Genomic DNA, 54439 nt, shown 5'->3' on the forward strand with positions numbered 1-54439 from the left:
CCGCCCCCCGCCCGGCCCACTCCCCCCCACCCCCCCTGGGCCCGTCGAAATTCGCGCGAAATTCGACAAGCGGACCCGCCCACCCTCGATGGCCCGCACAAACACACCCGACCGCAGGGGAACATTCCAATTTCGCGCGAAATTCGACTCCAAAGTTCTGGGCTCGAATTTCGCGCGAAATTGGAATCCTGTCCCCCGGTCGGGGTTCAGAAGAGGCGGTACATCACGTGGAGGCCGACGTGGCCCCGCGTCGGGTGGTGGAAGGCCTCGGGCAGCGTCGCGACGATCTCCATGCCGAGGGACTTCCAGAGCTCGACGGCTCGGGTGTTGGTCTGGACGACGGCGTTGAACTGCATCGCCCGGAAGCCGTCGGCCTCGGCGCGGTCGAGCACGTGCCGTCCCAGCGCACGGCCGACTCCGCGCCCACCGGCGTCCGGGTCGACCATGAAGCTCGCGGTCGCCACGTGCGCCCCCGGGCCCTCCCTGTTCGGTGCGGAGATCGCGGTGCCGAGCACCCGATCACCCTCCACGGCCACCACGGTCCGCCCCGGTGGCGCCGGGAACCACCTCTCCCTGGCGCGCTGCTCGTCGAGGTCCCGCTCCCACGAGAAGGTTTCGCCCGCCGCCACGATCCGTCGCATGAACGGCCAGATCCCGGCCCAGTCGGCCGCCTCGGCCTCCCTGATCTCCATGCCCCCAGCCTCGACGATCGGCCGTACCGGTGCCAGCGTTTTCCCGGGGTGCCGTTTCGTCCGTTTCGGGTAGCTTCCCGGTATGCCGTTGGTGGTGGAATTCGCCGCGCAGGAACCGGAGCGCCTGGCGACGTGGTGGGCGGGGGTGCTCGGCTGGACCGTCGTGGCCGGAACCGAGGTGCGACCCGACGGCCCTGGGGTCCCGCTGCGGTTCGTGGCCGCGACCAGCCGCAAGAGCGGCCAGAACGACGTGCACCTGGACCTGCGCAGCGAGTCGCACGGGGATCAGAACCACATCGTGGAACGCCTGTTCAACCACGGCGCCCGGTTCGCCGACATCGGCCAGAGCACCGAGGTGCCGTGGGTGGTCATGAGCGACATCGAGGACAACGAGCTGTGCGTCCTCGAACCCCGCAAGGCCTACGCCTACACCGGCCCGCTCGCCGCGGTCGTCGTCGACAGCACCGATCCCCGCGAGCAGGCGCGAGCCTGGGCCGAGGAACTCGACTACGACATCGTCGCCGAACAAGCCGAGTTCGCCTCCCTCCGCCCGCTCTCGGGCGAAGGCCCTCACCTGGAGTTCCTGCACAACGACGACCCCAAGCCGGGGATGCTGCGCCCGTTGCCCGCGTGACGCGACGCCGAACACCGGGCCGCCAGGAGAAACTCGTCGAGGTCATGCCGCCGATCGAAGACGGAGCGATGATGTCGCAGGGAAGTGATCAGCCGGTGATGTCGCTGGCCGAGGTCGAGGAGGCGGCCAGGCAGGCGCACGCGGCGCAGGCGGACAAGGCCGGGCGCCCGTACGCCGAGCACCTCGCCGCGGTGGCCGACGGGGTTCGAGCACGAGGTGGTTCGGACGAGCAGGTGGCAGCGGCGTGGCTGCACGATTCCGTCGAGGACGACGCGCTGTCCGAGCAGTGGCTCCGCCGAGCCGCCCTGTCGCAGCGCACGAAGGACATCGTCCTCGCGCTGACCAAGCGGCCGGGGGAATCAGCCGCGGACTACGCCGAGCGGATCCTGGCGACGCCGGGTGCTCGGTTGGTCAAGGAATCCGACCTCGCGCACAACGCCGATCCAGGGCGCCTGTCGGTGCTCGACGAGGCGACGCGGGAGCGCTTGACCCGGAAGTACGCGCAGATGCGCTCGCTGTTGGGGCTCTGACGAACGTCGTCGCCCTGCGGGCTCAGGCCGGTTCGATGATCTTGACCCCGTGCAGGCGGCGGATGAAGTCGGGGCCGAAGGCCGTGGACGGCGTGTGGGCGCCCGGTTCCGGGGTCTCGGCTGCGAGGGCGTTGACCGCGCGCAGCACCGAGTCGGCGGTCATGTCGTAGGTGTCCGGGCCGATCAGGGCCGCCGAGACCGAGCGGCCGCCGTCGTCGGTGGCCTCGGCGTAGACCTCGACCCAGCTGTGCTGGCGGGTCGCGCGTCCCGGCCCCTTGACGAAGGCGCCGATCGCGGCCTTGCCCGCGCGCTGGACCGGGGCGGATCCCAGCACCTTCTGGCCCAGCTTCGAGAGCCCGTCGCCGACCTCCGGCAGCGGCAGGCGGGTGAAGGTCGTGATGGTCCCGATGCCGGTGCTGCGGTAGGCCGTGGCCACATCGCCCCAGGGCAGCGAGGTCACCTGGCGCGGTCCGGACGGGAAGGCCACCTCGCGGCGCCGCCACGCCAGCGGAACGGTGCGCAGCTCTCCGCCGACGCGGGCGCGCCCGCCGAGCGCGGCGCCCTCCAGCGCGCTCTTGAGCGTGCCTGGACTGATCTGCCCGCCCGCCTGGAAGGCCAGGTCGAGGCTGGTCGCGCCGGGCAGTTCGGCGGCGACCAGGGCGGCGAGGCAGTCGGTGGGGACCACGTCGAAGCCGGAACCGGGCAGCAGCACCACTCCCGCGTCACGGGCCTCCTGGTGCCGGGCGAAGATCGATTCGAAGACGTCGATCTCACCGGTGATGTCCAGGTAGTGGGTCCCCGACCGCAGGCAGGCCTCCACCATCGGCGCCGACGTCGCCGAGAACGGTCCGGCGCAGTGCGCGACCACGTCGACGTCGTGCAGCATCTCGGCGACCCGGGCGGGCTCGGACAGGTCGAAGATCCGCGACTCCAGCCCGCGCGGGGCGGCGAACGCGGCCACCTTGCCCGGGTCGCGACCGGCGACCACCGGGCGTTCGCCGCGCTCCACCGCCAGATCGGCCACCAGCCGACCGGTGAAACCGTTCGCGCCGTAGATCATCCAGGTCATCGCGTTCCCTCCGCCGTGCTCACCCCCGCTAACGAACACCGCGCAGCGCGGTCACGGGTTGCCCGGCGCGTCGGTGATCACCCGTTCAGCGCGATCACCGAGTCGATGATCAGCCAGCCGCCGAAGACGACGAACAGCGCGGTGGCGCCGTAGCGGATGACCTTCTCCGGCAAGTGCCGCCCGAGCAGCATCCCGGCGCCGATGGCCAGCGCGTCGGCCAGCACCATGCCGACCGTCGAGCCGATCCAGGTGCCCAGCCAGTCGTGGTGGGTGGCGAGGGTGACGGTGGCGAGCATCGTCTTGTCGCCGAGCTCGGCGAGGAAGAACGCCAGCGTCACCACGAGCACGGCCGACCCGTAGGTGCGGTTGGCCTTCTGCCGCTCCTCCTCGGTGAGGTGGTCGCCGCGCAGCGTCCAGGCCGCGAAGAACAGGAACGCGATGCCGGCGATCAGCGCGAGCCACTCGGTCGGCAGCAGCTCGCCGAGCCCGAATCCCAGCGCCACCGAAATCGCGTGCACGGCAGTGGTGGCGACGGTGATGCCGAGCAGCACCTGCCACCACCGGTATCGAGTGGCGAACGTCATCGCCATCAATTGCGACTTGTCCCCGAGTTCGGCGACGAAAATTGCTGCGGAACTCAGCGCAATGCTGCCCAGCACGATGTGAACCCACCTTCCAAGAATCCCGAAGGTCTCGCCCACCTCGAACGCAAGGCTCGCGACCGGGTGCGAGAACGGCGCAACCAGCATGTCGATCGCGAATTCGCGGACTACTCCCCTTCAACTGCGGAGGACATTACCGGGAAGATCGGGATGAAAAAAGCTCGGGGCGCGGAGGAATTCGCATTTCCATTTCACCAAAGGCGCTTTTCGCCGCCCCGCAAAATCGAATGCGCCGCCGCGATGAGAGCGGGCTCACCCCTCCGGTCGGAACAACGGGAGGTCGGGCCCCGTTGAACGGGGCGGTCGATGCGCACCGTGTCCCCGGGCCTCACCTATTGCCTTCGCGGAACACCGTCCGGCTGGAGCCGCGTCGCGCCACTCGCCGAGAGGCGACCGGCGCATCGACCCCTGCCAAGCACGCGGGCCATCGCTCCTTCTCCTCGGAGCGACGGCCCGCGTCTGGTTCCTCAGAACGGTTGCTGGTCCGGTTGGCAGACCTCGCCGGGCTGCGGGACGCGCAGGTTGATCAGGTAGTCGGCGGCCCGGGTGTCGGCGCAGGAGCTGTCGCCGAGGATGCAGTGCCCGAACGAGTCGACGCTGACCAGCCGCGCGTTGCCCAGTTCCTTCTCCATCCGCTGGGAGAACTCGTACTGGGTCGCCGGGTCGTAAAAGTTGCCGAACAGCAGCACCGGGTTGGCCGCCTGGTGCGCCCACGGTCCGCGGTGCACGTCAGGGCTGGTCGGCGGCCACTCCGAGCACCCCGCGACGTCGCTGAACGCCTGGGTGCGCCCGAAGGTCGGCGACTCGGCCTCCCACTGAGCCGCGACCGCCGGCACCAGGCCGGGCTTCTTCGGGATCGGCTTGTCGGTGCAGTTCACCGCGAAGTACGAGTCGTCGACGTAGGCCTCCTCGGCCTCACCGACGCCGTCGAAGCGGTGCTTGCCGGACGGCAGCCGCAGCACGCGCAGCAGGTCCGGGACCAGCCCGGCCTTCGGGTGCAGCTGCAGGTGCAGCGCCTGCAGGTCGCTGGCCAGCTGACGGAACTGCTCCGGGTCGTACAGCGCGCTGCTCACGCCGTCGGTGACCTGGTCCAGGGTGATCTTCGAACCGTCCGGCATCGTGATCGGGGCCTGTCGCAGCGCGGTGCGGATCTCGTCGAACTTCGCCCGCGGGTCGCCCTCGCCGAAGGAGCACTTGCTCGCCTCGGCCGCGCAGCGCTGGAGGAATCCGTCCAGCGCGAGCTCGAAACCGCCCGCCCGCTCCCGGTCGTACTGCACGCCGTCGGCGGTGCGCAGCGCCGGGTCGACGTTGCCGTCCAGCACGATCGCGCGGCTGCGCTCCGGGAACATGTTGACGTAGGTAGCCCCCAGCAGCGTCCCGTAGGAGAACCCGACGAAGTTGAGCTGCTCGTCGCCGACCCCGGCGCGCAGCAGGTCCAGGTCGCGGGCCACGTCGGCAGTGCTCATGTGCCGCTGCAGCTCGCCGGCGTTCTTCGCGCAGGCGTCGCCGTAGTCGGCGTAGGCCCCCATCGTGGTACTGATCTGCTCGTCGGTGACCGGCACCGACGACATCCTGCCCAGCACCTTCTCGGCCTGCTCGGCGTTGGCGAAGCACCGCATCCGGGTGCTGCGGTCGATGCCGCGCGGGTCGAACCCGACGATGTCGAAGCGCTCCAGCACGGCCGGGCCGAAGCGCTCCACGGCGCCGACCGGCATGTCGAACCCGGCACCACCGGGACCGCCGGGGTTGAGGAACAGCGAGCCGATCCGCTCGGCCGGTTCGGTCGCGGCCCGCCGCATCATCGCGACGTCGACGGTCCCCTTGGCGGGGTCGGCGTGGTCGACCGGCACCGGGTACCGGGCGCAGCTGAACAAGTACCGCTCGATCACGGGAACTTCCTGCAGCGCGGCCTCGTCGCAAGCCCCCCAGACCACCGGCGATGCCTGCGCCACCGACGTTCCAGCGACCACCGCACTACCGGTGACCAGCACACTTGCCGCGATGGCAAGCGTTCTCCGTAATCGCACGCGTCGCTTCGCCACGCGCACCCTCCTCTTCTCGATCGATTGATCTTTCGCCGATCGAACAATCGGAAGAGGATCTTCAACACCGCAGAACGCACGAATCCTGTTTCGCGACAACACGGTTTGATAACCGTCCCGGTAGCCTCTTTCGGGTACCGATCGGGCCGGGGTGGTTTCAAACCGGTGATCCACCCCTAGGATCACGCCGCGTGATGCCTCCGTTGAAAGCTGTTGCAGAGGGCCACCGGCGGCTGCTCGGCCTCACCGCCACGCTCACCGATGAGCAGGTGGCCGCCCCCTCACTCCTGCCCGGCTGGTCCCGCGGGCACGTGCTGGCACATCTGACCGACAACGCCCGGGCGTTCGCGCGAGTCTGCTCGCTCGCGCTGAACGGCGAGCTCGTCGACGCCTACGAGGGCGGGCAGGCCGAGCGCGACGCCATCATCGAGGGCCTGTCGGGCGGGAACGCCTTCTCCCACCACGACGGCCTGAACCGCCACATCGGCGTGCTGGAAGCCGTGTGGTCGCACGCCTCCCCCGCCGACTGGGAACGCCCGGTGCGCTTCCGCAACGGCGACCTGGCCGGGATCGTGCTCATGCGCTGGCGCGAGGTGTGGATCCACCTGGTGGACCTGGATCTGGGCGTCGGGCCGCAGGAGTGGACCGAGAACTTCTGCCACCACACCATCGAATTCCTGCTGCCCCGCCTGCCCGCGGGGGTCGCCCTGCGGCAGACCGACGGTCCCCGCCGCTGGTCCGCCGACGGCGAGATCAGCCCGGTGGCCGACGTCGAGATCACCGGCCGCGCGCAGGATCTGGCGGCGTGGCTGGCCGGGCGCCCTCCCCAGCGCCTGCCCTCCGGCGACCTCCCCGAGCTCGGTCCGTGGCCCCCGCACCCGGCCCCGGCCGACCGCTCCCACCTCGCAGCCGGCTAGTCCAGTCCCGCGAAGAGGTCGGTTTCCCAGTCGAACGGGCCCTCGCCCGGGCCCTTCTTGCCGCGGACGAGCAGGTAGTGCTCGCGGCCGAACTCGGGGCTGTTGACCATCTTGGCGAAGAAACCGTCGTCGTCGACGTTGACCTGGCTGCGGTAGGTGCGCAGGGCCGCGAGCTTGTGGGCGTGGAACTCGCGGCCGTCGATCTGGGTGGTCAGCTCCTCGTCGGGAACGGTGCTCGGTTCGAAGGCGGCGACGGCGTCCTCGGGCAGGAAGCCCTCCTCCACGGCGCGCTTGAGCAGCGAGCGCGGCATCGCCGTCCAGTACACCTTGGGCACGTCCCACGCCTGGCCGAGGTCCGGCTCGTAGGACGGGTCGGCGGCGGGTTCGAGCGCGCCCATCAGCGCCTTGTGGGCGGCGATGTGGTCGGGGTGGCCGTAGCCGCCGTTCTCGTCGTAGGTGACGGCCACGTGCGGGCGCTCGGCGCGCAGCACGGCGACGATCGCGCGGGTCACCTCGGCCGGGTCGGCGGTGGCGAAGGCGCCCTCGGCGTTGTTGGAGTCCTCACCGGCCATGCCGCTGTCGTGGAAGCGGCCGGGCCCGCCGAGCCAGTGCTGGCGGATGTCGCCGAGTTCGACCAGCGCGCGCTCGATCTCGCCGCGCCGGTACTCCCCGAGCTCCTGCGGCTTGCCGCGCAGGTGCGCGAGGTCGTCGGCGATGACCTCGCCGAGCTCTCCGCTGGTGCAGGTCACGAGGCTGACGGTGGCGCCTTCGGCGCTGTAGCGGGCCATGGTCGCGCCGGTCCCGGTGGCCTCGTCATCGGGGTGGGCGTGAACCAGCAGCAGACGGCGTTCGCTCATGTGTTCCGAGAGTAGCGACTGGGACCGACGGAGGCCGGGGATGTGGTGCTTCTCGCCGTCTCAGGGTGCCTTCGGCACGAGCACCACCCACACCTGCCCGGGGGCGAACGTCATCGGCTCGCCCGCCTCGGTGGTGTAGGTCGTGCCCGCCTCGGGCGCGGGACGGTTCCAGGAGGCGTTGAACTTCAGCCCGTCGCGCAGCACCACGGCCCGCCCGCCGCCCACGGTCTCGGCGAACGGCGAGACGTTGCCGGAGACGTCCTGGAACGGCGAGCTGAACACCGGAACCTCTTGCAGCACAACGGTGCTCGCAGCCCCGCGACCGCTGTCGGTGGTCACGTAGGGCCTGCCGTCCATCGACACCAGCCAGCGCCCGCCGTCCCAGTCGAACCCGACGCGCGCGAAGCGGTAGGCGATCTCCTCGTGCCCGGTGGGGACGCCGCCCGCCGCCGGGGCGGGCCCGAACACCAGCGGGGCGGCCGGCGACCAGCCCGCGCCGGGCGGCAACCGGTCGGTGCGGGCGAACAGGTTGTGCGGTGCCACTCCCGGTCCCCGGTAGAACGCGCCGGGCAGCGTCTGCTGCGAGGCGTTGTTGACCGAGGAGCGCCCGATCTCGGGCAGGAGTTCCGGCGCGGCTCCGGAGAAGGCGAGCGTGGGCCTGCCGAACTGGGGCAGCAACCGCAGGTCGGTCTGCCGCGCGCTGCGCACCGGGCCGACCACTGGTGGGGTGCGCGAGGCGAAAACACCGATCAGTCGGCTGATCCCGGCTTCGACGGGTTCCACGTAGATCATGTCGGCGGCACCGGTGCCGGTGTGCGGGCGCGCCTTCGGAGCGTTGTCGACCTTGACCGCGAGCACCGGTGGTCCGGGCGGTGGTGGCGGTGGAGGGGACGGTTCAGGTGCGGGCTGCGGCACCGGATCGACGATCGGCAACGACACGGTCGCGGTCGGCTGCACCGCCAGTCCTGCGACCACCAGCAGACCGGTCGACACCAGGGTGCCGAGCACGCGCAAAACCCACATCGCCCCTCCACCGCGTAGCCTCACCCGGCCGGCGGACGAGGACAAGCGGCCGAACGGCCCAGCTTCAGGGTTGCCGACGCACGATTTCCTCGATGGTGGCGGTGATCTGGGATTCGCTCGTCCGCTTGTCGACGCCGAGGCCGGACAGGACGCCGTCACCGTCCTCGTGCTCGAGCAGGGCGAGCAGGATGTGCTCGGTGCCGACGTAGTTGTGGCCGAGCCGCAGGGCTTCCCGGAAGGTGAGCTCCAGGGTCTTCTTGGATTCGGTGTCGAAGGGCACCAGCGCGGGCAGGTCTTCGGCGGCGTCGGGCAGCACCGCGGTGGCGGCCTCGCGAACCGCGTCGAGGGTGATGCCCTGCGCCTGGATCACCTTGGCGGCCACGGCTTCCGGTTCGCCGAGCAGGCCGAGCACGAGGTGCTCCACCCGGATCTCGTCGTTGCGGGCCTCGTGGGCGGCGTTCTGCGCGGCCACGACGACGTTGCGCGCACGCGGGGTGAACCTGCTGAACCCGGTGCCGGAATCGAGTCCGGCGTCATCGGGAGCCTTGGGCACGAACCGCTTCTGCGCGGCCTGCTTCGACACTCCCATGCTGCGGCCGATCTCGGTCCAGGACGCGCCCGCCCGGCGGGCCTGGTCGACGAAGTGACCGATGAGGTGGTCGGCGATCTCGCCGAGGTGGTCGGCGACGATCACGGCCCCTTCCAGCTGGGACAGCGCGTCGTCGTTGGCCTTCTTGATGCCCTCGATGAGGTCGTCGAGGCGGATGGTCGCGGGGATCTGCTTCTTGTCGGTCATACGTCAACCATAGGTTGACGCCCATGCAGCGTCAACCAAGAGTTGACGATGTCGACCCGTCGGCCCGCCGGCGGTAGCGTCGGAGCGACTGCGGAGGTGCGGCATGGCGGAGGAAGAGCACTCGGAGTGCCGAGGGTGCAGCGGCACCGGCAACATCAAGGTGGCCCGCCGGTTCATGGCGCTCGACACCGGCGAGGTGTCCACGGTGATGGCCCTGGCGCGCTGCCCGTACTGCCGGGAAACGCCGGGCCGACAGCGAGGCGGCGGGCCTCCCGTGTGAGGATCAACCCATGTCGGACGAGGGTGGCGAGAACACCGGTATCGAGGCCAACGGCCCCAACGCCCTGTGCTTCACCTGCGGCGGTCTCAAGAAGATCAGCGAGCCGCGCCTCTACATGATCCAGGCCACCGAGGAGATGCAGACCGGCATGACGATGGCCGAATGGCGGACGTGCCCCCAGTGCACCGGCAAGGGCTACCTGCGGGGCATCAACCCCCCGGCGTGACGGCCGAGGTCAGGTGAACGGGCCGGAGCGGAGGTGGGGGGATCGCTCCGTCCGGCCCGCTCAATCCCCATCCGGGGATTCACGAGTCGGGACCCCGGGGGAACAGGGTCCCGGCTCGCTCCCTCGCTGACCGGGGGTCCGACTGGGGGTTCGGCCCGCGCCCGGTCAGGGCGAGCCGCATCGCGCGGCCCGCACCCCTCTCCCCGCGCGCAGCACGCGCCGGGGACAGGAGATCTCGGAAGAGCAGGGGTGGTGCACGGTTCGCCGCTATCGGGGCGCGGCGAACCGCGGTCGGCAGTTCGCGGTGATGGCGGGGGCGGCGTTGCGCACCTGTCCGGGTGGCCGACTCCCCGCGGAACGCTTCCGACGACGACGTGGAAGCTTCAACCATTATGTAGAACTCGCCGCGCGGTTGTTAGTGATGACTACGGATAGTCACGTCACACGTCATGCCCGCCACACCTGGATAACACCTGCCGCACAGCGCGCGAACACCTGTCGTTCACCTGCCGATGCAGCGCGGGCACCCGGCTGAACCGAGTGCCCGCAGCGTGAAAACGCCTGTCAGATCCCGCAGTCCGGCGCGGACCAGGTGTCGGCGCCACCGGCGAGGTGGACGTGGTCGTCGTGCCCGGGGTAGCCCGGCCCGAGGATTTCGCCGAAGCCGTGGTCGCGCGCCTGCTGCGCCAGAGCGCAGAAGCCCTGCGACCCCGCGCCGAGGTCGGCGGCGTCGCCGTAGAGGTGGCGGCTGTTGGGGGCGCCACCGACGGAGTCGTTGCACGAGACGCTGCGGAACCCGCCGTTGACCTGGATCGGCGCGTCGCCCATCGCGTGCCGCATGGCCTGCAGCTTCCACATGGTCACCAGCGCGTTGGACTTGGCCTCCTCGGCAGAGACCTTGCCGCCGGACCAGTCGGAGTTGCAGGTGTTGAGCTCGGAGTAGTCGAAGTTGGCCGGCGAGCAGTCGTCGTCCTGCAGCTCGTAGATCTTGGCGAAGGTCGACTCACCGGCGACGCCGTCGGCCGGGAGGCCGTAGGCCTGCTGGAACCGGACGACCGCGTCCTTGGTGCCGGGGCCGAAAACGCCGTCGATGGCGAGCTTTCCGCCGTTGCCGGGGTAACCGGACACCCGGATCTGCAGGTTGCGCACGTCGTCACCGGAAGCGCCCTCGCTGAGCGGCTTGCTCCAGCTGTAGCAGCCGTCGGCGGTCGGCGCGGGCGCGGCGGGGGCCGAGGACGCCGCGGGCGCGACGAAGGATGCGACGGCGCCGGCCACGAGGGCGGCGGTGACACCGGCTAATCGGGTCTTCATGCGGGACACCTCTCGCTGCGGGGGATGATCTGCAGCTGCGGATGTTCCCGGAAGAAACCCGCGGACTCGCCGCGTTGTCAGGAATTCACCAAAAAAGCCACACCCCGGTCGAATTCCGCCGCCCGGACGGCCGATCCGCCGTGGCACCGGCGGCCCACACCGCACCCCGCAGCAACCCCTAGCGCGGAAGCGCGAACCCCGCGCGACGTCGCGGTTCTCAGCCCAGCGGGCGGACGGTCAGGATCTGCTCCGCGCGTCCCACCGGACCCCGCCGGTCGTGCAGGTGGGTGCTGGTCAGGCCCTGCCCGTTGGCGCCGAAGGTGACCTCGGTGTCCAGCCCGGTCCACTCGCCTTCGGGCTGCCGGTGGAGGTGGATCGTGAGGTCGACGTTGGGGAACATCCACTTGGTGGGCTCCTGGCGCACGGCGATGCCGTTGGCGGTGTCGATCAGCGCGACGAACGAAGCCAGCGGGCTGACCTCCTCGCCCCCGACGAGGTCGTACCCGGTGGACATCCACGCGGTGGTCCGCCCCGGCCGCGGTTCGCCGACGACGCGCGTCCGCAGCGATTCGATGAAGCCACCAGACCACACCGAGTCCATCGACCACGGCTCCAGCTGCTCCGGCGGGGGCAACGCGTCGACCTCGCCACCTGCGACGGCCCCGGTGTCCACCTCGGCCAGCAGCCACGCGCGAGCCCGCACGACGGCCCGGCCGCCGATGACCACGGTCGCCTCGGTCAGCTCGATGGTCCGCCCGGGCCGAAGGGTCTCGACGTGGATGTCGAACTCCTCCAGCCCGATCTGCCCGAGGATGTCGAAGCTGATCCGGCTCATCACCAAGCCGGGGCGGCCTTCGGCGGCCCGGGCCCGCTCGATCGCGTGCACGATCAGCCCGCCGAGCGTGCTGAAGTGCTGCTCATCAGCACGCCAAGCGCCACCGACGTGCTCGGTCGGCTTGTACCGGCCCTCGCCCATGCGCTCGAAGTACGCGACCCCAACCGACTCGACCAACGAACTGCGCTCCCCGTTCAGCGGAATGTGCCGCACCAGAATAGGAACCACCCGCACCCGAGACCCCCGAACAGGACCGGAATCACGCCCGCCAGCCGGATGCGGCCACCGGCTTCCCACGCACGGGCTCGGGCAGTTCTGATGGACCATCGCACCCTCGTGAATACCTGCGCTCGGACGCACTACCAGCAACGTGTCATCGCTCGATGACATCGGAGTGATGTCATCGAGCGATGACAATCGAGCGATGTCCGCGTACGATGACATTCGTGGCTGAGGGTTATGAGGTGACCAACGCTCGACGTCTCGGAGCCGTCGTGCGCGAACTGCGCAAGGAACGCGGCTGGACGCAAGCGAAGCTCTCCGCTGAAGCCCACGTGTCCCGTGGCTATCTGGTCAAGCTGGAACAAGGTCACCCGACCGCCGAGCTGAGGACCGTGATGCGCGTCCTGGAAGCCCTCGACGCCGGGCTGAAGGTGACCGAGATCGTCGAGTCGCCGACCGACCGCCTGCTGCGCGAAGAGTTCGACCGGATCGTCGATGGCTGACCGACTCCACGTCTACCTGTCCGGCGAACCGATCGGCATCGTCGAGCGTCTGGCCGGTGGGCGTTACCAGTTCACGTACAGCGACGACTACCGCAAGAGCGGCGGCGTGTCGCTCAGCCCGACATTGCCCGTCGGAGTCGGACCTTTCCGCTCGGGGCACATCGAGGCCTATCTCGAAGGGCTACTACCCGAAAAACCAGAAGTTCGCCGAGGCTGGGCCGCCACGCTCGGAACCGGCAACGACGCTTTCGACCTGCTCGGAAGCATGGGTCTGGACTGCGTGGGCGCGGTGCAGTTCGTCAAGCCGGGCGACGAGAAGCAGATCTCCGAACGAAGCTCGGAGTACCGCCCCTGGACGGATCGAATGATCGCCGAGCGCCTGAACGAGCTGCGTGATGAGGGAGCGTCGTGGACGCTGCCCGGTGAGCACTGGAGCCTTCCGGGAGCACAGGACAAATTCACGCTGACGCTGCGCAACGACAAATGGCACGAGCCCCGAGGTTCCGGGGCGTCAACGCACATCGTCAAGCCAGGAATTCGGCGACTGCACCATCAGGCCGTTCTCGAGCACGCCACGATGCGCGTCGCTCATCGGCTGGGTTTGCGGGTCGCCAGCACAGAGCTTCACGACTTCAACGGCGAGCCCGCCATCGTCATCACACGATTCGACCGGGTCAGCGCAGCCGAGTCCGTACTTCGACTGCATCAGGTCGATTTCTGCCAGGCGATGGGCCGCCTTCCCGAGAACAAGTACGAGGAGCAGAACGGCCCCCGAACGCAGGCACTCGCTCAGATGCTGCGGAGCCATTCGTCCGCACCGCACCAGGACGTCACTCGATTCTCGGATGCCGTGATGTTCAACTACATCGTGGGGGCGCCTGACGGGCACTCGAAGAACTTCGCACTGCTCTACCAACCGAACGGAAACGCGAGACTCGCGCCGCTGTACGACCTGGCAACCGGGTTCGCGTATCAGCCGCGCGGGGGCGGATACGACTTGACCGGAACGGCCTTGTCGATCGGTGGCCGGCGAAAGTTCGGGCAGGTGTTGGAGAAGAACTGGATCCGCCACGCCCTCGAGCTGGGTCTGGACGCCGACGAGCGACTCCACCGCGCGACGGAGATGGCCACTTCCGTCACCGATGCGTTCCGCGACGAGCTGGCCTCACTCGGTGCCCCGGGGCGAGAACTGTCAGCACGGCTCTTGCCAAGGCTCTCGAAACATGCCGACGGGATCGTTCGACGTACCGGCCGAAACTCACCTGCGGTCACCGGTTCTCCCCGAGACGACTCGGACTGATCCCGCCCCGATGTGACTGCCGGCTGCGTCGACCGACAACTCACGATCACGCCCGCCAGCCGGATGCGGCCACCGACCCCCACGCGCTCACGCGGGGCAGTTCCGGTCACATCCGCCCACCGGCGACGACCGTTGACTCACCCCTCCCCGACCAGCGCGCGGATCGCCTCCCGGGCTTCGTCGAAGGCCTCGGCCATGCCCCCGACCGTGAGGTTGACCATCGCCCCTTCGTAGACCATGTGCACTCGGGCGCCGAGGGTTTCGGCGTCGGGGACACCGGCTTCGGCGAGCAGGGCGACGAACTTCCCGCGGGACCGGCGCTTGCCCTCGCGCAGCACAGCGCGGCCCGGGTGGTCGCCCTCGCTGAGTTCGGCGTGGGCGTTGACGAACGCGCACCCGCGCCTGCTGCCCGCCCACCAGGCCTCCTCGGCGTCGAGCACGGCCAACACGCGGTCGAGCCCGGACTTCGGCCCGCGGGCGCGCATCCACTCCTCGAGGAATTCCTCCCAACGCTCCTCACGACGCTCGAGGTAGGCCGCGACCAGGGCGTCCTTGGAGCCGAAGCGGTCGTAGAGGGTCTTCTTGGTGGTGCCGGCCTGCTCGGCGATCAGGTCGACCCCGACCGCGCCGATGCCCCGCTCGTAGAAGAGCACCCCGGCGACTTCGAGGATCTTCCGGCCGGCGGGCGTGTCCGGGTTCGCCGTGCGCGCCATCGTCGCTCCCAGGTCTGGAAACAGGACACTGCGAGTATACCGACCGGTATGGTTACTTGGCGACATGCGTGCAGTTCTTCCGATCGCCTTCGTGGTCTTCTGGAGCTCGGGTTTCGTCGGCGCCGGCATGGCGGCCGACACCGGCGCTTCAGCCAACACCAGCCTGTTCTGGCGCTACGCGGTCACGGCGGCGGTGCTGCTGGCCATCGCGGTCGCACGGCGCCGCCGGTACGGCCGCGCGTTCCTGGCCCGCGAGATCGTCCTCGGCGTGCTCGGCCAGGCCGTTTACCTCTCGGGCGTCTTCCACGGCGCGTCGCTGGGCGTCCCGGCGGGCACCAGCGCGCTGATCGCGTCGCTGCAACCGGTGCTGGTCGCCGTGATCAGCAGCAGGCTCGCGCACGAATCCCTCGGCGCCCGAAGGGCGTTCGGGCTCGCCGCGGGCATCGCCGGAGTCGGCCTGGTGGTCGTCGCCGACATCGGAGCCGGCGGTGGCGCGCTGGGCGTGCTCGCGGTCCTCACGGGCATGGCCGGACTCACGGCCGCCACCCTGCTGGGCGACCGCCGACCCCGCCCCGGAGGCCACGACCTGCTCGATTCGCTGACGGTGCAGTCGGCCGCGGCCCTGGCCGCGTTCGCACTGGTCGCCACCGCAGGCGGCGGACTCACCCCGCCCTCCAGCCCGCAGTTCTGGACCGCGATCGTCTTCCTCGTCGTGTTCCCGTTCGTCGGCGGTTACGGCTGCTACCTGCTGGTCCTGGACCGCTCGGGGTCGGTCGCCGTCAGCGCCCTGCTCTTCCTCACCCCGGCGGTCGCCGCGGCCTGGAGCGCGATCGCCCTCGACCAGCCCCTGCACCTCACCACGATCCCCGGCTTCGTCCTCGCCCTCATCGGAGTCCTGGCCCTGCGCACCCCCGCCGCGCCGTCCAGCGGTGCAGAGGCGCGGACCAAAGCCCCTGGTCCTGCCGGGGACATGAGCGGATGCTCCGGGCATGACGAAGCGCCGGTCTCGTGCAGCACTGGGCGACCGCCTCGGGTGGTTGCCGCCCGTGCCGATGGAGCGGTTCCGCGAGCAGGCCGGGCGCCGGGCTTCGGGGCGGGTGCTCGACATCGGGGCGCGCCGGATCAGCGAGCTGCCCGCCTACCAGCACCTCAGCCACCTGGCCCTCGTCGGAGCGGGCGCCGAGGTGCGCGAGGCGAGCCTCCCGCTCCCGGCGGAGAGGACCGATGCCGATCCTGAAGACCTCCCGTTCCCGGACCGCTCCTTCGACGTCGTCGTGTGCCGGTTCGCCCTGCTGCGCGCGGCGAACCCGGTCCGGGCCGCATCGGAGATCGCCCGCGTGCTCCGCCGGACGGGCCAGCTGCTGTTCTTGGACGTCGTCGCGGGACCGAGGCAGGTCGATGTCCTGACCCACTTCCGGCTCAGCGGACTCATCACGCACGACGTCAACTGGTCGCGGCCCCGCGGGCACCCCCGGTCTCCGCTGGTGCAGGGCGTCGCAACGCACCCCGTTCCGCAGTACGCGCGCGAGTTCGCGTGGCTGTTGGGGACGACCCGAGGAGGAGAGCACGATGACGCGGAAAGTAGCGGACTGCAGGAGAACGCCTAGCGAGATCAACTGCTCGCTGACGATCATCGGTGAGAAGGAGGAGGTCGTGCGCGCGGCCGCCGAGCACGCGGCGTCCTCGCACGGGCACGACGACACGCCGGAACTGCGCGAGCAGATCCGCACCACGCTGGAGGACGAGACCGCACCGACCGGCATGGAGTTCGTGCAGCTCATCGAGTTCAAGACGAGCCGACCCGACGAGCTGAGCAGGCTGATGGACGAGTGGGAGGAACGCACCGGCGGCAAGCGAACGGCCACCCGCGCCGTGCTCACGCACGATCACGAGCAGCCGGACAGGTACTACGAGTTCGTCGAATTCCCCTCCTACGACGAGGCGGTCCGCAACTCACACCTGCCCGAGACCGACGAGCTCTCCCAGCGGATGCGCAACCTCTGCGAGGGCGAACCGACCTTCCACAACCTCGACGTCGTCCGCGCCGAAGCACTCTGACCGAGGTAGGCCCGGCCCGAAGCGCCCGGAGCGAGCCGCGCGCTTCGGGCCATCGGGCCGGTGGACTGCGCCCCGGCGAGGCACGAAGATCAGCTGCATGAGCGGAAACCCGCACCGGCAGGACGGTTGTCGTCTTCGTTTCGAGTGGGGGCTGTCGGGCGCTCACGAGATCGCGGAGCGGTCGTGGGTGATCGCCGTCGTCGATGTTCTCTCGTTCACCACGACACTGACCGTCGCGATGGACTGCGGTGTCGAAGTCTTCCCCCACCGATGGCGTGACGAGTCGGCAGCCCGGTTCGCGGCGCAGCACGGCGCGGTCCTGGCGGTGGGCCGGTCGCAGGCACGACCCGGAGAGGTGAGCCTGTCCCCGGCGACGGTGCGCGAGGCCAGCGGTGTCCGGCGGTTGGTCCTGCCGTCTCCGAACGGCTCGACGATCGCGCAGTCGATGGCGAACCTGGACGGCACGGTGATCGGTGTGTCGTTGCGGAACTCGATCGCCGCGGCGAAGTGGACCGCCGCGCGCCTGGCAGGCGACGACGCGTGCGGTGTCGCGGTCGTGGCCGCCGGTGAGCAGTGGCCGCAGGGCGGACTCCGTCGTGCGGTGGAAGACCTGTGGGGCGCGGGTGCTTACCTCGCCGCGCTGCGCGACCACGGTTTCGGCTCCATCTCCCCGGAAGCGCAAGCGGCGATCGCGTCGTTCGAGCACGTCTCCGGCGATCTCCCGCGCCAACTCCGCGCTTCGACCAGCGGTCGAGAACTGGCCGCAGCCGACTACGGCCACGACGTCGACGTGGCCGCCGAGCTCAACCGCAGCGACGCCGTTCCCGCGCTCTCAGGGCGGAGCTTCCGCCCAGCACCCCCGTGACCGGAGCGACGTGACCCGGAGAACAGCGGGGGACGTCTGGGGCTGGGGTCGCTGATGGGTCGTGGAACATGGAACGGCCGCGCGGGAATCAGTGCTGAGGGGGAACCAGGTGTCAGGGCAGTTGTTGGCGTTCATCGGTGCGTGCTTGGCCGTGATCGTCGTTCCGGGTCCCGACTTGGCGCTGCTGCTGCGCAACGCCGCTGTTGCCGGTCGTTCGGGTGCCGCGGCCACGGCCAGCGGGATCATGACGGGCAACACGATCCTCGCCACGGCTGCGGTCGCCGGTCTCACCGCGCTCCTGCAGGCCTCCGGGCCGCTCTACAACGCGATTCGCCTCGCGGGTGCGACCTACCTGATCTACCTGGGCGTTCGCGCACTGATCAGCCTCACCCGCCGGGACGAAGCACCCCGCGGTCCCGAGAACGTGCCCGCGCGGCCGCAACTCCCCCGTGGTCACGCGTTCCGGCAGGGCCTGCTCAGCAACCTCCTCAACCCCAAGGTCGCCGCCTTCTACCTCGCCCTGTTCCCGCAGTTCACCTTGCCGGGCGTGCCCACGCTGGCCCAGCACGCCCTGCTCGCAGCGCTGTTCTGCCTCCTCTCGCTGACCTGGTACGTCCTGCTCATCGCGATCCTCGGCCGGGTCCAAACCTGGCTGCAACGCCGAAAGGTCCAGCGCACCATCACCGGCACCTCGGCAGCAGCCCTCATCGCCCTCGGCGCAGGCCTCGCCCTCCAGAACTGATCGGCGCTCGCCTCACCTTCGGCAACCAGCTCTCAGGGAGGTGTCCAAGGTCTTCATGAGCTCGGCGACCCGGCTCCTTCCGGTCGGTGCCTCGGGATAGCGGCCGAGGACGTCGACGAGGACCGGGGTCGCGCGCTGCTGGGCCAGCTCGATGTGCTGGTCGCCCACGCCAAGATCGCCTCCGGCGGCCAGCTCGGTCGCCCGGGCCGCATGGGCGGCGGCGCGGAGGATGTGGTGGACCTGGGTTGCTCGGGCGAGGGGGTGCAAGTACGCGGCGGCAGCAGCATCACCGGCGGCGCGCGCGGCATGCTGCGCGGCTTCAGCAGCGGCGTCCTTGGCGGCCCGGTGCGCATCCACGGCCGTGATTCGCTGCAGTCGAGTCCGATCAGCGCCATCAGCGAAGACCCAGGCGGCTTCGAGCGCCGCACGAGGCCTTCGGTCATCAGGACGGTCCTGCTCGAAGAGGGGCAGAACCTCCTCCGCGCTCTCGGCGGCGTAGCGAGCGACCACCCGGAGGTCGCCGACGCTCAAGGCGACATCGCCAGGACTGATCCTCATGTCCCTCATGCTGCCAGCCGCCCTCGCCCTCGAGGTGATGTCAGGTGCGTTGTTGCTCCGTCGCTGCGCGCCAGAAGTCGAGGAAGTGGCGTTCGAGGCCGATCCCCATCTCCAGGGCCAGGGCGATGCCGCGCGGCGTGCCCTCGGCCAGGTTCGCGCGGGTTTCCTCGTACTCGCGCAGCTTCTCCTCGTGCAGCGCGATCTGGTCGGCCGCCAGGGTGGCCGGATCGGCGCCGAAGAACAGCTTGAGCGTCGCCGGGTCGTGGACCTCGAAGAGGCTCTTCACCGGTTCGGCCCGCCAGCGGTCCAGCTCCGCCTGCCCTTCCTCGCTGAGCGTGTAGCTGCGCCTGCGGCGACCGGACTCCTCCCGCTCTTCGTTGAGCAGCCCGGCTTCGGCCAGGCGGGAGGTTTCGCTGTAGAGCTGCGTGTGCGGCAGCGACCAGAAGTTCACCACGCTCTGCCCGGCCACCCGCTTGAGGTCGTAGGCGGTGGCGGGCTGGAACACCTCGATCAGGCCCAGGACCACGTACGACGCGTTCGTGAGGCGAACCGTTGACATGTCGGACACCCTACCGTACCTTTCGAATCGTTCGGAACGAACCATTCGACTCGAATCATTCGAGGTGAAGGACATGGTCACCACTCAGCCCACCGCCGAACTGGGGCTCGCCGCGCTCGACGACGAGATCACCGTTGACGCGCTGCCCGTCGAGGGCGAGATCCCCTCATGGCTCTCCGGAAATCTGCTGCGCACAGGCCCGACGACGTGGCACGCGGGAAGCACGGCGCTGCGCCACTGGTTCGACGGGCTGGCGATGCTGCACAGCTTCACCGTCCACGACGGCACGGTGTCGTACGCGAACAAGCACCTCGAGACCCGGACCCACCGCTCCGCCGAGAAGGCCGGGAAGCTCACCTACGGCCAGTTCGCCACCGACCCGTGCCGCTCGATCTTCCAGCGCATCCAGTCCGCCTTCTCGGGCGCGGTCACGGACAACGCCAACGTCAACGTCGCCAAGCTCGGCGAGCGGTTCGTCGCGCTGACCGAGAGCTCCATCCCGGTCGAGTTCGACCAGCACACGCTGGAAACCGCGGGCGTCCCGTACCGAGCTCCGGGGCAGCTCACCACCGCGCACCCGCACTACGAGTCCGGCGCGATGCTCAACTACGCGGCCAAGCTGGGGCCGCGCAGCTCCTACCGCTTCTACCGCGTCGACGACCGGGGCACCGAGGTCCTGGCGTCCGTCCCGGTCCGAAATCCCTCGTACATGCACTCGTTCGGGATGACCGAGCGCTGGTTCGTGCTCGTCGAGTTCCCGCTCGTGGTGGAACCGGCGGCGATGGTGTTCTCCGGGAAGCCGTTCATCGAGAACTACCGCTGGGAACCGGAGCGCGGCACCCGCGTCACGCTCGTCGACCGCCGCAGCGGGGAGGTCGGTGCTCGGCGCACGCTCGAACCGTTCTTCGCCTTCCACCACGTCAACGCCTACGACGACGGCGGCGACGTGGTGGTGGACCTGTGCGCCTACCCGGACGCGCAGATCATCCAGGACCTCTACATCGACCGCATGCACGAGATCATGCGCGACGACGCGCAGCGCATCTCGCGGTCGCACCTCACACGCCTGCGGCTGAGCGGGAACGGCGTCAGTTCCGAGCAGATCGGCGACGCCACCATCGAGCTGCCGCGCATCAACGGTCACCGCGCGAGGCAGCCCCACCGCTACGTCTGGGGAACCGGCACCCGCCTCGGCTGGATCGACGAGATCGTCAAGATCGACACCTCGGACGGATCATCGCTGACCTGGCACGAACCGGACCAGTACCCGAGCGAACCGGTCTTCGTCGGCCGCCCGGGCGCTGCGGAGGAAGACGACGGAGTCCTGCTGTCCGTCGTGCTCGACGCCCAGCGCGGCCACTCCACCATGCTGGTCCTCGACGCCGGCTCGCTGCACCCCCTGGCCCGCGCAACCGTGCCGCACCACATCCCCTACCACTTCCACGGCCAGTTCAGCAGGGCTTAGACCGCCGGGCCGACCCGTCGACGTGCCGTCAGCAGACCTGCCCGAGCACGTCGAGATCTCGGTTCCACGCGGCGGGCTAGGGTGTCCGGAAACAGCACGCGTGGCCGGCGGGGCGGCCCTCGGGATCGGAGCGGCATGGGGACCGACGAGGCGTGGTTCTACATCGGGCTCGGCGTCGTCCTCGTACCGCACTTCCCCCTCGTCGCCGTCATGCTGCTGCGCACCCGCGCGCGGCACCGCGGCTGGACCCACGTCACCGGGACAGTGACGTCGGTGAAGACGCGGCGGCAGACCAACGGGGAGACGCGCACCGCTGTCCGCTACCGCTACGTCGACGCGACGGGACAGCAGCGCAGCGGCACCGACACGCCCTGGCTCCGAGCACCTCGCCGCAAGAGCCAGATCGCGGTCATGTACGACCCCGACAACCCGGAACGCAGCGAAGCGTCGTCCATGACCTGGCTGTACGTCCTGCTGCCCATCTCGGCGGTGCTCCTGGCCCTGGGGCTGTGGTCCGTCGCAGCGGGCCTCCACGGCCTGACCGGCTGACCCGGAGGCAAGTGGTGGCCGCAGTCGAGATCGAACCAACCGCCCCTCGCTGCATCCCGGTGCTCGAGCGATGAGTCTCGGGTGGGTCGCTGGTCTCCATCACCGACAGAGATGGAACCGCGCCCGGAGGGGTCCTCATGACCGCGACCTACACGTTCGACGTCTTCTCCAGCCTCGACGGCTTCGGCGCCGCCGGAGGTGATTGGACCGGCTACTGGGGCAAGCAAGGCCCCGAACTCCTCGCGCACCGCCTCGCGCTGTACGACGAGGAGCAGCGGATGGTCTTCGGCGCGAACACCTACCGGGTGTTCGCGCAGATGCTGGCCGAGAGCGACGAGGACTCCGACGTGCGCGATGCCTGGGTGACCCGGATGCGGACCACGCCGGCGACGATCGTGTCGAACACGCTGGAAGAACCTCTCGACTGGCCCGACGCGACGATCGCCCGCGGTGACGCCGTCGAGGTCGTCGCCCGCCTCAAGGAGCAGTCCGAGGTCCCGCTGCGCTCGCACGGCAGCCTCTCGATGAACCGCGCGCTGATGGCCGCCGGACTGGTCGACCGCATCCAGGTCACGCTCTTTCCCGTGATCACCGGCCAGACCGGACTCGACCCGATCTTCCGCAACGCAGCCGATTTCGACCTGTCCCTGATCGAGCGCAGAACCCTCGACAACGACATCCAAGAACTCACCTATCGCCCCAGCCGCCACGGCTGAGCGCGGCCAGGCCGAACCGCGCAAGAGCGTCGGTCCGATGAGTTTTCCTTCCGCCGGAAGTCGATCCCTGAGAAGGAATGGGGTCCCGAACCACGACCTGGAGGGTGGGTGTGATGACGGCAGTCGAGGCGAACGGTGTGGTGCTCGGTGTCGAGCACTTCGGCGACGTGGAGGCGCCGCTCGTCCTGTGCGCGGGTAGCACGACGATGCTCTCGTGGCACGACTCGCTCTGCGAGTCGCTCGCGCGCGGCGGGCGTCATGTCGTGCGCTACGACCTGCGTGATTCCGGTTCCTCGACCACCGTCGATCCCGAGGCACCGGCGTACACGCTGCGCGATCTCGCGGCCGATGCCGCAGCGCTGGCCCGCGCGCTCGACGACCGGCCGGCGCACCTGGCGGGCATCGGTGTGGGCGGGATGGTCGCCCAGGTCGCCGCGCTCGACCACCCGGGGACCTTCTCCGCGCTCACCCTCGCCGGGACGCGGCCTGTCGCTCCAGGCCCGGTCGACGAGGATCTGCCCGACCACGACGCGGCGACGATGGGCCGGCTGTTCTCGCGTCCCATGCCCGACTGGTCCGACCGGGACGCGGTGGCTGAGCACGCCGCCGAAGGCGCGGCGATCCTCGGCAACGACCCCGCCGCCGCTCGGCGACTCGCCGAACGCACCTGGGACCGCACACCTGGCACGCTGCCCGCGGTGCAGCTGGCCAACCAGCTGGGCGTGGTCTTCGCGAAGCTGGACTGCGAGCCGCGCTGGCGCGAGCGGCTCCCGGAGCTCACGCTGCCGACGCTGGTCGTGCACGGTCGCCACGACCCGTTCTTCCCGGTCGGCAACGGCGAAGTACTCGCACGCGAGATCCCCCGCGCCCAACTCCACGTGCTCGAACACGCCTCGACAGCCATCCCCGACGCGGCCGCAGAGGAAGTCGCGACGGCCATGCTGGCCCTGTGATCCGAGTGCTTTCGCTCCGCTTCGCCCGCCTCGTCGGTAACGTCCCGGAACTCAGCGCGGTTCGGTCGACTTGGGGAGTTCCGAAGCCGCTCGGCCGCCGATGAGGCCGTCCAGGCGCTGCTGGCTGCGCTGGCAGCTGATCCCTGCGGCGTGGTGGCCCTGGAAGACGACGGAAAGGTCCGCGTGGCCCGCTCCCGGCGAGCACCGAGCAGCCGCCTGCGAGTGCGAGAGGGGCGAGATCACCTGTTGGTGGGCGCAGTTGGGTTCGAACCAACGACCCCTTGCTTGTAAGGCAAGTGCTCTTCCGCTGAGCTATGCGCCCTGGTGGTGGTCGATCGGCTGGGCCGGAACAACACCCCGATGAGGATACCGGGGTGTCGTGCCCGGATTCTTGGCCGGTCGACCACCTGTGCCGGTTGAGAGGCTCAGGCGGTGAGTTCCGCCAGGGCCTTCTTCCAGACGTTCTGGTCGCGGGCTTCGCCGGGCTGGTTGACCTCGGCGAAGCGGACCTTGCCCTCGGTGTCGATGAGGAACGTGCCGCGGTTGGCCATGCCAGCGGCGTCGTTGAACACGCCGTAGGCCTTGGCGGTCTCACCGTGCGGCCAGAAGTCCGACAGCAGCGGGAAGGTGTAGCCCTGCTGCTCGGCCCAGGCCTTCAGCGAGAACGGCGTGTCCACCGAGACGCCGATGACCTGCACCTCGTCGTTCTGGAAGTCGCTCAGGTCGTCGCGGACCTGGCACAGCTCGCCCTGGCAGACGCCGCTGAACGCGAACGGGTAGAAAACCAGCAGGACGTTCTTCTTGCCCCGGAAATCGGCCAGCGAGACCTTTTCCTTGTTGTAGTCGGGCAACGTGAAGTCCGGCGCCTGTGCACCGACCTCAACAGTCATGAGCGCACCCTCCTGTTCGACATGACCTTGTCCCGGCCGAACCTACACCCGCGCGACGAACGTGGGCACCGATGGCGACATCGGTGCCCACGGTTCGAAACGTGCGAACCGGTCAGCGACGGGCCTTGGCCCGGCGGTATGCCAGCCGGGTTCCCATCCAGCCTTCGCTGACGCTGGCGTTCGCGGTCTGCGCCAGGTTCGCCGTTGAGGCGGCCTCGGCGATGTCGGCCGGTTCGACGTATCCGTCTCGGCCGGTCTTGGGGGTCATCACCCAGATGACCCCGTCGTCGGACAGGGGCGTCATCACATCGAGAAGCGTGTCCGTGAGGTCGCCATCGTCTTCGCGCCACCACAGCAACACGACATCGACCACTTCGTCGGCATCTTCGTCGAGCAGATCGCTCCCGCAACGCTCCTCGATCGAGGCCCGGACATCGTCGTCGACGTCCTCGTCCCAGCCGATTTCCTGGACAACCATCTCCGGCTCGATGTCGAGCCTCTCGGCGACGTCGGCTTCGCCTTTACCGGCGTCTCCCGCGGCGACCACGGTTTGCTCACTCCTCCAATGCACCGGTGCGGTGACCTCTGGCCCCGCACGACTTTCAAACCTGGCCGATAGCGAACACTGCGGACCGCTACCGGCGCAACTGCTAGGCGTACGACACGCCGTAGCAACGCGTTGATGTCCGACTCTAGACCGGCTTCGCCCGCACCAACAGCCTGCGGTGCATCGTTGTTCGGTTTCACGTGCACCCACCGGGGGCGAACATGGGGGAACATGGTGGTGTCGGACGTCACGTCCGGCGTCACACCCTGCCACGAATCCCGACGTAGTCGAGGAGTTCCCTTGTCCGCGCTCAACAACGACGCCACCCACGACGCCGTCTCCGCCCAGCGGGTCCGGGTGATCCGGGAGGGCCTGGCCTCCCACCTGCCCGACATCGACCCGCAGGAGACCGACGAGTGGCTGCAGTCCTTCGATTCGGTGCTGTCGGCCAACGGGCAGCAGCGAGCCCGCTACCTCATGCTGCGCCTGCTGCAGCGCGCCCGCGAGACCGGTGTCGGCGTCCCCTCGCTGACCAGCACGGACTACGTCAACACCATCCCCACCGAGCAGGAGCCGTGGTTCCCCGGCGACGAGGAGACCGAGCGCCGCTACCGGGCGTGGATGCGCTGGAACGCGGCGATGATGGTGCACCGCGCCCAGCGGCCGGGCATCGGCGTCGGCGGGCACATCTCGTCCTTCGCGTCCTCGGCGAGCCTCTACGAGGTCGGCTTCAACTGGTTCTTCCGCGGCAAGGACCACCCCGGCGGCGGTGACCACCTCTACATCCAGGGCCACGCCTCCCCCGGCATCTACGCGCGGGCGTTCCTGGAGGGAAGGCTCACCGAGCACCAGCTCGACGGGTTCCGCCAGGAGCACTCGCACGCCGGGGCTGGTGGCGGTCTGCCGTCCTACCCGCACCCGCGGCTGATGCCGGACTTCTGGGAGTTCCCGACCGTGTCGATGGGCCTCGGCCCGATGAACGCGATCTTCCAGGCGCGGTTCAACCGCTACCTGCACGACCGGGGCATCGCCGACACCTCGCAGCAGCGGGTGTGGGCGTTCCTCGGCGACGGCGAGATGAACGAACCCGAGTCGCGCGGCCTGCTGCACGTGGCCGCCAACGAGGGCCTGGACAACCTGACGTTCGTGGTCAACTGCAACCTGCAGCAGCTCGACGGGCCGGTGCGCGGCAACGGCAAGATCGTCCAGGAGCTGGAGGCGTTCTTCCGCGGTGCCGGCTGGAACGTGATCAAGGTCGTGTGGGGCCGCGAGTGGGACTCGCTGCTGCACGCCGACCGCGACGGGGCGCTGGTCAACCTGATGAACACCACCCCGGACGGCGACTACCAGACCTACAAGGCCAACGACGGCGCGTTCGTGCGCGAGCACTTCTTCGGCCGCGACCCGCGCACCAAGGAGATGGTCAAGCACCTCACCGACGCCGAGATCTGGGGTCTGCGTCGAGGCGGCCACGACTACCGCAAGGTCTACGCGGCCTACAAGGCGGCCACCGAGCACCACGGGCAGCCGACGGTCATCCTGGCCAAGACGATCAAGGGCTACGGCCTCGGCCCGCACTTCGAGGGCCGCAACGCCACCCACCAGATGAAGAAGCTGACGCTGGACGACCTCAAGCTGTTCCGCGACAGCCTGCGGATCCCGATCTCCGACGAGCGGCTCGACCCGTACGAGCCGCCCTACTACCACCCCGGTCAGGACTCGCCGGAGATCCAGTACCTGCAGGACCGCCGCCGCCAGCTGGGCGGCTACCTGCCGGAACGGCGGGCCAAGCCCAAGCCGCTGGTGCTGCCCGGCGACAAGGTCTACGAGGTGATCCGCAAGGGCTCCGGCAAGCAGGAGGTCGCCACGACGATGGCGTTCGTCCGGCTGCTCAAGGACCTGGCCAAGGACTCCGAGATCGGCGGCCGGATCGTGCCGATCATCCCGGACGAGGCGCGGACCTTCGGCATGGACTCGATGTTCCCGTCGCAGAAGATCTACAACCCGCACGGCCAGCTCTACACGCCGGTGGACTACCAGCTGATGCTGGCCTACCGGGAGAGCGAATCCGGGCAGATCATGCACGAGGGCATCAACGAGGCCGGATCCACCGCCTCGTTCACGGCCGCGGGCACCAGCTACGCCACGCACGGCGAGCCGATGATCCCGGTCTACATCTTCTACTCGATGTTCGGCTTCCAGCGCACCGGCGACGGGTTCTGGGCGGCGGCCGACCAGATGGCGCGCGGTTTCGTGCTGGGCGCCACCGCGGGCCGGACGACGCTGACCGGTGAGGGGCTGCAGCACGCCGACGGGCACTCGCAGCTCATCGCCGCGACGAACCCGGCGGTCGTGGCCTACGACCCGGCGTGGGCGTTCGAGGTCGCGCACATCGTCAAGGACGGTCTGCGGCGGATGTTCGGCGAGAACGCCGAGAACGTCTTCTACTACCTGACCGTCTACAACGAGCCGTACCAGCAGCCGGCCGAACCGTCCGACCTGGACGTGGACGGGTTGCTGCGCGGTCTCTACCGGTACCAGGCCGCGCCCGCCGGGTCCGGTCCGCGCGCCCAGCTGATGGGTTCAGGCGTTCTGCTGCCGGAGGTGCTCAAGGCCGCCCGGCTGCTGGCCGAGGACTGGGGCGTGCGGGCCGACGTGTGGTCGGCGACGTCGTGGGCGCTGCTGCGCCGGGAGGCCGAGCAGGTCGACCGGCACAACCTGCTCAACCCGGGTGCCGAACCGCAGGTGCCGTACGTGACGCGCGCGTTGTCGCAGGCCGAAGGCCCGGTCGTGGCGGTCAGCGACTGGATGCGGGCCGTGCCGGACCTGATCCGGCCGTGGGTGCCGGGCGAGATGGTCAGCCTCGGCGCGGACGGGTTCGGCTTCTCCGACACCCGCCCGGCGGCTCGGCGGGTGTTCCTGGTCGACGCCGAATCCACGGTCGTCGCGACCCTCGCGGCCCTGGCCCGCACCGGCCAGGTGGACCAGTCCACGGTGGTCGAGGCGGCCCGCAAGTACCGCATCGACGACGTCCAAGCCGCAGGCCCGCAGACGTCGGACCCCGGAGTCGCCTGACCCCGGTCACTCCCCCGAAGGCCCCGGTCCCTCCCACCATCGCGGAGGCACCGGGGCTTTCGTCATGCGGCCCCGCGGTGGTCGACGGGATTTCAATGGAAGTCGGGTTCCCGATTTCCCTTGAAATCAGGGTCACGACTTCCATTGAAATCCCGAACTCCGCGTGGGCGAGGGTTCGACCGGTGGGGGTGTGAAACCGGCTTCAGGGCGGGGTGCGGGTGGAATGGGGTGTGGTGGAGTGGGGGTGTGCGAATCGCGTGCATCGATGGGGATGGGATCGGGCCTGAGCTGATGGGCAGCGCCCGGGAGGTGCTGGCGGCCGCCGCGTCGATGGACGGGCTGGCCGTGGAGTTCGGCAGCGAACCTGGCGGCGCCCAGACGTACCTGGAGACCGGGGAACCGCTGGCCGCTGGGGCGTTGGAGCGGTTCCGGAGCGAGTACGACGCCGTCCTCAAGGGCCCGGTCGGGTTGCCCGAGGTGCGCAAGCCCGACGGGACCGAGGCCGGCGTGCTCGGCGGGGTGCTGCGCAACGGGCTCGACACCTACGCCAACGTGCGCCCGGTGCGGCTGCTGCCCGGAGTCCGCGACGCCGCGGCCCCGATCGACTACGTGATCGTCCGGGAGAACACCGAGGGCCTGTACCTCTCGCGCGGCAGCGGGGTGCGCAACGAACGGGCGGCCAGCGACCAGCTGCTGATGACGCGGGTCGGCGTCGAGCGCATCGTGCGGTTCGCCTTCGACACCGCCAGGGCGCGCACCGGTGCGCCGAAGGACGGCGTGCGCCGGGTGACCTGCGTGGACAAGAGCAACGTGCTGCGCAGCTTCGCGTTCTTCCGGGACGTCTTCGACGAGATCGCCGCCGAGTACCCCGACGTCGAGGCCGACCACCGCTACACCGACGCCGCCGCGCACGACCTGGTCGCCGACCCCGGGCACTTCGACGTGCTGGTCACCGAGAACTTCGTCGGCGACATGCTCAGCGACCTCGGCGCGGCCACCGTGGGCGGGCTGGGCACGTGCCCGTCGGGCAACATCGGCGAGCGAACCGCCTACTTCGAACCGGTGCACGGCAGCGCACCGTCGATCGCCGGGCAGGACAAGGCGAACCCGACGTCGCAGCTGCTCACCGCCGCGATGCTGCTCGACCACGTGGGAGCTGCCGACACGGCCCGGCGCATCACCGGCGCCGTCGAAGCCGCCTACGCCGACGGCGCCGTCGGCCTCGACCCCGACGGCACCCCCACCTGCGGCACCAAGGGCGTGACAACAGCAGTCCTCAACCGCTTGCGACCGTGATTTTCGATCACTGAACGCACATAGCCCCGGCGGCGTCGCACCCGAGCGGGTGGAGAGGCTACCGGGGCCTACGCGAGCACCATAGATCCGATTCGTGCCTGCAGATCTTTCGGGCTGGTTCTCACACGAGCGGATGGCCCCTTATTTCGCCGCGACGAACAACGTCCCGGAGCGGGCAGAAGCCCTCTACGTCTGGAACGGAGACGTTGCTGCCGCGTACTGGCGCACTCTCGCGCACGTGGAGGTATTGCTCCGCAACACCTGCCACTACACGTTGGAGCAATGGTCAGCGAAGAAGTACGGCGATGTCTGCTGGTACAGAGCTGCGGTTGGAAACCTGTCCGACAGGGCACGCACCGACGTGGCCACGGCCATTGCGCGGGCCACTCGCAACGGCCGGCCGGAAATGCCCGGGCAGGTCGTAGCCGAGTTGTCGATGGGGTTCTGGCGGTACCTCCTCGCCTCTCGTTATGACCCGACGCTCCGGCGTTGGTGCTTGCACCGCGCCTTTCCGCACTTGCGTGGGCGAAGGCGAGATCTGGAATCGCACGTCGCGCGACTGCACCAGCTGCGCGATCGGATCGCGCACCTGGAACCGCTCCACCGATTGCCGCTGCTACAACTGCATGGATCGATGCGCGTCGTCGCAAGCTCCATCAACCCACAGGCTCGAGCATGGATCGATGCTCACGACTCAATCCCGGAAGTACTGGCCAGGCGCCCCATGACCGTCCCGGCTGATCCGCTCAACCGCTTGTGACCGCGGCGCGGTCGCGTTGGGTTCGGGCTGTTCGGGTCCAGGACCACCAGCCGTGGATGACCAGGGCTGCGAAGACCAGGTAGATGGCCGCGCTGAAGTGGAGGCCGGAGGCGATCTGCAGCGGGACGCCGACCGCGTCCACCGCGAGCCAGACCAGCCAGAACTCGACCAGGCCGCGGCCCTGCGCCCAGAAGGCGACACCGGTGCCGATGAAGATCCACGCGTCCGGCCACGGCGCCCACGAGGCGTCCAGCGCGCTCAGCAGCAGCGCGAACGCCGACGTGCCCAGCGCCAAGACCGCGACCAGCACCAGCCGCTCGATCCCGGTGGCCTTGCGGATCGCGACGCCGTAAACGGGGTCGCTGCGGCGGTTCCAGGCCCACCAGCCGTAGACCGAGATCAACAGGATCACCACCTGCCGGACCGCGAGTCCGCCCAGGTGGGCGGAGGCGTAGACGGCGAACAGCAGCACGGTCGCCGACACCTGCACCGGCCACGTCGCCACCCAGCGCCGTTGCGCGAGGAAAACCACCGCGAGCGCGCAGAGCTGGCCGACGAGTTCGGCCCAGGAGATCTTCTGGCCCAGCACGGTGATCCCGCTGCCGAGCAGCCATTCCGCCACCGCTTGCACGCCCGCTCCTCCCGCCGGGTGCGCCGGGGTGTGCGCGGGCGACCGCGAGGACCGCGGAACACGGCGTCAACAGCCCGGTTTCGCACGTCGCGGTGGCCCGTGCGCGCCTCTCATCCGGACTTTGACCGTCGGTCCCAGAGTTCCACCGGATCGGCCAGCACCAACGTGGTGCCGGTTCGCGGACTTTCACCGCCGGTTCGGAGTTCCACCGACCCCGGAGCGCACGAGTTCGTACTGCACTTGGCAACATCCTGCGCCGGTGGATCTGTTCCGCGATCAACACGTGGGTCGAATCACAACTCGCCGACACCACTGATGGCCGATCGAACACCCGTACCCCGATCGCCTAGACTTGATCGTCCGAAGCTGAACGAGGGGGTAACGCCGGATGAACGACACCGACCGCGCCATCCTCGCCTTCGAACTCGAGCACTGGCAGTACCAGGGCAACAAGGAGCGCGTCATCCAGGAGCGGTTCGGCTTCTCCCCGAACCGCTACTACCAGCGGCTGAACCGGCTGCTCGACGAACCCGAAGCGCTGGCCCAGCAGCCCGCACTGGTCAAGCGCCTGCTCAACCGCCGCGACCAGCGCGCCCAACGGCGCCGCGCGGTCTAGGCACCCGGCGCGGGTTGCCGCTGCTGCTGGATGCGGACCAGTTCCGCCAGCAGCGGCGCGGCCTGATCGGCGGGCATCGCCTCGAAGGCCGCCTTGATCGCCTCCGGGCCTCGCAGCCCCTGCTGCGGTGCGGCCTGCTGGTTGCCCGCCGCCATGCTGTTGACCAGGTCGACGAGCATCGCGACGATCGTGCGCGGACCAACCGCGGTCTGCCACCCCTGGATCTCGCCCTGGGGCCCGCGCGGCCCGAGCAGCTCGTGCTCCAGGCGCCGCAGCATCGCGTCCTGTTCCGGGGTCATCTCGTCCTCCTGGTCCTTGGTCACGAGGTCGGCGCGGAAGCGGTCCATGTCGACGTGGCCCGGGTCGATCTTGCCGGTGACGCTGGTCTCCTTGTGGCCGCGAGCGGCCTCCAGCGGCCGGCCCAGGTGGCGCAGCACCGCGACGGTCGCGGTGACCGCAGCGCCGTGCTGCTCGGGGCTCGGCCCCTGCTCGACGCCCTGGTAGTCCCACTCGAAGCCGACGTAGAGGGTGTTGCCGTCACCAGCCGGGTTCGGGCCGGAGGCCTTGGCCTCCCCGGCGTGGTTGGCGCGGCCGGCGGCGATCACGTGGACCACGCCGTCGAAGCCGATCACCGCGTGGCACAGCGGGCCGGCGAGGTCCTCGCGGCCGTCGATGCACAGCTGCACGCTGGGCGCGGGGTTGTCGTAGGAGGCGGGAGTGGCGGTGTGGTGTTCGAGCACCCCGACCGCGGCGGGTTGTTCGCCCGAGGCGGTGCGCTCCTTCCAGCCGGGCGTCTCCACGACAGTCAGTCCGGCCGAGCGCAGCACGTCGGCGAGCCACACGAGCGGTAAGGCCACCGGTGATCACCCCCAATGAGATCCCGTGATCCATCGTCCCGGGTTCCGGCACCCGCCTGGAACGGCCAAGAGAATGAAAAATCGGGACCCACCCGTTGGGTGAGCCCCGATCTCTCAGCGTTGCTTCAGAGCGTGCCGCTGTGCCCCTGCGGACCCGGGCCGGGCTGGGCCTGACCGGACTGGGCGCCGTCGCGCTGCGAGGAGAACTGCGACTCGGCGTTGTCCAGCCAGCGGGTCCAGCGCTGCTGCATCGGCTGGATGAGACCGCCGCCGACACCGACGATGATCACGCCCGCGGCCGCGGCCAGCACCGTGATCAGCACCGGGGTGGTCACGGTGACCGCGATGCCGATCTGGTTCAGCGCGGCGATGATGCCCAGCGCCAGGATGAAACCGAAGGCGATCTTGCCCAGCAGCGGGCCGACCGGGCGGTTGCCCAGCGCGCTGGTGATCAGGTCACCGACCGCGCGGCCGATGGCGGCGGCCACCAGGACCAGCACGACGGCGACGACGATGCGCGGCAGGAACAGCACGACCTGGTCGATGAGGTCCTTGATCGCGTTGGGCCCGAACGCGCTCAGCGCCAGCTGCAGGAAGATCAGCAGGATGAAGTAGTAGATCAGCTTGACCAGGATTCCGCCGACGTCGATTCCCGATCCCGAGGTCATCTCGTTCAGACCGGACTTCGCCAGCAGCTTGTTGAATCCCAGCTTGTTGAACGCCATCTGGACGGCCTTGGAGACCGCCTTGGCGATCAGCCAGCCGACCAGCAGGATGATCAGGAAAACGACGAGTTTCGGCACGAAGGTGGCCACGGCCGACCACGCGGCGGCCAATCCTTGTTGGAGAGCTCCCATATTTCTTGCTCCTCGGTGAAACCAAAAAGATCAAGGGCGAATTCGCGTCTGGGGAATCGTTCTCGATCAACAAGTGGACAGCAACTCCGACAGGCATCACGTACGGACGAATCTTTTAATTCGTTCGCGTGAATATTTGATCGCTCCGATAACTCTGGGAATACGAATGTCAGTCGAGTGAGACGGCTCGCCCTCCACCGCTCCCCGCGTCCGCGCTGATCTCAGGCGTGCGATTCTGTCCGCATGAGTACCGAAGACGCTGGTGAGCGGGACACCGGTACGCAAGATCAGGTTTGCGCCGCGACGCTGCGGCGGCTGGAGCGGGCCTCCGGGGGGCTCGCCGGGGCCAGCATCACCGCGATGGAGCAGCGGCTCCCCTGGTTCCAGCGGCTCCCTGCCGACCAACGGGCGAGCGTCCAGCTGGTGACCCAGACCGGTGTCTCCAACTTCGTCGCCTGGATGCAGGACCCCAGCCAGTCCATCCGACTGACCGCCGAGGCGTTCCGCAACGCACCTCGCGACCTGTCCCGCTGGGTCAGCCTGCGGCAGACCCTGGAGCTGGTCCGCGTCGCCATCGACGTCTTCGAGCAGCAGCTGCCCGAGCTGGCCGAGAAGGAGCACGAGCGGTTCGTGCTGCTGGAGGCGATCCTGCGCTACACCCGCGAGATCGCCTTCGCCGCCGCCACCTCCTACGCGGCCGCGGCCGAGGCGCGCGGCGCGTGGGACGCGCGGCTGGAAGCGCTGGTCGTGGACGGTATCGTGCGTGGCGACGCCGAGGAGTCACTGCTGTCCCGCGCCGCCGCGCTGGGCTGGGACCCGGCCTCGGAAGCCACCGTGCTGGTCGGCAACGCCCCCTCCGACGACCCGCCGACGGTCGTCTACCAGGTGCGCAGCCGTGCCGCGCGGCTCGGCTGCCCGGTGCTGCTGGGCGTGCAGGGCACGCGGCTGGTGGTGGTCTTCGGCGGGGTCGGCGACGGCCGCGACAACCACGAGATCGCCCTCGGCCTGACCGAGGCGTTCGGCGAAGGACCGGTGGTGGCCGGTCCGAGCATGCCGAGCCTGGCCGACGCGCACCGCTCCGCCGCCGACGCGATGTCGGCGCTGCGATCCGTGGTGGCCTGGCCGACCGCGCCGCGCCCGGTCCCCTCCGCCGACCTGCTGCCGGAGCGCGCACTGGCCGGCGACCCCGAGGCCGAGCGGCAGCTCGTCGAGCGCATCGTGCTCCCGCTGGTCGACGCGGGCGGCGCGCTCATGGAGACGGTCGACACCTACCTCGAGGTCGGCGGCGTGCTGGAGAACTGCGCCCGCCAGCTCTACGTCCACCCCAACACCGTGCGTTACCGGCTCCGGCGCGTCGCCGAGCTGACCGGCCGCACGCCCTCCAACGCCCGCGACGCGCACGTGCTGCGCGTCGGGCTCGCGGTCGGGCGGCTGGCCAAGGCCCGTGGCCTGTGGTGATGCCGGCTCCGGGGACGAAGCGGAAGGGCGCGCTCCGGGCGAGCTCGGTGACTTCCGGTTCACCGAACGGTCACCGACCGGACACGGCCGACAACGATTCCCCAGTTGCGTCCGGTTGCGCCCGGTGACGCTTGTAGACACTCCACAACTTTGCGGTCCGGACTTCGTCCTCGTCGGCATCACCCCGATCCCGTCACCGGGTGTTCAGTTGCAAGAGTGATCGCGCTTCTCGCCCCCGGACAGGGGTCCCAGGCCCCAGGGATGTTCAACCCGTGGCTGGAGCTCGACGGCGTCGAGGACCACCTCGGGCGCTGGTCAGAGCTCACCGGCCTGGACCTGATCAGACTCGGCACCACTGCGGAGGCCGACGAGATCAAGGACACCTCCGTGACCCAGCCGCTGGTCGTGGCGCTGTCGCTGATCGCGGCAGAGGAGCTGCGCCGCCGCTTCGAGGTGCCCGCCGACACCCCCGTCGCGGGCCACTCCGTGGGTGAGCTCGCCGCAGCGGCCGTGGCCGGAGCGCTCGACGCCGACGACGCCGTGGCGCTGGCCGCCGTGCGCGGCCGGGAGATGGCCGCCGCCTGCGCGCTGGAGCCCACCGGCATGGCCGCGGTGCTCGGCGGTGACGAGCAGGCGGTGCTGGAGACGCTGGAGCGCCTCGGGCTGGACCCGGCCAACCGCAACGGTGCCGGTCAGATCGTCGCCGCGGGCAAGAACGGCGCGCTGGAGCAGCTGGCCGCCGAACCGCCGGAAGGCGCGCGGGTACGCCCGCTGCCGGTCGCCGGTGCCTTCCACACCCGGTTCATGGCGCCTGCGCAGGAAAACCTCGCCAAGCACGCCGAGCACGTCAGCGCCACCGACGCGGTGCTGCCGCTGCTGTCCAATGCGGACGGTGCGGTCGTCAATTCCGCCGATGACATCGTGAGCCGCCTGGTCAACCAGGTCACCAGCCCGGTTCGCTGGGACAGCTGCATGACCGCGCTGGGCGAGCGCGGGGTGGACGCCGTCGTGGAGTTCCCGCCAGCGGGCGCGCTGACCGGCATGGTGCGCCGCGCCCTCAAGGGCGTTCAGACGATCGCCCTCAAGACCCCTGCCGACCTGGACAAGGTCGCCGACCAGCTCGGGAGCGCCGCGTGAGCCTGCCCCGCATCGCATCGAAGCCCGCAGTCGCGGGCACCAAGCTGCTGGGCTTCGGCAGCGCCCAGGGCAACCGGGTCGTCACCAACCACGACCTGGCCAAGATCGTCGACACCAACGACGAGTGGATCCAGCAGCGCGTCGGCATCGTGCACCGCCGCCTCGGCGACGAGGACCAGACGGTGGTCAGCATGGCCGTCGAGGCCGGCGCCAAGGCCGTCGCCGACGCCGGGCTGAGCCCGTCCGACGTGGACCAGGTGGTCGTCGCGACCTGCACGATGCCCGGCGGGATCCCCAACGCCGCCGCGCAGGTCGCCGACCAGATCGGGATCAAGGCCCAGAGCGCCTACGACCTCAACGCCGCCTGCGCCGGTTTCGTCTACGCCGTCGCGCAGGCCTCCGACGCGGTGCGGGCCGGTTCCGCGCGCAACGTGCTGGTCATCGGCTCGGAGCGGTTCCAGGAGTGGCTCGACTGGGAGGACCGCGCCAACTGCATCATCTTCGCCGACGGCGCGGGCGCCACCGTGGTCGGCGCGTCCGACGAGCCGCAGCTCGGACCGGGCGTGCTGGGCAGCGCGGGCGACCTGGTGGACACCATCTACCTGCGCGACAACAAGTACATCTACCAGGAGGGCCAGTCGGTCTTCCGGTGGGCGACCACCCAGATCGCGCCGGTGGCCATCGAGGCCGTCGAAGCCGCCGGGCTGGAGCTCTCCGACATCGACGTCCTGGTGCCGCACCAGGCGAACCTGCGGATCGTCGAGGCCATCGGCAAGAAGCTGCAGAGCAAGGGTGCCCGCGACGACCTGGTCGTCGCGCGTGACATCGTCTACTCCGGCAACACGTCGTCGGCCTCGATCCCGCTGTCGATCGACCACATGCGGGCGGCCGGGGAGATCCCCAGCGGCGCCGTGATGCTTCTCGTGGGCTTCGGAGCCGGGCTGTCCTACGCCGCCCAGGTCGCCGTCTGCCCTTGATCGTTCTGCCAGTGAAGAGCCACCGCAGGCCGCAGGCCCGGCGGTAGGGACGTAAGAACCAGGAAGGGAAAACCAGTGTCGAACGAAGAAATCACCAAGGGTCTCGCCGCCATCGTCGAGGAGGTCGCGGGTGTCGACGCAGCCGACGTGACCACCGACAAGTCCTTCGTCGACGACCTGGACATCGACTCGCTGTCCATGGTGGAGATCGCCGTGCAGGCCGAGGACAAGTTCGGCGTCAAGATCCCGGACGACCAGCTGGCCAACCTCAAGACCGTCGGTGATGCGGTCGACTACATCACCAACAACGCATGACCACCGAAGTCGTCATCACCGGGCTGGGCGCGACGACACCGCTCGGCGGTGACGTCGCGTCCACTTGGGACGGTCTGCTCAACGGTGCCAGCGGCATCCGCCGCCTGGAGGCCGAATGGCTCGACACCTACGAGCTGCCCGCCAAGATCGGCGCGCCGCTGGCGGTCGACCCGAGCGAGGTGCTGCCCCGCGTGCAGCTGCGCCGGATGGACCGCTGCGAGGCCATCGCGGTCATCGCGGCCCGCGAGGCGTGGGCTGATGCCGGCTTCGACATGCCCACCGACGAGTCCGAACCGGTGGACCCGGATCGGCTCGGCGTTGCGCTGGGCACCGGCATCGGCGGCCCGCTGACCCTGCTGCAGCAGGACGACCAGCTGGAAGCGGGTGGCCTGCGCAAGGTTTCACCGCTGACCGTGCCGATGCTGATGCCCAACGGCCCGGCCGCCATGATCAGCCTGGAGCTGCGCGCCCGCGCCGGTGTGCACTCGCCTGCGTCGGCGTGCGCGTCCGGTGCCGAGGGCCTGGCCAAGGCCGCCGAGATGATCCAGTACGGGCACGCCGACGTGGTGGTGGCCGGCGGTGCGGAGTCCTGCATCCACCCGGTCACGATCGCCGGTTTCGCCCAGGCCCGGACCCTGAGCACCCGCAACGACGAGCCGGAGCGCGCCTCCCGCCCGTTCGACGTGGACCGCGACGGGTTCGTGATGGGCGAGGGCGCCGGTGTGGTGATCCTGGAGAGCGCCGAGCACGCCAAGGCGCGCGGTGCCCGGATCTACGGCCGTCTGGCCGGATCCGGCATCACCTCCGACGCCTACCACATCACCGGTAGCCACCCGGACGGCCTCGGGCAGGTCGCCGCGATGCGCAAGGCGCTGGCGGCCGCCAACCTGCAGGCCTCCGACATCGGGCACGTCAACGCGCACGCCACCTCGACCGTGGTCGGTGACGTGGGCGAGGCGAACTCGGTGCGCAAGGCCCTCGGGGACGGTGCGGTCGTGACCGCGCCGAAGGGTTCGCTCGGGCACCTGGTCGGCGGGGCCGGTGCGGTCGAGAGCATCGTCACGATCCTCTCGCTGCACCACGGCGTCATCCCGGCGACGCAGAACCTCGAGAACCTCGACCCCAAGGTGGAGCTGGACGTGGTGGCCGACAAGCCGCGTCACGTCGAGCAGACCGCCGCCATCAACAACGCCTTCGGCTTCGGCGGCCACAACGTGGCCCTCGCCTTCGCCAGGGCATGACAGCGGCCGCGGGGACGGGCGCGAGCTCGTCCCCGCGAAGCCCTGCCGAGCCGGCGCTAGCTGAGCAGCAGCCCGCGGTTCACGTGCAGGGCACGGCGATCGCGCTGTTCGGGAGCTTGCTGATGTCCAGGACCGCGTTGCCGTTCTCGTCGACGACCACCGGGTAGACGACGTTCCACAGCACGCAGCGGGCTTTGACCTGCGGCGGTGCGTCCTCGATGTCCTGCTCGCTCTTGAAGCTGAGCATGACCAGCGCGGAGCGGTCCTGGCCCGGGTCGATGCGGTGCACCTTCATCTCGTGGTCCCGGGTGGAGTCGTACGCCTCGTACCACTTGTTCGCCGGCAGTTCGCGCCACTTGCTCGGCGGGACCGTGGACTTCCACAGCTCGTAGTTCTGGCGGTTGATGCCGTCGAAGTAGTTGTCCAGCAGGCCTTCGATGATCCGCTGGTCCGGGTAGGCGGCGGCGTCCGGCGAGTACTCCACCCCGGAGCGCGACACCACGACCTTCTGGTCTGAGGGGACGGCCATGACGCCGAGAGGCCGCTCGCCGGACTCCTGGTCGTAGACCTGCCGGGCCAGCACGACTCCGCCGACACCCGCCGCGAGCAGCACGACGACGGCGAGCGGAATCCCCCACTTCAGCCAAGAGCGCACGGGCTCAGCTTCGCACAACCCGATCAGCCGGGTGCGCGCTTCCCCGAAATCAGCCGACGCGGTGCAGCACGGTGACCGGTGCGCCGTCGCCCGCGCGGCGGAACGGTTCGAGGGCGTCGTCCCACGCGGCGCCGAGCAGCTGCTCGACGCGGTGCGAGAAGGCCTCCGAGCCCTTGGCGTTCGCCGCCAGCGTGCGGAGTTGATCTTCGCTCACGACGATGTCACCATTGGCGCTGGTGCAGGCGCGCCACAGGCCGAGTCCGGGCGCGTGGCAGTACCGCTGCCCGTCGACCCCGTGACTGGGGTCCTCGGTGATCTCGAAGCGCAACATGGGCCACGCGCGCAGCGCGGTCACCAGGCGTGCTCCGGTACCCGGCTCGCCTGTCCAGGTGCACTCCGCTCGGAGTTGCCCTGGGGCTGCCGGTTGCGCCGTCCAGCGGAGTTCCGTCCGTGTGCCGAGTGCGCCGGAAATCGCCCACTCGACGTGCGGGCAGACCGCAGACGGCGACGAGTGGATGTAGACCACACCGCAGGTGAGGCCACTGTCGCTGCCACGGGTGCTCACTGCTGACCTCCGCTATTCGACGAGGGACGTCTTCCCCTACGACCTCGCGAACCCGGCGATCATCAGGTGCGGCGTCATTCTGCATCGCCGGTGGAGATCTTCGCCACCGCGACATCATCATCGAGCCACCTCCGAAAATGCCCGGCACCAGCCGGGACCACTGCCTCGTCGACGACGAAGATTCACTGAAATCGCTGATCCAGGCGCCGCACCGGGTGATCGACTTCCCTCGGACGCAGCAACGCGGCTTCGGCATACGAGTGGCGATTACCACTCGAACGGGTTAATGCGCGATCTGGGGTACGCGGCGTCCCGGCCCCCGCTAACGTCGTCCGGGCCAGTCCGAAAGGACCCGGCACGCCGGAACTCTCGAGGAGGCCTGATGCACCTGGTGCGGCTCGGAGCGGAACCGACCGAGGTCGGTGCCGACATCCGGGCGGCCATCGCCGCGTGGGGCGCCGGCCGTTCGGTGCTCGGCGGCGTCGCCGTGTTCGGCTGCCGGCCTCCGGGCAGCCCCCGCGAGCTCGACGCCGTGATCGTGCTGCCCCGCGGGCTGATCGTAGTGCTGGGCGTGGACTTACCGGAACCGGCGCTGAAGCTCGAAGCCCCGGTGAGCACGCCGTGGACGGTCGACGGCTGGCCGCTGGTGCGCACCGAGGGCAAGGTCAACCCGGCGCAGGAAGGACTGGAGTCGGCCGCGGCGCTGGCCCGCAGCCTGCAGTCGCGCGGGCTGGAACCGCTGCCGGTGGCGGCGGTCATCGCCGTGGGCCCCTACGTCGGACAGGTCACCCAGCCGACCACGGACCTGCACCGCGGGGTGCGGGTGGTTTCGCCGAACACGACCTCCGTGCTGTCCGCGGCCCGCGAGCTGGCGACCTACGAGAGCACGTGCGACGCGGTCTCCGCGCTGGCGCTGCTGCAGGTGCTCGGCGCCGAGGCAACCGGCGAGGAGCTGGTCGAGGAAGGTTTCCCGGCTTCCCCGGACGTGGACCTGTCCAGCATCGACACGATGCTCATCCCGAAGTACTCCGAGTACCGGCCCTTCGCCCGCGCCGCCGAACCCGCTGCGCCCCGGTCGTTCTCGCGGGCCAAGCTGATCGGCGCCGTCGCGGCGCTGGCGGTGGTGTTCGCGCTGCTCGGCGCGCTGACGCTGGGATCGCCCTCGGCGAGCCCGCCCGAGGTCGCGACGCAGCAGGTCGACGGCGTGGAGTTCGCGCAGCGCGTGACCGACCACGTCGCGGCGTGCGCGCCGAACTCCTACGGCGACGTGCAGCGGTGGTTCCAGCAGCAGCCGTGCCGGAGCCTGCGGCGCGGTGCCTTCGAGGCGCCGCTGGGACCTGCTCGGGTGGCGCTGTCGGTCGCGGTCGTGGACCTGCCGGACGCAGCGTCGGCGACGCAGCTGCGGAAGCTGCTGGAGTCCGCGGGAACCGGCGGCATCAGCGACCTGGTCGCGCAGGGGCGCGGCTGGCCCGGCGCGCCGCGCGACTTCGGCGACGCCGCGCAGGCGGTGCAGCAGAGCGCGGGGCAGGTCCGGGTCGTGCAGGCGGTGTGGGCGCAACGCCCGTCCAGCCCCGACGACCTGGAACTGCGCGCGATGGCCGAGCGCGGGCTGCGGCTCAACCCCTAGGTGTTCTCCCGCTCGGCGACGCCGGGTTCTTCTCGGCGCTGCGCGGGGACCGGGCGCGGCCCCTTGGTCAGGTACGGGCTGCCGAGCCGGGAGAGGAACAGCATCGGCGCGTACAGCGGGACCACCGCGGCCAGCGCGGCGGCGGTGACGCCGGCCCGCACGACGTCGCTGGGGAACAGCGTGGTCCGCTCCAGGAACCGGCGCGAGATCTGCGCGGTGATCCACAGCAGCACCACGAACCCGACCATGCTGGCCACCGCGACGAGCATCGCGGGCCGGTAGCCGAGCCGTTCCGCGCCCAGCATCACCGCGACCCAGCCGAGCAGAGCGGGCAGCTGGCCGCGCTCGGTGGTGGCCGCCCACAGCAGTCCGCCGAAGATCGCCAGGCCGCCCCCGCTGTGCTGCCAGGTCTCGGCGACCCGCTGCGCCCAGCCTCCCCCGGTGAGCCCGAAGCGCGCGGCGAGCTCGCCCAGCACGCCCAACGCGCTGGGCCCGTGCTCAGGTGCCACGAACTGCCCCACGATCCACGCCAGCGCCCACAACGACACGCAGCACGCCACGACCTGCTGCCATCGAGGGCGGTCCAACGCCACCAGCACCAACCGCCGCAATCCCCGCACGACCACCCCAACCCTCGACCGGTCTCCCGAGGATGGGGCACCCCCACTCCCCCGACCACCACATCACCGCGCTCTCCCCCGCCCGGGTGAAGGAATTCAAATTTCGCGCGAAATTCGACGTTCGCAGCTGGACTTCGAATTTCGCGCGAAATTTGAAAAGCCCGGTGGGTGGGCGCGTTTTCGCTGGTCAGAAGGTTGCTGGGAGGGTGGTGCAGGGTTCGGCTGGGGCGCAGGGCAGTGGGAGGGGGAGGACTTCCGGGCCGTCGACCAGCCACTGGGCCTCGCCCGGGACGGAGACGAGGGTGCGGCCCTGGGGGTCCGCCGAGAGGCCCACGCGGCCCGGCGGGAGGGGCGGTGTCGCGAAGGGGACTCCTGCGGCCAGCTTCCGGCCGGAGTCGGCGGCGTAGGTGGCGACCCTCGCCCGGCCCGGGCCGGTGCAGTCGGCGGCTTCCAGGGCTGCGATCTCCTGCCCCGCCCCCGTGATCGCCAACGGCGCGCACCCGGCCGTCGACACCGCGCGGGCATCGTCCACTGTGCTCGGTTCCGGGTCGGTCAGCAGCAGCTCGGCCCGAGCACCGCGCTCGACGAGCAGGGCGAGCCGCCCGTCGCCGGACAGCGCCAGGTCGAGCACGCGCATCCCGGGAGTCGGCATGTCCCGGCGCGTGCCACCGGTCCACACGACGACGTGGTCGCCGTCGGAGTAGGCGACCCGGCCGCCGTGGGCGGTCAGCGCCCGACCGTCGCGGACGTCGGCGATCGGCCGCTGGCCCTCGGCGGTCACCTCGACCACCCGGCCACCCTCCGAAGTGGACAGCATCGCGTACACCCGGCCCTGATCACCGGCCAGCTCGGTGGCGGCACCACCGCTGATCCGCGCGATCTCACCCCGCTCGCGCCCGGACGCCACGTCGAACGTGGCGACCACCCCGTCGCGCACAGCCGCGACGTAGTCGCCCGGCCGCACGCTCGCCGGTTGCGGGGTCGGTGTCTGGAAACTCACCGCCACGCCGACGAACACGGCCACCACGACGGCCGCGGCGAGGACCAGGAACGTCGGCCGACGGTACGGCGCGCGGCGGCGCCGGGCGGCGGCCAGCAACCGGGGCAACGAGTCCGGCGCCGGTTCGACGTCGGCGACCGCCCGCTGCAGCCGGACGCGCACCAGCTCGGTGTCGCGATCGAGTTCGTTCACACCCGCTCCCCCAGAAGTTCTGACAACCTCGCCACCCCGCGCGAGCAGTAGGACTTCACCGAACCCTGGCTGCAGCCCATCACCTCGGCGGTGCGGACCTCGCTCAGGTCGGCGTAGTAGCGCAGCACGATCGCCTCCCGCTGCCTGCGCGGCAGCCGCGCGAGCGCCTGGGCGAGCACCGCCCGGTCGAGCCCGCGCCCGGTGTCGTCGGGCAGGCTGTCGGCCACCGCCAGCTTCGGCAGGTACTTGCGCGCGACCAGTCGTCTGCGCAGCGTCGACCTCGCCCGGTTGAGCACCGCCTGCCGCAGGAACGCCAGCGCCTTCTCCGGATCGCGCAGCCTGGTCCGCGAGTCGAACACCCGCAGGTAGGCGTCCTGCACGATGTCCTCGGCCGAGGCGCGGTCGTCCACCAGCAGCACCGCTATGCGCAGCAGTTGCGCGTAGTGCTCCTGGTAGAGGTCGGTCAGCTTGTTCGTCAGCTCGTCCATCTCCGCCGACCCGTCAACCGGCCGGACGGTCACAGGCATTGCGATCGACACCGTCACATCTGTGCACGACGCCCGGGACCCCCTTCTGGGTTGTGGCCGGAATCGGGTCGTTACCGAATCGGCTGCGATCAACGGCGGCGACTCTACCGACGTGCGGCCTTGTTGATCAGACCGTCCGGCGAGTTCACGCCACCGGCCCAAACGGGCGAAATCTTGCCGTCCCCCGGGCGCACCGGTAGGGCTGGGGGGTGGTCGCGTCCCCGGGAGGAGTCCCATGAAGTTCGGAATCTCCACGTTCGTCACCGACGAAGGCATCGCTCCGGTCGACCTCGGCAAGGCGCTGGAGGAACGCGGTTTCGACGCGCTGTTCCTCGCCGAGCACACCCACATCCCGGCCAGCCGCGAATCGCCCTACCCGGGCGGCGGCGACCTGCCGCGGATCTACTACCGCACGCTGGACCCGTTCGTGGCGCTGTCGGCGATCGCCTCGGTCACCGAGAAGCTGATGCTGGCCACCGGAATCGCCCTGGTCGTCGAGCGCGATCCGATCACCACCGCCAAGGAGGTCGCCAGCCTCGACCTGATCTCGGGCGGCAGGGCCATCTTCGGCGTCGGCGCGGGCTGGAACCGCGAGGAGATGCGCAACCACGGCACCGATCCCCGCACCCGGGGCAGGTTGATGGACGAGCGGATCCTGGCGATGCGCGAGATCTGGACGAAGGAGACCGCCGAGTTCCACGGCGAGTTCGTCGACTTCGACCCGATCTACGCGTGGCCGAAACCGGTGCAGCAGCCGCACCCGCCGATCTACATCGGCGGCGAGAGCGACCGCTCCATCGCCCGGGTCACCGAGTTCGGCGACGGCTGGTTGCCGCGCGGCGGCACCGAGAACCTCGGCGACCTCATCTCCGAGGTGCGCGACAAGGCCGGGCGGAGGGTTCCGGTCACGTTGTTCGGCGCCGAGGACGACACCGCCAAGCTCACCGGATACGCCGAGGCCGGAGTGGACCGCGCGCTGCTGATGCTGCCGACGCTCCCGCGGGACGAGACGCTGCGGAAGCTCGACGAGCTGGCCGAGCTCACCCGCGACATCGGGTGAGGACTTCACATCCTGATTACGCTGGCGAAACGGGCTGGACATTCCAGACGCGCGCGCCGATGCTCTAGAACTGCTGTGCACACGCGTCTCGCACAGCAGGATTGGAGTCCGAGACGGTGGCTACGACAACGGCCCCGAGCGGTGGATCGGCTCGGAAGCGCAGAATGAGTCCCAAGGAAATCGTCATCTGGGTGCTGGTCGCGCTCGTCGGCGCGGTCAGCTGGGGTGTGATCGCGCTGGTGCGCGGTGAGGAGATCTCGGCCGCCTGGCTGGTCTTCGCGGCGCTTGCCTCCTACGCCATCGCGTACCGCTTCTACGCGCGGTTCATCAGCAAGCGGGTGCTGGGCGCCGACGACGAGCGGGCGACTCCGGCTGAGCGGCTCAACAACGGGGCCGACTTCCACCCGACCGACCGGCGGGTGCTGTTCGGCCACCACTTCGCCGCGATCGCCGGGGCCGGCCCGCTGGTGGGTCCCGTGCTCGCCGCGCAGATGGGGTACCTGCCCGGCACGATCTGGATCATCGTCGGCGTGATCTTCGCCGGTGCCGTGCAGGACATGGTGGTGCTGTTCTTCTCCACCCGCCGCAACGGCCGCAGCCTCGGCCAGATGGCCCGCGAGGAGATCGGCCCGGTGGGCGGTGTGGCGGCGCTGATCGCCGTGCTCGCCATCATGATCATCCTGCTGGCGGTGCTGGCGCTGGTCGTGGTGGGTGCGCTCAAGGGTTCGCCGTGGGGCGCGTTCTCCATCGGCATGACGATCCCGATCGCCCTGTTCATGGGCTTCTACCTGCGGTACCTGCGCCCGGGCAAGATCGTCGAGGTGTCGGCGATCGGCGTCGTCCTGCTGCTGGCCAGCATCGCCGGCGGCAGCTGGGTCGCCGAGTCCGGCATGGCGGAGTTCTTCACGCTCACCGGCAACGAGGTCACCTTCGCGCTGATCATCTACGGCTTCGTCGCCTCGGTGCTGCCGGTGTGGATGCTGCTGGCTCCGCGCGACTACCTGAGCACCTTCATGAAGGTCGGCGTGATCGTGCTGCTGGCGGTGTCGATCCTGATCGCGATGCCGGGCATGAAAACCGCTGCGGTCACCGACTTCGCGCTCAACGGCAAGGGCCCGGTGTTCTCCGGTGCGCTGTTCCCGTTCGTGTTCATCACGATCGCCTGCGGTGCGCTGTCCGGGTTCCACGCGCTGATCTCCTCGGGCACCACGCCGAAGATGATCGAGAAGGAATCGCAGGTCCGGGTCATCGGCTACGGCGGGATGCTCACCGAGTCGTTCGTGGCGATCATGGCGCTGGCCGCGGCCTGCATCATCGAGCCGGGCATCTACTTCGCGATGAACATGCCCGACAGCGCGCTGGGCGACACCGTGCAGTCGGCGTCGCAGGCGGTGGCGGGCATCGGCTTCCACGTCACGCCGGAGCAGCTGTCGGCCGCCGCGGCGGCGGTCGAGGAGGAGACCCTGGTGGGCCGCAGCGGCGGCGCACCGACCCTGGCGCTGGGCCTGTCCGAGGTGTTCTCGCAGGTCATGGGCGGGGACGCGATGAAGGCGTTCTGGTACCACTTCGCGGTGATGTTCGAGGCGCTGTTCATCCTGACCACTGTGGACGCCGGGACCCGGGTGGGTCGGTTCATGCTGCAGGACACGGTCGGCAACGTCTGGAAGCGCTTCGGCGACGTCAGCTGGAAGCCGGGCAACTGGCTGGCCAGCGCGGTCATCGTGGGCGCGTGGGGCTACTTCCTGTGGGCCGGCGTGAACGACCCGCTGGGCGGCATCAACCAGCTGTTCCCGCTGTTCGGCATCGCCAACCAACTGCTGGCGGCGGTGGCGCTCGCGGTGGCCACCACCCTGCTGATCAAGGCCGGCAAGGCCAAGTACGCGTGGGTGACGCTGATCCCGCTGGCCTGGGACGCGGCGGTGACGCTGACCGCGAGCTGGCAGAAGATCTTCTCCTCCGACGCCAAGATCGGGTTCTTCGCCCAGCGGGCGTCGTACCAGGCCGCGCTGGACGCCGGGCAGACCAGCAAGGGCACGGCCGACACCGTGGAGGAGATGCAGAAGGTGGTGGTCAACTCCACTGTGGACGGCGTGCTGAGCGTGCTGTTCGCGGTGCTGATCATCATCGTGCTGGTGGACGCGGTCCGCGTCTGGATCAAGGCGCTGCGCACCACCGAGCCGCTGCCCAGCACCGAGGCCGAGTACGTGAAGTCGGAGCTGTGGGCGCCGTCGGGCCTCATCCCCACGGCCGAGGAGCGGCAGAAGCAGAAGGAGCTCGCCGCGTCCGGGAGCGGCAGTTGACCGGAACGACGCTGACCAGGCTGCGCGGATCCGTCCGCGCGGCCTGGCAGATCGTGCGCGGGGTGGTGGGCGAGACGGCCTACGAGACCTACCTCGAACACCACCGCACCCACCACCCGGACGAGCGGCCGATGTCCGAGCGCGAGTTCTGGAAGGCCCACATCGACCGCCAGGACACCAACCCGGGCTCCCGCTGCTGCTGAGCCGGGAAGAGCGTTCAGAGGTCGGAAGTTCCAGTCGGAACTTCCGACCTCTTTCTCGTTCCGGCGAGGACCACGTCGACGAGGTCGTCGACGTGGTCGGGGTTCTGCGAGTCGAGCAGGTGGGCGGGCGTGGTGTGCACGTGGTTGGTGACCGCGCCCGCCACCAGGTCGGCGACCAGCGCGACCGAGGTGTGCGCGGGCAGCTCGCCCCGGGAGATGCCCCGCCGGACGATCGCGCGGGTGGCGCGGATGTGCTCCGGGTACGGGTCTTCGGCGAAGGCCTGGGCCAGCTGCGGTGAGAACGTGGCGTCCACGCCCAGCCGGAAGATCAGCGCTCCCTCGTCGGTGCGCAGGTAGTCCCGCCAGCCGCGGGCGAACTCCAGCAAGTCCTGGCGCAGCGAGCCGGTGTCGATCTCGGAGATGAACGCGGCCCGCTCGCGCACCGCGGCGACCAGCAGCGCGGCCTTGTCCGCCCAGCGCAGGTACAGCGAGCCCTTGCCGATCCCGGAGCGGCGGGCGACCTCGTCCAGCGAGAACCCGCTCCAGCCGCGCTCGGCGTAGACGGCCCGCGCGGCGCACAGCGCGCGCCGCTCGACCCCAGGATCACGGGGTCGCCCGGGCCGCTGCGCCTTCGCCACGCGCACATACTGGCATCCACCCGCCCGTTTTCCACTCAGCGGTAGCGAGGGCATCGCCCGCAGCGGTCGCGGATCCGAGAGTGATGCTCGTCAGTGGTCCCGAAGAAGTGAGGCCGTGCTTTGCGTACCCAGGTCGCGATCGTCGGCGGTGGCCCCGCCGGCCTGCTGCTGTCCCACCTGCTGCACCTGCAGGGAATCGACTCGGTGGTGCTCGAGCGGCGCAGTCAGGAGTACGTCCAGCAGCGCGTCCGGGCGGGCGTGCTGGAGCAGGGCACGGTCGACCTGCTGCGCGAGGTCGGCGTCGGCGAGCGGATGCTGCGCGAGGGCGACCGGCACGAGGGCGTGCACCTGCAGTTCGACGACGAGCGGCTGCACATCCCGTTCACCGAGCTCACCGGCCGCGCGATCACCGTCTACGGCCAGCAGGAGGTCGTCAAGGACCTCAACGAGCGGCGCCGGGCCGACGGCGGGCAGGTGCTGTTCGAGGTCGACGACGTCGCGGTCCACGACGTCACCACCGAGAGCCCGAGCGTGACCTTCACCCACGACGGCGTGGCGCAGGTGCTGCACGCGGACTTCGTCGCCGGTTGCGACGGGTTCCACGGGGTGTGCCGGGACGTCATCCCGCCGGACGTGCGCCGGGTCTACGAGCGCGTCTACCCGTTCGGCTGGCTGGGCATCCTGGCCGAGGTCGCACCCTCCACCGACGAGCTGATCTACGCCAACAACGGGCGCGGTTTCGCGCTGCACAGCATGCGCTCGGCCACCATCAGCCGCTTCTACCTGCAGTGCGAGCCCGACGAGCCGCTGACCAACTGGCCTGACGAGCGCATCTGGGACGAGCTGCACGCGCGACTGGCGGTTCCCGGCTGGAAGCTGAACGAAGGGCCGATCATCGACCGCTCGGTGACCGCGATGCGCAGCTTCGTGGCCGAACCGCTGCGGCACGGCAGGCTGTTCCTGGCCGGCGACTCGGCGCACATCGTGCCGCCGACCGGCGCGAAGGGGCTCAACCTGGCGGTGGCCGACGTGGACCGGCTGGCGGAAGCGCTGGTCGATCACTACCGCACGGGCAGCGACACCGGGCTCGACGAGTACTCGGCGAAGTGCCTGGAGCGGGTCTGGCGGGTGCAGCACTTCTCGTGGTGGATGACGTCGATGACGCACCGCTTCGAGGGCCCCGACCAGGAGTTCGAGCGTCGCCTGCAGCGCTCCCAGTTCGACTACCTGCGTTCGTCGAAGGCCGCGGCGACCACGCTGGCGGAGAACTACGTCGGCATGCCGCTGCGCTGATCGCACCCGGATCACCGCCGTGATCAGGTAGCTGGTCGCGGCGGTGATCCGGGTTCCGGGAAATTCGGTTTCGGGCCGGTCCCCCGGGCGGAACAATGCGTGGCGTGGATTTCCAGACGTTTGACGCGCGGGGGTACCGGACCGTCGATGTCCGTACCGGCTACGGCGAGTGGGTCGCCCACTACGAGGACACGGTCGAGGACGTGATGGACCTGGCGCTGCTGGAGCGCCTGGTCGAACCGTCGTGGCCGGCGGTGCGCCGGGCCGCCGACCTCGGCTGCGGCACCGGCCGCACCGGCCAGTGGCTGCGGGACCGGGGAGTGGAGCACATCGACGGGGTGGACGTGACCCCGGAGATGCTGGACCTGGCCCGCCGCAGGGGCGTGCACGAGCGGCTGGTGGAGGCCGACGCCGCGGCGACCGGCCTGCCCGGGGGCAGCTACGACCTGGTGATCTGCTCGCTGATCGACGAGCACATCGACGACCTGCGTCCGCTGTACGCCGAGGCGCACCGGCTGGCGGCGCCCGGGGCCGCGTTCGTGCTGGTCACCTTCCACCCGCACTTCATCATGACCTCCGGGATGCCCACCCACTACACCAACGCCGAGGGTGAACCGGTCGCGATCGCCACCAACGTGCACCTCATCAGCGACCACGTCGCCGCAGGTCTCGGCACCGGCTGGCGCCTCGCGGAGCTGCACGAGAACGTCATCGACGACGCCTGGCTGAAGATCAAGCCGAAGTGGGAGCGCTTCCGCAACCACCCCTTCTCGGCCGCCTACACCTGGCGCGCGGACTAGTTACTAGTCCACCACTCTGCCCGGCCGCGTCCGCAGCGCTCGGAGCAACCGCTTCCAGCGCGGCTGGCGCGGCAGCGGGGCGGGTGGATCGGGCGGGCGTTCGCCGGGCTCGGCGGGCCGCCACCCGCCCAGGTCGTCGGGTTCGCCGCGCCACAGGACGGGTTCGCCGAGGTCGAGGTCGTCGGTGAGCCAGTAGGTCTGATCGGGGTCCCAGCCGGCGAGCAGGGTGTGCGCCTCGCCCACGGGAAGCGCCCGCCCCGCCGTGGTGAGGTAACCGGTGCAGGTGAGGTGCACGGCGTCGTGGTCGGCGGCGACGCCCGCCCAGTCCGGGATCACCCAGCGCCCGGCCACGCCGGTGACCCGCCGCCAGTCGTGCCTGCGGGAGAGGGTGACCTCCAGCGGGTAGCGCTCGACGAGCTCGCACCACGCCTCAGGTCCGGTGATCTCGTACACGCGCGGTTCGCCGGTCGGCCGCACCGATCGGCACCACGCCCACTCGGACCCGAAGCCGTCCTCCTGCAGGCACAGCCCGAGGGCTGCGGGCCTGGCCCGGGTGCTCGTGACGAGACCCCCCACCGGAGCGGACCACCAGTGGCCGCTGACCGGCGCGTCCACGTCCGACGGACGGCGCCTCGACCGGCGCTCGTCCTCGACGGTGCCGGCCCGCCACTCGGCCAGCAGTTCGGCCACCGGCCGTCCCGTCGGCGCTGCGGCCTGCGGGATCTGCACGTGGAACTGGGCGCCGAGGTCGACGGGTGAGGACCACCAGCGCGCGGCCGGAACAGCGGAGAGCGCACGGGCGGTCGGCAGCAGCACCGCGGGGATCTCCGGCGAGGCCAGGGCCCGGTCGATCTCGTCCGGTTCCTGCCAGTACATCGCTCGGTCGACCGAATCGGCCAGCAGCACGAGCAGTTCCGCCTCGCCGAGCTCCTCGAGCTCACGCGCGTCGGCGCCCTCGAAGATCTCGACGATCTGCCGCGCGTCCACGTCGAACACCGACCGCATCCGGCCACCTGCGATCGCGCTGAAGCACATCCGCCGCCCCCGCGGCGCCGCCACCAGCTCCTCGCCCACCATGCCCGGACGGTATCGACCCCCGGGGCCCCGCAACACCGAATTTCCGCGCTCCCCCTCCCGGCGCTGGGGCGGGACATTGCGCGTGAAATTTCCGTTCAGCCCTGGCTGAAATGGGGAGTTCGCTGGTCATAGCACTGAAGACGCGCCCAAAAGAGTGAACAAGTCGATGTCCGAGAGGTCTGTGGGTGGGTGGTGTGTAAGCTAGGTGGTGGTCGTTGTTTTTCTGGGTTCGTGTTTGCGCACGCTCGCAGGATTTGATGCGAGCGAGCTGCTGTCCGTGGTTGTAGCTGGAATAGCCGCCGTTCGAGATCCCCGGCCCGGGCTCCCACGAAGTGTGAGCGCCCGTCAAACGCTCCAGCTCCCAGGAGGAGACAGACATGGCACAGGGAACCGTGAAGTGGTTCAACGCTGAAAAGGGCTTCGGCTTCATCGCCCCCAACGATGGCGGCCCCGACGTGTTCGTCCACTACTCGGCCATCGACGCCGGCGGCTTCCGCAGCCTCGAAGAGGACCAGCAGGTCACCTACGAGGTCACCCAGGGCCCGAAGGGCCCGCAGGCCAGCTCGGTTCGAGTCTGAGCCTCGCAAGGCATGAACGCCGCCGGCTGCACACCTCCGGGTGGGCAGCCGGCGCGCTGCTCTCAGGAAGGTTTCTCATAACCACAGCAACACCCGTGTCCTCCCGGACACCGGCCCCCAGGCGGCCCGCTCCGAACGAGATCACCCCGGTGCTGTTCGTCGAGCCAGAACACGCCGTCGAAGAAGAACATCAACTCCTCGCAGACCACACCGAAGCCGGAATGCGAGAACTCCGAACTCCTTTCGACACCTGATCCGCCGCGAAACCCGCCCGAGACCCCGACCGCGGAGTGCTGCGCGGTCACGCGCTGGGCGGGACGCCGCGTCGCCACCCCCGGTCCGTTCCGCGCGGGGCGCGCCAGCCTACAGCGGCGACAATCTTCGACGAGCCCTTTCCGCGCGCGACACCGCGAATCAGCTCGGAAATGAGTGCGGGGAAAGCGTGGAGATGACCTCTCTGCCCTTTCCCCACACATGTTCAACCTGCGGACACGTGGGGCAGGTGGGACTTGAACCCACGACCTGACGGATTATGAGTCCGCTGCTCTGACCAGCTGAGCTACTGCCCCGTGGGATGCTCGGTATCGGCGATCGTATCGAGGGTGTGACGGAGCGGGGTCGCCGGGTGTTCCGGCCGGACGGCCCATCGCGATGTTGGGCGGAACGGCGGAAAGCGCAGCGCACCGGCGTTGCGTCGGCTGGTCTACAGATCTTCGCGAGCGGAGTCGGGATCAGCACTCCGCAGGATCGATCACGCCCTGTTCGCACAGGTGAGCGCGTTGCCGTTCACCGCTGGTGCGTTTCTGGCCGCAGGCGGAGCCGCATTGCTGAAATCCCGGTAGCTCGTCATATTCCGCGTAGGAGTGCGGGTAGCCGGTTTCTCGCTGGAATTGACGGAATTCCTCCGGTGCGGAGTCGCGATCGACGACCGACCCGGCCGGCGCGGTGGGCGGGGCGGACTCGTTCGGGGCGCCTTCGCAGGCCAGCAGGGCCAACGCGAGGACAGTGGTCGCGATCGGTCTGCTCATCACCCGCACCTCCACCGCTGGCGTACCCGGAGCGCCCGAGTATCGGGGCCGGTCCGCGAGCCCGCTACCGCAGTGATCGGCCCGGACATGACGAAGGCCCGGCGCCTGTGGGGAGCGCCGGGCCTTCGCCGAAGGTGTCGATCTTCAGCCCAGCAGGCGGAAGATGTCGAACGCTCCGGATAGTTGACCGATGATCGCGATGGTGGCCATCAGAGCCCCGATGGCGGCCACCGTCAGCACCGACATGATGATCAAGTACACGACTGCCTTGATCGGTTTCGGCAGCTTGCTCAGCGAATCCAAATCCGGCAGCGCGAAGTGCGGTTCCTTGCCGATCCCTGGTGCGGACATCTGACTCCCCCGTCCCTTGTCAGTCCCCTCGAACGACCACCTGCATTCGAGGGACGGAGCGCAACGGAGAACCGTTGCGCCAATTCGCATCACGAATTCGTCTCGGTCGGAAATCGATCGGATCAACCAACGCGGTCGGGCCCTGCGGCTCCGCGTGCCGCCAGGCTTGGCACGAATCATCCGCACCAATGCCGTCGGCCGCGAGCCGAACGAGGACGACATCGCGCATTTCGACCCTGGATCGTTATCCGGCCGGCGGTCCGCAGCTCGCGGACTGGCGATGCTGGTGGATCGCGATGCCCCCACGCTGGGACATCGCCGATCACACCAAGATTCTCACACCACCCACCGACGATCTTCGTCCGGGTCGTCGCGCACCGGAACCGCCGATCGGGGATCGAGCATCCGCTTCGGACCGGAACCATTTCGGAATCGATCACAGTGAATCGAATGCGAATTCGAGGCGCACCGCGCGCGAACGATTCCTCGATTCCAGATGCCCAGCGCACCCCCGGCAACCACGGCCGCCAGCCCCCGGACGGCTGTTTTCGCACCTCACGACAACCGGAATGGAATCATCCTGATGGGTGCATGACCGGACACCCGTTCGGTGGCAGACTACGCCGCGAGTGAGCGTGACGTGATCACTACGATGTGTCACGAGAGCAGGGGCACCACGAAGGGGTTGAACCGTGAGTCAGTCGAAGGCGGAGATGTTCGCGCCGGAAGGCGTGGACCTGGAACACCCCAACGTCGCGCGGGTTTACGACTACTACCTCGGTGGCCGGGCCAACTACGCGGTGGACCGCGTCTTCGGCGAGAAGGCGCTGGAGCGCTACCCGTTCGTCGCGCCGGCGGCCAAGGCCAACCGGCTCTTCCTGCACCGCGTCGTGCGCTACCTCTGCAAGCAGGGCATCCGGCAGTTCATCGACATCGGCTCCGGTGTTCCGACGATGGGCAGCACCCACCAGATCGCCGACGAGGTCGTCGACGACGCCAGCTGCGTCTACGTCGACAACGAACCGGTCGCCGTCGCGCACTCGCGAATTCTGCTGGAGCAGGAGGACGTCACCCACCAGCACACCGTGCTGCACGCCGACCTGCGCGAACCCGAAGAGTTGTGGAAGCAGATCGAGGACAGCGGCGTCATCGACGTCGAGCAGCCCGTGGCGCTGCTGCTGATCGCCGTGCTGCACGTGACCCAGCCGGGCCCGAGCGGCGAGGACGTCGGCCCGCAGGCCGTGGCGCGCTTCCGGGAGCTGATGCCCAAGGGCTCCTACCTGGTGATCACCCACGGCACCGCTGACGACGTGCCTGAGAAGCGCAAGCAGGAGATGGCCGAGTTCGGGAAGATGTACGACAAGTCGGCGACGCCGGTGATCTGGCGTCCGCACGACCAGATCGAAGCCTTCTTCGGCGACCTCGAGATGGTCGAACCGGGCTGCACCTGGACTCCCCTCTGGCATCCGGAGGAGACCGGCAAGAACGCGCCGGAGATCGAGTTCGACAGCCCGAACGAGTCGGTGGTCTGGGCGGGCGTCGCGCGCAAGCCCTGACCGAGCGCATCGCAGCCGTCGTGACCAGCGGGCCGCGGCGGCTGCGACGGCTTTCCGGGGCCAGCGCGCAACGGGCGCGGCTGGGTACGCTCGACTCGATCGCCTGCCCTGACCACCTCGGGAGGTCCCCGTGCCCGAATGGCGCCCCCGCCCGCTGCGCAGGCGTGGCAGCAAGCCCGAGCCGGTGACCCGCCAGGAGGCCGCGCCCGAGCACTCGATGGATCCGCGCGCGGCCGACGAGCGACCGCTGGCGGACCGGCCGCTGATCGACACGGCGATCTACCGCGACGGCGTCCGCATCTCCACCCCCGCCAGCCTCGGCGAGACCTACCGGCAGCTGCCCGGCGCGAACGGGACGATGGCCTGGATCGGGCTCTACCGGCCGGCCGAGGAGGAGCTGCTGGCCGCCGCCAACGAGTTCGACCTGCACAAACTCGCCGTCGAGGACGCGATCGTCGCGCACCAGCGCCCCAAGATCGAGCGCTACGGCGACACGTTGTTCGTGGTGCTGCGCGCCGCCACCTACCTCGACGAAGTCGAGGAGGTCAGCTTCGGCGAGCTGCACCTGTTCATCGGACCGAACTTCGTGCTGACCGTCCGCCACGGCCAGGCACCCGACCTGTCGGTGGTGCGAC

General features: G+C 69.8%; 60 protein-coding genes, 2 tRNA genes and 1 riboswitch (1 of these 63 only partly in view). Of the genes, 34 read left to right on the forward strand and 28 right to left on the reverse strand.

Annotated features, from left to right (window positions below):
- Window positions 1-206: 206 nt before the first annotated feature.
- On the reverse strand, window positions 207-692 hold the full coding sequence (locus R4I43_RS10400) for a GNAT family N-acetyltransferase (protein ID WP_324265367.1): 486 nt from the start codon (window positions 690-692) through the stop codon (window positions 207-209).
- A gap of 82 nt (window positions 693-774) precedes the next feature.
- On the opposite strand from R4I43_RS10400, the gene R4I43_RS10405 reads away from it, so the two are divergent.
- Together R4I43_RS10405 and R4I43_RS10410 are read left to right on the forward strand one after the other, a co-directional pair.
- Window positions 775-1326: a VOC family protein gene (locus R4I43_RS10405; protein ID WP_324265368.1), complete on the forward strand. Its 552-nt coding sequence runs from the start codon at window positions 775-777 to the stop codon at window positions 1324-1326.
- The gene (locus R4I43_RS10410; RefSeq protein ID WP_324265369.1) at window positions 1323-1856 is read left to right on the forward strand and encodes an HD domain-containing protein; all 534 of its coding nucleotides are present in this window, start codon (window positions 1323-1325) and stop codon (window positions 1854-1856) included. The genes R4I43_RS10405 and R4I43_RS10410 overlap by 4 nt, the downstream gene beginning before the upstream one ends.
- Window positions 1857-1878: 22 nt before the next feature.
- On the opposite strand, the gene R4I43_RS10415 is transcribed toward R4I43_RS10410, so the two are convergent.
- The 3 genes from R4I43_RS10415 to R4I43_RS10425 all read right to left on the reverse strand — a co-directional run bounded on the left by R4I43_RS10415 (window position 1879) and on the right by R4I43_RS10425 (window position 5557).
- A complete protein-coding gene (locus tag R4I43_RS10415) occupies window positions 1879-2925 on the reverse strand; it encodes a saccharopine dehydrogenase family protein (RefSeq protein WP_324265370.1) in 1047 nt (348 codons plus the stop codon).
- A 77-nt stretch (window positions 2926-3002) separates the two neighbouring features.
- Window positions 3003-3584, reverse strand: coding sequence for a TMEM165/GDT1 family protein (locus R4I43_RS10420; protein WP_324265371.1), 582 nt, complete (start codon window positions 3582-3584; stop codon window positions 3003-3005).
- A 470-nt stretch (window positions 3585-4054) separates the two neighbouring features.
- Window positions 4055-5557, reverse strand: a complete 1503-nt coding sequence (locus R4I43_RS10425) for an alpha/beta hydrolase (RefSeq protein WP_324265372.1) — start codon at window positions 5555-5557, stop codon at window positions 4055-4057.
- 275 nt (window positions 5558-5832) lie between these two features.
- Between R4I43_RS10425 and R4I43_RS10430 the strand changes: the two genes are divergently transcribed.
- Window positions 5833-6546, forward strand: coding sequence for a maleylpyruvate isomerase family mycothiol-dependent enzyme (locus R4I43_RS10430; RefSeq protein ID WP_324265373.1), 714 nt, complete (start codon window positions 5833-5835; stop codon window positions 6544-6546).
- On the opposite strand, the gene mshB is transcribed toward R4I43_RS10430, so the two are convergent.
- The 3 genes from mshB to R4I43_RS10445 all read right to left on the reverse strand — a co-directional run bounded on the left by mshB (window position 6543) and on the right by R4I43_RS10445 (window position 9222).
- Complete coding sequence (mshB, locus tag R4I43_RS10435; RefSeq protein WP_324265615.1) at window positions 6543-7385, reverse strand: N-acetyl-1-D-myo-inositol-2-amino-2-deoxy-alpha-D-glucopyranoside deacetylase; 843 nt, start codon at window positions 7383-7385, stop codon at window positions 6543-6545. The genes R4I43_RS10430 and mshB overlap by 4 nt on opposite strands.
- Before the next feature lie 78 nt (window positions 7386-7463).
- Window positions 7464-8426 carry a DUF3048 domain-containing protein gene (locus R4I43_RS10440; protein WP_324265374.1) on the reverse strand — a complete coding sequence of 321 codons (963 nt, stop codon included), beginning with the start codon at window positions 8424-8426 and terminating at the stop codon, window positions 7464-7466.
- A 64-nt stretch (window positions 8427-8490) separates the two neighbouring features.
- Window positions 8491-9222 (reverse strand): Clp protease N-terminal domain-containing protein, encoded by a 732-nt coding sequence (locus tag R4I43_RS10445; protein ID WP_324265375.1) that lies wholly within the window; start codon window positions 9220-9222, stop codon window positions 8491-8493.
- Window positions 9223-9325: 103 nt separating this feature from the next.
- Here R4I43_RS10445 and R4I43_RS10450 point away from each other — a divergent pair, with 103 nt between their 5' ends.
- Both R4I43_RS10450 and R4I43_RS10455 read left to right on the forward strand, forming a co-directional pair.
- Window positions 9326-9502, forward strand: coding sequence for a hypothetical protein (locus R4I43_RS10450; protein WP_324265376.1), 177 nt, complete (start codon window positions 9326-9328; stop codon window positions 9500-9502).
- Window positions 9503-9512: 10 nt separating this feature from the next.
- Entirely contained in the window at window positions 9513-9728 is a 216-nt protein-coding gene (locus tag R4I43_RS10455) for a hypothetical protein (RefSeq protein WP_324265377.1), read from the forward strand.
- Between the two features lie 564 nt (window positions 9729-10292).
- Here the strand turns inward: R4I43_RS10455 and R4I43_RS10460 are convergent.
- A complete protein-coding gene (locus R4I43_RS10460) occupies window positions 10293-11039 on the reverse strand; it encodes a D-Ala-D-Ala carboxypeptidase family metallohydrolase (RefSeq protein WP_324265378.1) in 747 nt (248 codons plus the stop codon).
- A 217-nt stretch (window positions 11040-11256) separates the two neighbouring features.
- Window positions 11257-12051, reverse strand: a complete 795-nt coding sequence (locus R4I43_RS10465) for a thioesterase family protein (RefSeq protein WP_324265379.1) — start codon at window positions 12049-12051, stop codon at window positions 11257-11259.
- A 260-nt stretch (window positions 12052-12311) separates the two neighbouring features.
- Here R4I43_RS10465 and R4I43_RS10470 point away from each other — a divergent pair, with 260 nt between their 5' ends.
- A complete protein-coding gene (locus R4I43_RS10470; protein WP_324265616.1) occupies window positions 12312-12599 on the forward strand; it encodes a helix-turn-helix domain-containing protein in 288 nt (95 codons plus the stop codon).
- A complete protein-coding gene (locus tag R4I43_RS10475; protein WP_324265380.1) occupies window positions 12592-13899 on the forward strand; it encodes a type II toxin-antitoxin system HipA family toxin in 1308 nt (435 codons plus the stop codon). The genes R4I43_RS10470 and R4I43_RS10475 overlap by 8 nt, the downstream gene beginning before the upstream one ends.
- Before the next feature lie 137 nt (window positions 13900-14036).
- Here R4I43_RS10475 and R4I43_RS10480 read toward each other — a convergent pair whose 3' ends face one another.
- On the reverse strand, window positions 14037-14612 hold the full coding sequence (locus tag R4I43_RS10480) for a TetR/AcrR family transcriptional regulator (protein ID WP_324265381.1): 576 nt from the start codon (window positions 14610-14612) through the stop codon (window positions 14037-14039).
- A 64-nt stretch (window positions 14613-14676) separates the two neighbouring features.
- Here R4I43_RS10480 and R4I43_RS10485 point away from each other — a divergent pair, with 64 nt between their 5' ends.
- The 5 genes from R4I43_RS10485 to R4I43_RS10505 all read left to right on the forward strand — a co-directional run bounded on the left by R4I43_RS10485 (window position 14677) and on the right by R4I43_RS10505 (window position 18277).
- Window positions 14677-15849 carry a DMT family transporter gene (locus tag R4I43_RS10485; protein ID WP_407691226.1) on the forward strand — a complete coding sequence of 391 codons (1173 nt, stop codon included), beginning with the start codon at window positions 14677-14679 and terminating at the stop codon, window positions 15847-15849.
- A complete protein-coding gene (locus R4I43_RS10490; RefSeq protein ID WP_407691228.1) occupies window positions 15734-16219 on the forward strand; it encodes a class I SAM-dependent methyltransferase in 486 nt (161 codons plus the stop codon). Before R4I43_RS10485 ends, R4I43_RS10490 begins: the two co-directional genes overlap by 116 nt.
- Window positions 16182-16670 (forward strand): DUF1059 domain-containing protein, encoded by a 489-nt coding sequence (locus R4I43_RS10495; RefSeq protein ID WP_324265383.1) that lies wholly within the window; start codon window positions 16182-16184, stop codon window positions 16668-16670. The genes R4I43_RS10490 and R4I43_RS10495 overlap by 38 nt, the downstream gene beginning before the upstream one ends.
- 97 nt (window positions 16671-16767) lie before the next feature.
- Window positions 16768-17535 (forward strand): 2-phosphosulfolactate phosphatase, encoded by a 768-nt coding sequence (locus tag R4I43_RS10500; protein WP_324265384.1) that lies wholly within the window; start codon window positions 16768-16770, stop codon window positions 17533-17535.
- A 109-nt stretch (window positions 17536-17644) separates the two neighbouring features.
- Window positions 17645-18277: a LysE family translocator gene (locus R4I43_RS10505; RefSeq protein ID WP_324265385.1), complete on the forward strand. Its 633-nt coding sequence runs from the start codon at window positions 17645-17647 to the stop codon at window positions 18275-18277.
- 12 nt (window positions 18278-18289) lie between these two features.
- On the opposite strand, the gene R4I43_RS10510 is transcribed toward R4I43_RS10505, so the two are convergent.
- Both R4I43_RS10510 and R4I43_RS10515 read right to left on the reverse strand, forming a co-directional pair.
- Entirely contained in the window at window positions 18290-18835 is a 546-nt protein-coding gene (locus tag R4I43_RS10510; RefSeq protein ID WP_324265386.1) for a putative immunity protein, read from the reverse strand.
- Between the two features lie 40 nt (window positions 18836-18875).
- Complete coding sequence (locus R4I43_RS10515) at window positions 18876-19394, reverse strand: PadR family transcriptional regulator (RefSeq protein ID WP_324265387.1); 519 nt, start codon at window positions 19392-19394, stop codon at window positions 18876-18878.
- Between the two features lie 73 nt (window positions 19395-19467).
- Between R4I43_RS10515 and R4I43_RS10520 the strand changes: the two genes are divergently transcribed.
- From R4I43_RS10520 to R4I43_RS10535, 4 genes are all read left to right on the forward strand, one after another.
- Entirely contained in the window at window positions 19468-20859 is a 1392-nt protein-coding gene (locus R4I43_RS10520) for a carotenoid oxygenase family protein (protein WP_324265388.1), read from the forward strand.
- Window positions 20860-20994: 135 nt separating this feature from the next.
- Window positions 20995-21408 (forward strand): DUF3592 domain-containing protein, encoded by a 414-nt coding sequence (locus R4I43_RS10525; RefSeq protein WP_324265389.1) that lies wholly within the window; start codon window positions 20995-20997, stop codon window positions 21406-21408.
- A 137-nt stretch (window positions 21409-21545) separates the two neighbouring features.
- Entirely contained in the window at window positions 21546-22124 is a 579-nt protein-coding gene (locus tag R4I43_RS10530; RefSeq protein WP_324265390.1) for a dihydrofolate reductase family protein, read from the forward strand.
- Between the two features lie 113 nt (window positions 22125-22237).
- Entirely contained in the window at window positions 22238-23077 is an 840-nt protein-coding gene (locus R4I43_RS10535; protein ID WP_324265391.1) for an alpha/beta fold hydrolase, read from the forward strand.
- A gap of 247 nt (window positions 23078-23324) precedes the next feature.
- On the opposite strand, the gene R4I43_RS10540 is transcribed toward R4I43_RS10535, so the two are convergent.
- The 3 genes from R4I43_RS10540 to R4I43_RS10550 all read right to left on the reverse strand — a co-directional run bounded on the left by R4I43_RS10540 (window position 23325) and on the right by R4I43_RS10550 (window position 24514).
- A tRNA-Val gene (locus R4I43_RS10540) sits at window positions 23325-23399 on the reverse strand.
- Between the two features lie 103 nt (window positions 23400-23502).
- A complete protein-coding gene (locus tag R4I43_RS10545; protein ID WP_324265392.1) occupies window positions 23503-23967 on the reverse strand; it encodes a peroxiredoxin in 465 nt (154 codons plus the stop codon).
- Window positions 23968-24079: 112 nt separating this feature from the next.
- Window positions 24080-24514 carry a DUF3052 domain-containing protein gene (locus R4I43_RS10550; RefSeq protein ID WP_093420851.1) on the reverse strand — a complete coding sequence of 145 codons (435 nt, stop codon included), beginning with the start codon at window positions 24512-24514 and terminating at the stop codon, window positions 24080-24082.
- Between the two features lie 300 nt (window positions 24515-24814).
- Between R4I43_RS10550 and aceE the strand changes: the two genes are divergently transcribed.
- The 3 genes from aceE (at window position 24815) to R4I43_RS10565 (ending at window position 29645) form a co-directional block, all read left to right on the forward strand.
- The gene (gene aceE, locus R4I43_RS10555) at window positions 24815-27589 is read left to right on the forward strand and encodes a pyruvate dehydrogenase (acetyl-transferring), homodimeric type (protein WP_324265393.1); all 2775 of its coding nucleotides are present in this window, start codon (window positions 24815-24817) and stop codon (window positions 27587-27589) included.
- Window positions 27590-27835: 246 nt separating this feature from the next.
- Window positions 27836-28885 (forward strand): isocitrate/isopropylmalate dehydrogenase family protein, encoded by a 1050-nt coding sequence (locus tag R4I43_RS10560; RefSeq protein ID WP_324265394.1) that lies wholly within the window; start codon window positions 27836-27838, stop codon window positions 28883-28885.
- A 94-nt stretch (window positions 28886-28979) separates the two neighbouring features.
- The gene (locus R4I43_RS10565; RefSeq protein ID WP_324265395.1) at window positions 28980-29645 is read left to right on the forward strand and encodes a hypothetical protein; all 666 of its coding nucleotides are present in this window, start codon (window positions 28980-28982) and stop codon (window positions 29643-29645) included.
- Here R4I43_RS10565 and R4I43_RS10570 read toward each other — a convergent pair.
- Window positions 29632-30276, reverse strand: a complete 645-nt coding sequence (locus tag R4I43_RS10570; RefSeq protein WP_324265396.1) for a nicotinamide mononucleotide transporter family protein — start codon at window positions 30274-30276, stop codon at window positions 29632-29634. The genes R4I43_RS10565 and R4I43_RS10570 overlap by 14 nt on opposite strands.
- Before the next feature lie 98 nt (window positions 30277-30374).
- A riboswitch (FMN riboswitch) is annotated at window positions 30375-30502 on the reverse strand.
- Window positions 30503-30664: 162 nt separating this feature from the next.
- On the opposite strand from R4I43_RS10570, the gene R4I43_RS10575 reads away from it, so the two are divergent.
- Window positions 30665-30892 (forward strand): DUF3263 domain-containing protein, encoded by a 228-nt coding sequence (locus R4I43_RS10575; protein WP_093420858.1) that lies wholly within the window; start codon window positions 30665-30667, stop codon window positions 30890-30892.
- Here R4I43_RS10575 and R4I43_RS10580 read toward each other — a convergent pair.
- On the reverse strand, window positions 30889-31749 hold the full coding sequence (locus R4I43_RS10580; protein ID WP_324265397.1) for a peptidoglycan recognition protein family protein: 861 nt from the start codon (window positions 31747-31749) through the stop codon (window positions 30889-30891). The two genes, R4I43_RS10575 and R4I43_RS10580, sit on opposite strands and share 4 nt — an antisense overlap.
- Window positions 31750-31874: 125 nt before the next feature.
- Complete coding sequence (locus R4I43_RS10585) at window positions 31875-32606, reverse strand: mechanosensitive ion channel family protein (RefSeq protein WP_324265398.1); 732 nt, start codon at window positions 32604-32606, stop codon at window positions 31875-31877.
- Window positions 32607-32849: 243 nt separating this feature from the next.
- Here R4I43_RS10585 and R4I43_RS10590 point away from each other — a divergent pair, with 243 nt between their 5' ends.
- From R4I43_RS10590 to R4I43_RS10610, 5 genes are all read left to right on the forward strand, one after another.
- Window positions 32850-34064 carry a PucR family transcriptional regulator gene (locus R4I43_RS10590; protein WP_324265399.1) on the forward strand — a complete coding sequence of 405 codons (1215 nt, stop codon included), beginning with the start codon at window positions 32850-32852 and terminating at the stop codon, window positions 34062-34064.
- A 216-nt stretch (window positions 34065-34280) separates the two neighbouring features.
- Window positions 34281-35201, forward strand: a complete 921-nt coding sequence (locus R4I43_RS10595) for an ACP S-malonyltransferase (protein ID WP_324265400.1) — start codon at window positions 34281-34283, stop codon at window positions 35199-35201.
- A complete protein-coding gene (locus R4I43_RS10600) occupies window positions 35198-36178 on the forward strand; it encodes a beta-ketoacyl-ACP synthase III (protein ID WP_324265401.1) in 981 nt (326 codons plus the stop codon). Before R4I43_RS10595 ends, R4I43_RS10600 begins: the two co-directional genes overlap by 4 nt.
- 75 nt (window positions 36179-36253) lie before the next feature.
- The gene (locus R4I43_RS10605) at window positions 36254-36493 is read left to right on the forward strand and encodes an acyl carrier protein (protein ID WP_125088745.1); all 240 of its coding nucleotides are present in this window, start codon (window positions 36254-36256) and stop codon (window positions 36491-36493) included.
- Window positions 36490-37734, forward strand: a complete 1245-nt coding sequence (locus tag R4I43_RS10610; RefSeq protein ID WP_324265402.1) for a beta-ketoacyl-[acyl-carrier-protein] synthase family protein — start codon at window positions 36490-36492, stop codon at window positions 37732-37734. The genes R4I43_RS10605 and R4I43_RS10610 overlap by 4 nt, the downstream gene beginning before the upstream one ends.
- A gap of 79 nt (window positions 37735-37813) precedes the next feature.
- On the opposite strand, the gene R4I43_RS10615 is transcribed toward R4I43_RS10610, so the two are convergent.
- Together R4I43_RS10615 and R4I43_RS10620 are read right to left on the reverse strand one after the other, a co-directional pair.
- Window positions 37814-38389 carry a hypothetical protein gene (locus tag R4I43_RS10615; protein ID WP_324265403.1) on the reverse strand — a complete coding sequence of 192 codons (576 nt, stop codon included), beginning with the start codon at window positions 38387-38389 and terminating at the stop codon, window positions 37814-37816.
- 49 nt (window positions 38390-38438) lie between these two features.
- Complete coding sequence (locus R4I43_RS10620) at window positions 38439-38954, reverse strand: DUF3145 domain-containing protein (RefSeq protein ID WP_324265404.1); 516 nt, start codon at window positions 38952-38954, stop codon at window positions 38439-38441.
- A 382-nt stretch (window positions 38955-39336) separates the two neighbouring features.
- Here R4I43_RS10620 and R4I43_RS10625 point away from each other — a divergent pair, with 382 nt between their 5' ends.
- Window positions 39337-40581: a hypothetical protein gene (locus R4I43_RS10625; protein WP_324265405.1), complete on the forward strand. Its 1245-nt coding sequence runs from the start codon at window positions 39337-39339 to the stop codon at window positions 40579-40581.
- On the opposite strand, the gene R4I43_RS10630 is transcribed toward R4I43_RS10625, so the two are convergent.
- From R4I43_RS10630 to R4I43_RS10640, 3 genes are all read right to left on the reverse strand, one after another.
- Window positions 40578-41201 (reverse strand): hypothetical protein, encoded by a 624-nt coding sequence (locus tag R4I43_RS10630; RefSeq protein ID WP_324265406.1) that lies wholly within the window; start codon window positions 41199-41201, stop codon window positions 40578-40580. The two genes, R4I43_RS10625 and R4I43_RS10630, sit on opposite strands and share 4 nt — an antisense overlap.
- Window positions 41202-41388: 187 nt before the next feature.
- Window positions 41389-42393: a PQQ-binding-like beta-propeller repeat protein gene (locus tag R4I43_RS10635; RefSeq protein WP_324265407.1), complete on the reverse strand. Its 1005-nt coding sequence runs from the start codon at window positions 42391-42393 to the stop codon at window positions 41389-41391.
- Window positions 42390-42920 carry a SigE family RNA polymerase sigma factor gene (locus R4I43_RS10640; RefSeq protein WP_324265408.1) on the reverse strand — a complete coding sequence of 177 codons (531 nt, stop codon included), beginning with the start codon at window positions 42918-42920 and terminating at the stop codon, window positions 42390-42392. The genes R4I43_RS10635 and R4I43_RS10640 overlap by 4 nt, the downstream gene beginning before the upstream one ends.
- A gap of 235 nt (window positions 42921-43155) precedes the next feature.
- Between R4I43_RS10640 and R4I43_RS10645 the strand changes: the two genes are divergently transcribed.
- The 3 genes from R4I43_RS10645 (at window position 43156) to R4I43_RS10655 (ending at window position 46483) form a co-directional block, all read left to right on the forward strand.
- Window positions 43156-43980, forward strand: a complete 825-nt coding sequence (locus R4I43_RS10645) for an LLM class F420-dependent oxidoreductase (RefSeq protein ID WP_324265409.1) — start codon at window positions 43156-43158, stop codon at window positions 43978-43980.
- 164 nt (window positions 43981-44144) lie between these two features.
- The gene (locus R4I43_RS10650; RefSeq protein WP_324265410.1) at window positions 44145-46280 is read left to right on the forward strand and encodes a carbon starvation CstA family protein; all 2136 of its coding nucleotides are present in this window, start codon (window positions 44145-44147) and stop codon (window positions 46278-46280) included.
- Window positions 46277-46483 carry a YbdD/YjiX family protein gene (locus tag R4I43_RS10655; RefSeq protein WP_324265411.1) on the forward strand — a complete coding sequence of 69 codons (207 nt, stop codon included), beginning with the start codon at window positions 46277-46279 and terminating at the stop codon, window positions 46481-46483. The genes R4I43_RS10650 and R4I43_RS10655 overlap by 4 nt, the downstream gene beginning before the upstream one ends.
- Window positions 46484-46497: 14 nt before the next feature.
- On the opposite strand, the gene R4I43_RS10660 is transcribed toward R4I43_RS10655, so the two are convergent.
- Window positions 46498-47121 (reverse strand): TetR/AcrR family transcriptional regulator, encoded by a 624-nt coding sequence (locus tag R4I43_RS10660; RefSeq protein WP_324265412.1) that lies wholly within the window; start codon window positions 47119-47121, stop codon window positions 46498-46500.
- A 120-nt stretch (window positions 47122-47241) separates the two neighbouring features.
- Here R4I43_RS10660 and pobA point away from each other — a divergent pair, with 120 nt between their 5' ends.
- Both pobA and R4I43_RS10670 read left to right on the forward strand, forming a co-directional pair.
- Entirely contained in the window at window positions 47242-48414 is a 1173-nt protein-coding gene (gene pobA, locus R4I43_RS10665; protein ID WP_324265413.1) for a 4-hydroxybenzoate 3-monooxygenase, read from the forward strand.
- 104 nt (window positions 48415-48518) lie between these two features.
- Window positions 48519-49214 carry a class I SAM-dependent DNA methyltransferase gene (locus R4I43_RS10670; RefSeq protein WP_324265414.1) on the forward strand — a complete coding sequence of 232 codons (696 nt, stop codon included), beginning with the start codon at window positions 48519-48521 and terminating at the stop codon, window positions 49212-49214.
- Window positions 49215-49217: 3 nt separating this feature from the next.
- On the opposite strand, the gene R4I43_RS10675 is transcribed toward R4I43_RS10670, so the two are convergent.
- Entirely contained in the window at window positions 49218-50291 is a 1074-nt protein-coding gene (locus R4I43_RS10675; protein WP_324265415.1) for a hypothetical protein, read from the reverse strand.
- Window positions 50292-50668: 377 nt separating this feature from the next.
- Here R4I43_RS10675 and R4I43_RS10680 point away from each other — a divergent pair, with 377 nt between their 5' ends.
- A complete protein-coding gene (locus R4I43_RS10680) occupies window positions 50669-50869 on the forward strand; it encodes a cold-shock protein (protein ID WP_324265416.1) in 201 nt (66 codons plus the stop codon).
- Window positions 50870-51363: 494 nt separating this feature from the next.
- Here R4I43_RS10680 and R4I43_RS10685 read toward each other — a convergent pair.
- The 3 genes from R4I43_RS10685 to R4I43_RS10695 form a co-directional block, all read right to left on the reverse strand.
- A tRNA-Ile gene (locus R4I43_RS10685) sits at window positions 51364-51438 on the reverse strand.
- 162 nt (window positions 51439-51600) lie between these two features.
- A complete protein-coding gene (locus R4I43_RS10690; protein ID WP_324265417.1) occupies window positions 51601-51897 on the reverse strand; it encodes a hypothetical protein in 297 nt (98 codons plus the stop codon).
- A 144-nt stretch (window positions 51898-52041) separates the two neighbouring features.
- On the reverse strand, window positions 52042-52248 hold the full coding sequence (locus tag R4I43_RS10695) for a hypothetical protein (protein WP_324265418.1): 207 nt from the start codon (window positions 52246-52248) through the stop codon (window positions 52042-52044).
- A 713-nt stretch (window positions 52249-52961) separates the two neighbouring features.
- Here R4I43_RS10695 and R4I43_RS10700 point away from each other — a divergent pair.
- Window positions 52962-53804 carry an SAM-dependent methyltransferase gene (locus tag R4I43_RS10700; RefSeq protein WP_407691229.1) on the forward strand — a complete coding sequence of 281 codons (843 nt, stop codon included), beginning with the start codon at window positions 52962-52964 and terminating at the stop codon, window positions 53802-53804.
- A gap of 130 nt (window positions 53805-53934) precedes the next feature.
- On the forward strand, window positions 53935-54439 hold the start of the coding sequence (locus R4I43_RS10705; protein ID WP_324265420.1) for a magnesium and cobalt transport protein CorA. The gene runs 641 nt beyond the window's last position; 505 of the gene's 1146 nt are visible here — the first part of the coding sequence; it begins with the start codon at window positions 53935-53937; the stop codon falls past the right edge of the window.

This window comes from Saccharopolyspora mangrovi (genome assembly GCF_035320975.1).
Taxonomy (GTDB): domain Bacteria; phylum Actinomycetota; class Actinomycetes; order Mycobacteriales; family Pseudonocardiaceae; genus Saccharopolyspora; species Saccharopolyspora mangrovi.

Excerpts from the sequence above, each read along its gene's own strand:
- R4I43_RS10675 (WP_324265415.1), bottom strand. The coding sequence starts at position 50,291 with ATGGTGGGCGAGGAGCTGGTGGCGGCGCCGCGGGGGCGGCGGATGTGC.
- R4I43_RS10545 (WP_324265392.1), bottom strand. The coding sequence starts at position 23,967 with ATGACTGTTGAGGTCGGTGCACAGGCGCCGGACTTCACGTTGCCCGAC.
- R4I43_RS10510 (WP_324265386.1), bottom strand. The coding sequence starts at position 18,835 with ATGAGGATCAGTCCTGGCGATGTCGCCTTGAGCGTCGGCGACCTCCGG.
- R4I43_RS10480 (WP_324265381.1), bottom strand. The coding sequence starts at position 14,612 with ATGGCGCGCACGGCGAACCCGGACACGCCCGCCGGCCGGAAGATCCTC.
- R4I43_RS10500 (WP_324265384.1), top strand. The coding sequence starts at position 16,768 with ATGAGCGGAAACCCGCACCGGCAGGACGGTTGTCGTCTTCGTTTCGAG.
- R4I43_RS10650 (WP_324265410.1), top strand. The coding sequence starts at position 44,145 with ATGAGTCCCAAGGAAATCGTCATCTGGGTGCTGGTCGCGCTCGTCGGC.
- R4I43_RS10590 (WP_324265399.1), top strand. The coding sequence starts at position 32,850 with ATGAGTACCGAAGACGCTGGTGAGCGGGACACCGGTACGCAAGATCAG.
- R4I43_RS10470 (WP_324265616.1), top strand. The coding sequence starts at position 12,312 with ATGACATTCGTGGCTGAGGGTTATGAGGTGACCAACGCTCGACGTCTC.
- R4I43_RS10700 (WP_407691229.1), top strand. The coding sequence starts at position 52,962 with ATGTTCGCGCCGGAAGGCGTGGACCTGGAACACCCCAACGTCGCGCGG.
- R4I43_RS10455 (WP_324265377.1), top strand. The coding sequence starts at position 9,513 with ATGTCGGACGAGGGTGGCGAGAACACCGGTATCGAGGCCAACGGCCCC.
- R4I43_RS10690 (WP_324265417.1), bottom strand. The coding sequence starts at position 51,897 with ATGAGCAGACCGATCGCGACCACTGTCCTCGCGTTGGCCCTGCTGGCC.
- R4I43_RS10460 (WP_324265378.1), bottom strand. The coding sequence starts at position 11,039 with ATGAAGACCCGATTAGCCGGTGTCACCGCCGCCCTCGTGGCCGGCGCC.
- R4I43_RS10520 (WP_324265388.1), top strand. The coding sequence starts at position 19,468 with ATGGTCACCACTCAGCCCACCGCCGAACTGGGGCTCGCCGCGCTCGAC.
- R4I43_RS10475 (WP_324265380.1), top strand. The coding sequence starts at position 12,592 with ATGGCTGACCGACTCCACGTCTACCTGTCCGGCGAACCGATCGGCATC.
- R4I43_RS10525 (WP_324265389.1), top strand. The coding sequence starts at position 20,995 with ATGGGGACCGACGAGGCGTGGTTCTACATCGGGCTCGGCGTCGTCCTC.
- R4I43_RS10645 (WP_324265409.1), top strand. The coding sequence starts at position 43,156 with ATGAAGTTCGGAATCTCCACGTTCGTCACCGACGAAGGCATCGCTCCG.
- R4I43_RS10610 (WP_324265402.1), top strand. The coding sequence starts at position 36,490 with ATGACCACCGAAGTCGTCATCACCGGGCTGGGCGCGACGACACCGCTC.
- R4I43_RS10485 (WP_407691226.1), top strand. The coding sequence starts at position 14,677 with ATGCGTGCAGTTCTTCCGATCGCCTTCGTGGTCTTCTGGAGCTCGGGT.
- R4I43_RS10640 (WP_324265408.1), bottom strand. The coding sequence starts at position 42,920 with ATGCCTGTGACCGTCCGGCCGGTTGACGGGTCGGCGGAGATGGACGAG.
- R4I43_RS10695 (WP_324265418.1), bottom strand. The coding sequence starts at position 52,248 with ATGTCCGCACCAGGGATCGGCAAGGAACCGCACTTCGCGCTGCCGGAT.
- R4I43_RS10575 (WP_093420858.1), top strand. The coding sequence starts at position 30,665 with ATGAACGACACCGACCGCGCCATCCTCGCCTTCGAACTCGAGCACTGG.
- R4I43_RS10535 (WP_324265391.1), top strand. The coding sequence starts at position 22,238 with ATGACGGCAGTCGAGGCGAACGGTGTGGTGCTCGGTGTCGAGCACTTC.
- R4I43_RS10495 (WP_324265383.1), top strand. The coding sequence starts at position 16,182 with ATGACGCGGAAAGTAGCGGACTGCAGGAGAACGCCTAGCGAGATCAAC.
- R4I43_RS10445 (WP_324265375.1), bottom strand. The coding sequence starts at position 9,222 with ATGACCGACAAGAAGCAGATCCCCGCGACCATCCGCCTCGACGACCTC.
- R4I43_RS10585 (WP_324265398.1), bottom strand. The coding sequence starts at position 32,606 with ATGGGAGCTCTCCAACAAGGATTGGCCGCCGCGTGGTCGGCCGTGGCC.
- R4I43_RS10680 (WP_324265416.1), top strand. The coding sequence starts at position 50,669 with ATGGCACAGGGAACCGTGAAGTGGTTCAACGCTGAAAAGGGCTTCGGC.
- R4I43_RS10450 (WP_324265376.1), top strand. The coding sequence starts at position 9,326 with ATGGCGGAGGAAGAGCACTCGGAGTGCCGAGGGTGCAGCGGCACCGGC.
- R4I43_RS10515 (WP_324265387.1), bottom strand. The coding sequence starts at position 19,394 with ATGTCAACGGTTCGCCTCACGAACGCGTCGTACGTGGTCCTGGGCCTG.
- R4I43_RS10625 (WP_324265405.1), top strand. The coding sequence starts at position 39,337 with ATGCACCTGGTGCGGCTCGGAGCGGAACCGACCGAGGTCGGTGCCGAC.
- R4I43_RS10400 (WP_324265367.1), bottom strand. The coding sequence starts at position 692 with ATGGAGATCAGGGAGGCCGAGGCGGCCGACTGGGCCGGGATCTGGCCG.
- R4I43_RS10440 (WP_324265374.1), bottom strand. The coding sequence starts at position 8,426 with ATGTGGGTTTTGCGCGTGCTCGGCACCCTGGTGTCGACCGGTCTGCTG.
- R4I43_RS10415 (WP_324265370.1), bottom strand. The coding sequence starts at position 2,925 with ATGACCTGGATGATCTACGGCGCGAACGGTTTCACCGGTCGGCTGGTG.
- R4I43_RS10405 (WP_324265368.1), top strand. The coding sequence starts at position 775 with ATGCCGTTGGTGGTGGAATTCGCCGCGCAGGAACCGGAGCGCCTGGCG.
- R4I43_RS10530 (WP_324265390.1), top strand. The coding sequence starts at position 21,546 with ATGACCGCGACCTACACGTTCGACGTCTTCTCCAGCCTCGACGGCTTC.